This is a genomic window from Domibacillus sp. A3M-37 (assembly GCF_024213455.1).
GTDB lineage: Bacteria > Bacillota > Bacilli > Bacillales > Domibacillaceae > Domibacillus > Domibacillus tundrae.
On record NZ_JANAVL010000007.1, the window covers coordinates 114,116 to 171,786 of the forward strand.

General features: G+C 44.5%; 60 protein-coding genes and 1 riboswitch (2 of these 61 running past the window's edge). Of the genes, 9 read left to right on the top strand and 51 right to left on the bottom strand.

Annotated features, from left to right (window positions below; all coding sequences use genetic code 11):
- Positions 1–76, bottom strand: partial view of a YpbB family protein gene (locus NLX67_RS12605; protein WP_254311971.1) — the 5' end (the start) only. 974 nt of this gene lie to the left of the window's left edge; 76 of the gene's 1,050 nt are visible here — the first part of the coding sequence; it begins with the start codon at positions 74–76; the stop codon falls past the left edge of the window.
- A 197-nt stretch (positions 77–273) separates the two neighbouring features.
- On the opposite strand from NLX67_RS12605, the gene NLX67_RS12610 reads away from it, so the two are divergent.
- Positions 274–522: a ferredoxin gene (locus NLX67_RS12610; RefSeq protein ID WP_046180478.1), complete on the top strand. Its 249-nt coding sequence runs from the start codon at positions 274–276 to the stop codon at positions 520–522.
- Between the two features lie 41 nt (positions 523–563).
- Here the strand turns inward: NLX67_RS12610 and NLX67_RS12615 are convergent, their stop codons facing one another.
- The 12 genes from NLX67_RS12615 to NLX67_RS12670 form a co-directional block, all read right to left on the bottom strand.
- On the bottom strand, positions 564–1,136 hold the full coding sequence (locus NLX67_RS12615) for an ECF transporter S component (RefSeq protein ID WP_046180477.1): 573 nt from the start codon (positions 1,134–1,136) through the stop codon (positions 564–566).
- 147 nt (positions 1,137–1,283) lie between these two features.
- Positions 1,284–1,414: riboswitch (FMN riboswitch) on the bottom strand.
- Positions 1,415–1,458: 44 nt separating this feature from the next.
- On the bottom strand, positions 1,459–3,240 hold the full coding sequence (locus NLX67_RS12620) for an ATP-binding protein (protein ID WP_254311972.1): 1,782 nt from the start codon (positions 3,238–3,240) through the stop codon (positions 1,459–1,461).
- A complete protein-coding gene (locus tag NLX67_RS12625; RefSeq protein ID WP_046180475.1) occupies positions 3,237–3,953 on the bottom strand; it encodes a response regulator transcription factor in 717 nt (238 codons plus the stop codon). Before NLX67_RS12625 ends, NLX67_RS12620 begins: the two co-directional genes overlap by 4 nt.
- 79 nt (positions 3,954–4,032) lie before the next feature.
- The gene (gene ccsB, locus NLX67_RS12630; protein ID WP_046180474.1) at positions 4,033–5,220 is read right to left on the bottom strand and encodes a c-type cytochrome biogenesis protein CcsB; all 1,188 of its coding nucleotides are present in this window, start codon (positions 5,218–5,220) and stop codon (positions 4,033–4,035) included.
- A gap of 15 nt (positions 5,221–5,235) precedes the next feature.
- Positions 5,236–6,852, bottom strand: a complete 1,617-nt coding sequence (gene resB, locus NLX67_RS12635; protein ID WP_254311973.1) for a cytochrome c biogenesis protein ResB — start codon at positions 6,850–6,852, stop codon at positions 5,236–5,238.
- Between the two features lie 13 nt (positions 6,853–6,865).
- On the bottom strand, positions 6,866–7,402 hold the full coding sequence (gene resA, locus NLX67_RS12640; protein WP_046180472.1) for a thiol-disulfide oxidoreductase ResA: 537 nt from the start codon (positions 7,400–7,402) through the stop codon (positions 6,866–6,868).
- Positions 7,403–7,521: 119 nt separating this feature from the next.
- Entirely contained in the window at positions 7,522–8,253 is a 732-nt protein-coding gene (locus NLX67_RS12645; RefSeq protein WP_046180471.1) for a pseudouridine synthase, read from the bottom strand.
- Between the two features lie 125 nt (positions 8,254–8,378).
- On the bottom strand, positions 8,379–8,888 hold the full coding sequence (locus NLX67_RS12650; protein WP_046180470.1) for a spore maturation protein: 510 nt from the start codon (positions 8,886–8,888) through the stop codon (positions 8,379–8,381).
- Entirely contained in the window at positions 8,888–9,469 is a 582-nt protein-coding gene (locus NLX67_RS12655; protein ID WP_046180469.1) for a nucleoside recognition domain-containing protein, read from the bottom strand. Before NLX67_RS12655 ends, NLX67_RS12650 begins: the two co-directional genes overlap by 1 nt.
- Positions 9,463–10,515 carry a D-alanyl-D-alanine carboxypeptidase family protein gene (locus NLX67_RS12660; protein ID WP_046180468.1) on the bottom strand — a complete coding sequence of 351 codons (1,053 nt, stop codon included), beginning with the start codon at positions 10,513–10,515 and terminating at the stop codon, positions 9,463–9,465. The genes NLX67_RS12655 and NLX67_RS12660 overlap by 7 nt, the downstream gene beginning before the upstream one ends.
- 54 nt (positions 10,516–10,569) lie before the next feature.
- Entirely contained in the window at positions 10,570–11,142 is a 573-nt protein-coding gene (scpB, locus tag NLX67_RS12665) for an SMC-Scp complex subunit ScpB (RefSeq protein ID WP_254311974.1), read from the bottom strand.
- Positions 11,139–11,870, bottom strand: a complete 732-nt coding sequence (locus NLX67_RS12670) for a segregation/condensation protein A (protein WP_046180466.1) — start codon at positions 11,868–11,870, stop codon at positions 11,139–11,141. Before NLX67_RS12670 ends, scpB begins: the two co-directional genes overlap by 4 nt.
- 142 nt (positions 11,871–12,012) lie before the next feature.
- Here NLX67_RS12670 and NLX67_RS12675 point away from each other — a divergent pair, with 142 nt between their 5' ends.
- Positions 12,013–12,528, top strand: coding sequence for a DUF309 domain-containing protein (locus tag NLX67_RS12675; protein WP_254311975.1), 516 nt, complete (start codon positions 12,013–12,015; stop codon positions 12,526–12,528).
- 7 nt (positions 12,529–12,535) lie between these two features.
- On the opposite strand, the gene NLX67_RS12680 is transcribed toward NLX67_RS12675, so the two are convergent.
- From NLX67_RS12680 to NLX67_RS12755, 15 genes are all read right to left on the bottom strand, one after another.
- Entirely contained in the window at positions 12,536–12,889 is a 354-nt protein-coding gene (locus NLX67_RS12680) for a GNAT family N-acetyltransferase (RefSeq protein WP_046180464.1), read from the bottom strand.
- 196 nt (positions 12,890–13,085) lie between these two features.
- Complete coding sequence (lysA, locus tag NLX67_RS12685) at positions 13,086–14,405, bottom strand: diaminopimelate decarboxylase (protein ID WP_254311976.1); 1,320 nt, start codon at positions 14,403–14,405, stop codon at positions 13,086–13,088.
- A 106-nt stretch (positions 14,406–14,511) separates the two neighbouring features.
- Entirely contained in the window at positions 14,512–15,927 is a 1,416-nt protein-coding gene (locus NLX67_RS12690) for a spore germination protein (protein WP_254311977.1), read from the bottom strand.
- Between the two features lie 14 nt (positions 15,928–15,941).
- Complete coding sequence (locus NLX67_RS12695; RefSeq protein WP_254312029.1) at positions 15,942–16,358, bottom strand: stage V sporulation protein AB; 417 nt, start codon at positions 16,356–16,358, stop codon at positions 15,942–15,944.
- A 1-nt stretch (position 16,359) separates the two neighbouring features.
- The gene (locus tag NLX67_RS22960) at positions 16,360–16,956 is read right to left on the bottom strand and encodes a stage V sporulation protein AA (protein WP_305882031.1); all 597 of its coding nucleotides are present in this window, start codon (positions 16,954–16,956) and stop codon (positions 16,360–16,362) included.
- Between the two features lie 39 nt (positions 16,957–16,995).
- Entirely contained in the window at positions 16,996–17,733 is a 738-nt protein-coding gene (gene sigF / locus NLX67_RS12710) for an RNA polymerase sporulation sigma factor SigF (RefSeq protein ID WP_254311978.1), read from the bottom strand.
- Between the two features lie 18 nt (positions 17,734–17,751).
- The gene (gene spoIIAB / locus NLX67_RS12715) at positions 17,752–18,192 is read right to left on the bottom strand and encodes an anti-sigma F factor (protein ID WP_046180458.1); all 441 of its coding nucleotides are present in this window, start codon (positions 18,190–18,192) and stop codon (positions 17,752–17,754) included.
- Positions 18,177–18,539 carry an anti-sigma F factor antagonist gene (gene spoIIAA, locus NLX67_RS12720; protein WP_254311979.1) on the bottom strand — a complete coding sequence of 121 codons (363 nt, stop codon included), beginning with the start codon at positions 18,537–18,539 and terminating at the stop codon, positions 18,177–18,179. The genes spoIIAB and spoIIAA overlap by 16 nt, the downstream gene beginning before the upstream one ends.
- A 118-nt stretch (positions 18,540–18,657) precedes the next feature.
- Positions 18,658–19,962: a pyrimidine-nucleoside phosphorylase gene (locus tag NLX67_RS12725; RefSeq protein ID WP_254311980.1), complete on the bottom strand. Its 1,305-nt coding sequence runs from the start codon at positions 19,960–19,962 to the stop codon at positions 18,658–18,660.
- Positions 19,963–19,977: 15 nt separating this feature from the next.
- Positions 19,978–20,793 (bottom strand): purine-nucleoside phosphorylase, encoded by an 816-nt coding sequence (locus tag NLX67_RS12730; protein ID WP_254311981.1) that lies wholly within the window; start codon positions 20,791–20,793, stop codon positions 19,978–19,980.
- On the bottom strand, positions 20,790–21,971 hold the full coding sequence (gene deoB / locus NLX67_RS12735; RefSeq protein WP_254311982.1) for a phosphopentomutase: 1,182 nt from the start codon (positions 21,969–21,971) through the stop codon (positions 20,790–20,792). The genes NLX67_RS12730 and deoB overlap by 4 nt, the downstream gene beginning before the upstream one ends.
- Positions 21,972–22,124: 153 nt before the next feature.
- A complete protein-coding gene (xerD, locus tag NLX67_RS12740) occupies positions 22,125–23,015 on the bottom strand; it encodes a site-specific tyrosine recombinase XerD (RefSeq protein ID WP_046180453.1) in 891 nt (296 codons plus the stop codon).
- Between the two features lie 50 nt (positions 23,016–23,065).
- Complete coding sequence (gene fur / locus NLX67_RS12745; RefSeq protein ID WP_046180452.1) at positions 23,066–23,551, bottom strand: ferric iron uptake transcriptional regulator; 486 nt, start codon at positions 23,549–23,551, stop codon at positions 23,066–23,068.
- 55 nt (positions 23,552–23,606) lie between these two features.
- Positions 23,607–24,236: a stage II sporulation protein M gene (spoIIM, locus tag NLX67_RS12750; RefSeq protein ID WP_254311983.1), complete on the bottom strand. Its 630-nt coding sequence runs from the start codon at positions 24,234–24,236 to the stop codon at positions 23,607–23,609.
- Positions 24,237–24,284: 48 nt separating this feature from the next.
- Positions 24,285–24,830, bottom strand: coding sequence for an NUDIX hydrolase (locus tag NLX67_RS12755; protein ID WP_046180450.1), 546 nt, complete (start codon positions 24,828–24,830; stop codon positions 24,285–24,287).
- A gap of 68 nt (positions 24,831–24,898) precedes the next feature.
- Between NLX67_RS12755 and NLX67_RS12760 the strand changes: the two genes are divergently transcribed.
- Positions 24,899–25,822, top strand: a complete 924-nt coding sequence (locus NLX67_RS12760; RefSeq protein WP_254311984.1) for an aldo/keto reductase — start codon at positions 24,899–24,901, stop codon at positions 25,820–25,822.
- On the top strand, positions 25,771–26,730 hold the full coding sequence (locus tag NLX67_RS12765; RefSeq protein ID WP_254311985.1) for an alpha/beta hydrolase: 960 nt from the start codon (positions 25,771–25,773) through the stop codon (positions 26,728–26,730). The genes NLX67_RS12760 and NLX67_RS12765 overlap by 52 nt, the downstream gene beginning before the upstream one ends.
- Before the next feature lie 26 nt (positions 26,731–26,756).
- Here the strand turns inward: NLX67_RS12765 and NLX67_RS12770 are convergent, their stop codons facing one another.
- Positions 26,757–27,533, bottom strand: coding sequence for an SDR family NAD(P)-dependent oxidoreductase (locus tag NLX67_RS12770; RefSeq protein WP_254311986.1), 777 nt, complete (start codon positions 27,531–27,533; stop codon positions 26,757–26,759).
- Positions 27,523–28,488 carry an MBL fold metallo-hydrolase gene (locus NLX67_RS12775; protein ID WP_046180448.1) on the bottom strand — a complete coding sequence of 322 codons (966 nt, stop codon included), beginning with the start codon at positions 28,486–28,488 and terminating at the stop codon, positions 27,523–27,525. Before NLX67_RS12775 ends, NLX67_RS12770 begins: the two co-directional genes overlap by 11 nt.
- Positions 28,489–28,650: 162 nt before the next feature.
- Here NLX67_RS12775 and proC point away from each other — a divergent pair, with 162 nt between their 5' ends.
- Complete coding sequence (proC, locus tag NLX67_RS12780) at positions 28,651–29,466, top strand: pyrroline-5-carboxylate reductase (protein WP_254311987.1); 816 nt, start codon at positions 28,651–28,653, stop codon at positions 29,464–29,466.
- On the opposite strand, the gene rnz is transcribed toward proC, so the two are convergent.
- Positions 29,463–30,380 carry a ribonuclease Z gene (gene rnz / locus NLX67_RS12785; RefSeq protein WP_254312030.1) on the bottom strand — a complete coding sequence of 306 codons (918 nt, stop codon included), beginning with the start codon at positions 30,378–30,380 and terminating at the stop codon, positions 29,463–29,465. The two genes, proC and rnz, sit on opposite strands and share 4 nt — an antisense overlap.
- A 128-nt stretch (positions 30,381–30,508) precedes the next feature.
- On the opposite strand from rnz, the gene zwf reads away from it, so the two are divergent.
- On the top strand, positions 30,509–32,008 hold the full coding sequence (zwf, locus tag NLX67_RS12790) for a glucose-6-phosphate dehydrogenase (protein WP_254311988.1): 1,500 nt from the start codon (positions 30,509–30,511) through the stop codon (positions 32,006–32,008).
- A 489-nt stretch (positions 32,009–32,497) separates the two neighbouring features.
- Here zwf and gndA read toward each other — a convergent pair whose 3' ends face one another.
- The 4 genes from gndA to mce all read right to left on the bottom strand — a co-directional run bounded on the left by gndA (position 32,498) and on the right by mce (position 37,106).
- Entirely contained in the window at positions 32,498–33,907 is a 1,410-nt protein-coding gene (gene gndA / locus NLX67_RS12795) for an NADP-dependent phosphogluconate dehydrogenase (protein WP_046180445.1), read from the bottom strand.
- A gap of 32 nt (positions 33,908–33,939) precedes the next feature.
- Entirely contained in the window at positions 33,940–35,058 is a 1,119-nt protein-coding gene (locus NLX67_RS12800; protein WP_254311989.1) for a M20/M25/M40 family metallo-hydrolase, read from the bottom strand.
- 90 nt (positions 35,059–35,148) lie between these two features.
- Positions 35,149–36,696 (bottom strand): acyl-CoA carboxylase subunit beta, encoded by a 1,548-nt coding sequence (locus NLX67_RS12805; protein WP_254312031.1) that lies wholly within the window; start codon positions 36,694–36,696, stop codon positions 35,149–35,151.
- Positions 36,696–37,106 (bottom strand): methylmalonyl-CoA epimerase, encoded by a 411-nt coding sequence (gene mce / locus NLX67_RS12810; protein ID WP_254311990.1) that lies wholly within the window; start codon positions 37,104–37,106, stop codon positions 36,696–36,698. Before mce ends, NLX67_RS12805 begins: the two co-directional genes overlap by 1 nt.
- A gap of 175 nt (positions 37,107–37,281) precedes the next feature.
- Between mce and NLX67_RS23045 the strand changes: the two genes are divergently transcribed.
- The gene (locus NLX67_RS23045; protein WP_309143132.1) at positions 37,282–37,338 is read left to right on the top strand and encodes a hypothetical protein; all 57 of its coding nucleotides are present in this window, start codon (positions 37,282–37,284) and stop codon (positions 37,336–37,338) included.
- On the opposite strand, the gene NLX67_RS12820 is transcribed toward NLX67_RS23045, so the two are convergent.
- The 5 genes from NLX67_RS12820 to NLX67_RS12840 all read right to left on the bottom strand — a co-directional run bounded on the left by NLX67_RS12820 (position 37,331) and on the right by NLX67_RS12840 (position 43,815).
- On the bottom strand, positions 37,331–38,317 hold the full coding sequence (locus NLX67_RS12820; RefSeq protein WP_254311992.1) for an aromatic acid exporter family protein: 987 nt from the start codon (positions 38,315–38,317) through the stop codon (positions 37,331–37,333). The genes NLX67_RS23045 and NLX67_RS12820 overlap by 8 nt on opposite strands.
- A 59-nt stretch (positions 38,318–38,376) precedes the next feature.
- Positions 38,377–38,814, bottom strand: coding sequence for a BrxA/BrxB family bacilliredoxin (locus NLX67_RS12825; RefSeq protein ID WP_254311993.1), 438 nt, complete (start codon positions 38,812–38,814; stop codon positions 38,377–38,379).
- Between the two features lie 215 nt (positions 38,815–39,029).
- On the bottom strand, positions 39,030–40,112 hold the full coding sequence (gene meaB, locus NLX67_RS12830) for a methylmalonyl Co-A mutase-associated GTPase MeaB (protein WP_046180439.1): 1,083 nt from the start codon (positions 40,110–40,112) through the stop codon (positions 39,030–39,032).
- Positions 40,109–42,292 (bottom strand): methylmalonyl-CoA mutase, encoded by a 2,184-nt coding sequence (gene scpA, locus NLX67_RS12835; RefSeq protein ID WP_046180438.1) that lies wholly within the window; start codon positions 42,290–42,292, stop codon positions 40,109–40,111. The genes meaB and scpA overlap by 4 nt, the downstream gene beginning before the upstream one ends.
- Positions 42,289–43,815, bottom strand: a complete 1,527-nt coding sequence (locus tag NLX67_RS12840) for a methylmalonyl-CoA mutase family protein (RefSeq protein ID WP_254311994.1) — start codon at positions 43,813–43,815, stop codon at positions 42,289–42,291. Before NLX67_RS12840 ends, scpA begins: the two co-directional genes overlap by 4 nt.
- Before the next feature lie 194 nt (positions 43,816–44,009).
- Here NLX67_RS12840 and NLX67_RS12845 point away from each other — a divergent pair, with 194 nt between their 5' ends.
- Positions 44,010–44,870, top strand: coding sequence for a DUF1002 domain-containing protein (locus NLX67_RS12845; protein ID WP_254311995.1), 861 nt, complete (start codon positions 44,010–44,012; stop codon positions 44,868–44,870).
- A 36-nt stretch (positions 44,871–44,906) separates the two neighbouring features.
- Here NLX67_RS12845 and NLX67_RS12850 read toward each other — a convergent pair whose 3' ends face one another.
- Genes NLX67_RS12850 through lpdA form a run of 4 tightly spaced genes read right to left on the bottom strand, consistent with a single transcriptional unit; the run spans position 44,907 to position 49,532 of the window.
- Positions 44,907–46,094, bottom strand: a complete 1,188-nt coding sequence (locus tag NLX67_RS12850) for a dihydrolipoamide acetyltransferase family protein (protein WP_254311996.1) — start codon at positions 46,092–46,094, stop codon at positions 44,907–44,909.
- 20 nt (positions 46,095–46,114) lie between these two features.
- Positions 46,115–47,098: an alpha-ketoacid dehydrogenase subunit beta gene (locus NLX67_RS12855; protein ID WP_254311997.1), complete on the bottom strand. Its 984-nt coding sequence runs from the start codon at positions 47,096–47,098 to the stop codon at positions 46,115–46,117.
- Complete coding sequence (locus NLX67_RS12860) at positions 47,098–48,102, bottom strand: thiamine pyrophosphate-dependent dehydrogenase E1 component subunit alpha (protein ID WP_254311998.1); 1,005 nt, start codon at positions 48,100–48,102, stop codon at positions 47,098–47,100. The genes NLX67_RS12855 and NLX67_RS12860 overlap by 1 nt, the downstream gene beginning before the upstream one ends.
- A 14-nt stretch (positions 48,103–48,116) precedes the next feature.
- The gene (gene lpdA, locus NLX67_RS12865) at positions 48,117–49,532 is read right to left on the bottom strand and encodes a dihydrolipoyl dehydrogenase (RefSeq protein ID WP_254311999.1); all 1,416 of its coding nucleotides are present in this window, start codon (positions 49,530–49,532) and stop codon (positions 48,117–48,119) included.
- A 175-nt stretch (positions 49,533–49,707) separates the two neighbouring features.
- Between lpdA and NLX67_RS12870 the strand changes: the two genes are divergently transcribed.
- Complete coding sequence (locus NLX67_RS12870) at positions 49,708–49,947, top strand: DUF2627 domain-containing protein (protein WP_046180432.1); 240 nt, start codon at positions 49,708–49,710, stop codon at positions 49,945–49,947.
- Between the two features lie 195 nt (positions 49,948–50,142).
- Here NLX67_RS12870 and NLX67_RS12875 read toward each other — a convergent pair whose 3' ends face one another.
- From NLX67_RS12875 to ahrC, 7 genes are all read right to left on the bottom strand, one after another.
- A complete protein-coding gene (locus NLX67_RS12875) occupies positions 50,143–50,355 on the bottom strand; it encodes a hypothetical protein (RefSeq protein ID WP_254312000.1) in 213 nt (70 codons plus the stop codon).
- A gap of 637 nt (positions 50,356–50,992) precedes the next feature.
- Positions 50,993–51,772: a DUF6241 domain-containing protein gene (locus NLX67_RS12880; protein ID WP_254312001.1), complete on the bottom strand. Its 780-nt coding sequence runs from the start codon at positions 51,770–51,772 to the stop codon at positions 50,993–50,995.
- A gap of 833 nt (positions 51,773–52,605) precedes the next feature.
- Positions 52,606–53,583, bottom strand: a complete 978-nt coding sequence (locus NLX67_RS12885) for a tyrosine-type recombinase/integrase (protein ID WP_254312002.1) — start codon at positions 53,581–53,583, stop codon at positions 52,606–52,608.
- Between the two features lie 155 nt (positions 53,584–53,738).
- Entirely contained in the window at positions 53,739–54,515 is a 777-nt protein-coding gene (spo0A, locus tag NLX67_RS12890) for a sporulation transcription factor Spo0A (protein WP_046180431.1), read from the bottom strand.
- Positions 54,516–54,680: 165 nt separating this feature from the next.
- Entirely contained in the window at positions 54,681–55,763 is a 1,083-nt protein-coding gene (gene spoIVB, locus NLX67_RS12895) for a SpoIVB peptidase (RefSeq protein ID WP_254312003.1), read from the bottom strand.
- Positions 55,764–55,852: 89 nt separating this feature from the next.
- Positions 55,853–57,544 carry a DNA repair protein RecN gene (recN, locus tag NLX67_RS12900; RefSeq protein ID WP_254312004.1) on the bottom strand — a complete coding sequence of 564 codons (1,692 nt, stop codon included), beginning with the start codon at positions 57,542–57,544 and terminating at the stop codon, positions 55,853–55,855.
- Between the two features lie 17 nt (positions 57,545–57,561).
- On the bottom strand, positions 57,562–57,671 hold the end of the coding sequence (gene ahrC, locus NLX67_RS12905; protein WP_046180429.1) for a transcriptional regulator AhrC/ArgR. It continues 340 nt past the right edge of the window; the window shows 110 of its 450 coding nt (coding positions 341–450); its start codon lies off the right edge, out of view; it ends in the stop codon at positions 57,562–57,564.

Consider the following 57,671-nt stretch of genomic DNA (forward strand, 5'->3'; position numbering starts at 1 on the left):
CAGACGAAGAGGTTCGTTCCCCCTCAACTTCTTTCAACATATTGAGTATCACGGCGTCAAGACATCGCACATGCATCCCACCCTTCTTTTACAGCGATAGTGTATCACAAAACATGCGTTCTTGTCCTTATTTTTTATTTATATCACAATGAAAGCTCTTTCATTCAAGAAGAGGGAAGTTTTTTATTGAAAAGTAAATTAATCGGACTTAGAATGAACAATAGAAGTGTTTTCAACTACGCTTACTGACTGATTTTATAGGAGGTTTAAATCTTGGCGAAATATACGATTGTCGATAAAGACACATGTATCGCTTGTGGCGCCTGTGGCGCTGCAGCCCCTGATATTTATGATTATGATGATGAAGGCATTGCGTTCGTTATTTTAGACGAGAATGAAGGCACAGCTGCTGTTCCGGATGTACTTGAAGAAGACATGCAGGATGCATTTGAAGGCTGCCCGACTGATTCGATCAAAATTGCGGATGAACCGTTTGACGGCGACGCCTTAAAATTCGAATAGAAAAAAAACCGGCCTCCTGATTGGAGGCCGGTTTTTTCTGTTTATGCAGCAGCAAGCTTTTTCGTCCAGCTGTAGAGGCGCACGAAAATCATGTAAAACACAATCCCCACAATGGCGCCTTTGACGAGATTAAACGGCAAAATACCCGCTACAATCATTTGGCGCATTTCCGCACCGCTCATTGCTGGAGAGCCCAGAAATAGCGTGTATGCCGGTAAAATAATAAAGTAGTTTAGTACGCTCATGATAGCCGACATTGAAACAACACCGGCCAAAATAGCAAACGGCATCGCTTTTTTCGATTCAAAGCGTTTATATACGTAATAAACAGGCAGAATAAACGTTACACCAGCCGCAAAATTGGCCAAATGCCCAACAGGAACGCCGGTCGGACTGCCTGTCATAATAAAATTAATCACATTTTTCAAAAATTCTACCGTAATGCCCGCAACCGGTCCGAACACGATGGCCGCAATCAGCGCTGGCACATCACTGAAGTCAATCATTAAAAAGCCTGGAAACGGCGGAATCGGAAAATTGAGCAGCATCAATAAGTAGGAAAGCGTTGATAGCAGCCCGACTGCAGTTAGTACACGTACGTTGTTCTTTTTCATTTGTCATACTCCTTCTTTTTCATCCATCTCTTCAGAAGGAAGGCACCCGCAGTCCAAAAAAGCAAATTCCCCTTAAGCGACAGCTTAAGGGGAGAAAAGTCATGCATAAACAAACGTTCAGACGTTGCTTTTTGAACGCAGGCATACCTTCATCTTCTCCCATCCAGACTATACTGTCGGCTCCGGAATCACACCGGATCCTGCCTTATCGGCTCGCGGGCTCAAGGACCATGTCCATTACCGCCGGTCGGGAATTTCACCACGCCCCGAAGATGAAATGATTTAATTTGACTTTTATTATCTCAAAGGCGAAATAAAATTGTCAAGCCTGCCGCCTTGGCAGCGTAAAGAAAAAGACCGTGCCGTGCCCTAATCGGCTTTGTACTTTAATTGTTCCGCCGTGTGCATGAACAATATTTTTAGCAATGGACAAACCGAGCCCTGTTCCAGCCCTTCCTCGTGTCCTTGCTTTATCCGCTTTATAAAATCGTTCAAAGACAAATGGCAAGTCATCTTCCGGAATGCCCGCTCCTGAATCTTCAACCTGAATTAGATGAAAATCATCTTTCACTTCATGAACAACTGTCACATGCCCATTTTCCGGTGTATGGCGGAGTGCATTATCAATCAAATTCGTCAGCACTTGTTCAATTCGGTCTTCATCGATGGCTGCAACCGTTTCACTATGGTCCATTTCCGCCGAAAGAAAAATGTTTTTTTCTTTGGCAAGCCCTTGAAATTTATTGGTCACACGCTGTAAAAATGGATCAAGGGCCGTATCCGCTTTGTTTAATGTAATATGGCCAGCCTGTATCCGGGCAAGGTCAAGTAATTCATTAACAAGACGGCCCATTCGTAACGACTCTTCATGGATAATCTGTGCGATTTCACGCTTTTCTTCCTCCGTTGCCGCGATGTCGTCCACAATCGCTTCACTGTAGCCCTGCATCATCGAAATAGGTGTCCGCAGTTCATGTGAGACATTGGCGATAAAGTCTTCCCGCAATTTATCAAGCCTCCGCTCTTCCGTCATGTCCCGGACAACGGTGACCGCACCCCGGACAGAATCTGCGTTATAAAGCGGGCTGACAATGATGACGTATGAACGCCCCTGCATCGTCAATTCGCCTTCTTGCTCTGTCTCCGTTTTGACCGCTTCTTTAAACAAATCCTGCAAAAGCGTCGGCGTTTCTTTTTTCGCACCGTTCGTCTTTTTTTCGAAATTCCAGTCATGTAAAAATTGCCGCGCCGGCGGATTTGTAATCAAAACATCCCCATCCTGGTCCAGCGTAATGACTCCATCTGCCATTGAGCTTAAAATGCTAGACAGCTGTTCTTTTTCCTGATTCAGTGCATGAATATTCCCTTTTAGCTGATACGCCATCCGGTTGAATGATGTCGCCAGCGCACCAATCTCATCATGGGTTAAAATCGGCACTTTCGTATCAAAGTTCCCTTGCGATAATTCGGTGGCGGCTTCCCGCATTTTACGGAGCGGTGCTGTTACACGCGTTGAAAGGAAAAACGCAAAAATCGTCGTTAAAATAATGGCAATTCCGGCAGCAATTAAGATCAGTTTCGTTGTCTGCTCCGTTGTTTCTTTCATGACTTCAAGTGACTGATAAATAAAGACAGCGCCATTCTCGCCGTTGTTTAACTGAAACGGAACTCCGACAATAAACGAATTTTCATACCGGCTGTCTGTATCTGTTTCGCTCCCTATATTGATCTCTGCTTCTACTTTCTTTTGATTGTCAAAAACAGCGGACAGCTTCGGATCAGTTGTAATGGTTTCCTGGGTAATTTTGGAATCATTTGTTTCCAAAGGAGAAAAATGAAACACCTGCTCATTTTCAGCGATCAAAATGTGCGCCGGTTCGTCCACCAGCTCCCAGGCAACTTCAAGTCCTGTTTGTTCATTTTCATGGTCTTCAATGACCGCGGCAATTTTTTCGGCTGTATTTTCAAGCTGCTGTTCCACTTGTAAAATGTGGTAGTTCTCGAAAAACTCCAATAATAATATCGTTAAAAAGGCCAGCACAAAGGAAACGAGAAGCAGGATTGTAATCCATAGCTTCCCGACAACACTTCTCCATATTTTCATTCATTCCCGACCTCAAACTTGTAGCCGACACCCCAAACCGTTACAATCATTTTCGCTGCTTCCTCAGACACTTTGTTCAGTTTTTCCCGCAGCCGCTTCACATGCGTGTCAACGGTTCTCAAATCACCGAAAAATTCATAATGCCACACTTCTTTCAGCAAATGCTCCCGGTCAAACACTTTGTCCGGCGCTTTCGCAAGAAAATAAAGAAGCTCATATTCTTTCGGTGTCAAATTAACTTCTTCCCCATCTGCCGTTACCCGATGAGCATCATTATCGATCGTCAAATGATTGTACACAATTAAATCTTTTGACTTTGTATCCGTATGTAAATACGTTGTCGGCGAAGAGCGCCTTAAAAGCGCTTTAACCCGCAGCACGACTTCTCGCGGACTAAACGGCTTGACGATATAATCATCGGTGCCGACTTCAAAGCCCTGTACCCGGTTTGCTTCTTCGCCTTTTGCCGTCAGCATAATGACCGGTGTCGCTTTCGTTACCCGAAGCTCCCGGCATACTTCAATGCCATCTTTGCCCGGCATCATTAAATCGAGCAAAATACAGTCATATTCATTTTCGAGTGCTTTTTCAAGGGCTTCTTCACCATCCGCGGCCTCGTCAATCACATAATTCTCACGTTCAAGGTACATCCGCAACAACCGGCGAATGCGTTCTTCATCATCAACCACTAAAATGCTCAATTCTTTTTCCAAAAACATTCCCTCCCAATACGACAATATGTACTATTATAATACAAAAAAAGCCCCCCGCCAAAGACGGGGAGTTAATTTCTTATGCGTATGAATGTAAACCTGCAATAACAAGGTTAACCGCAACAAGGTTGAACATAATAATACCGAACCCTATAACAGCCAGCCAAGCAGATCTTTCACCGTGCCATCCTTTTGACAGGCGCAAATGCAAAAAGGCTGCGTAAAACAAAAACGTAATGAGCGCCCATACTTCTTTCGGGTCCCAGCCCCAGAAGCGTGTCCACGCGATCTGCGCCCAAATCATAGCGAAAATAAGCGCTCCAAGCGTAAAGACTGGAAAACCGATTAACACAGAGCGATAGCTGATTTCATCAAGAAGGTCCGAGCTGACATTCTGAACGAGCGGCTGTAACAGCGCTGCGACTCGTTTTCTCGTAACTAATCGAATCAGTCCGTATAAAATCACGCCGCCGGCAAGTGACCACAATACGGTATTCAGCTTTTTCGCATTAATAAATGCAGGCATATCAGCAAGCGGCTCCATTTTACCTTCCGTCAAAAGTGTACCTTCGTTCGGCCCTACAAGTGCCGGTAATGTGAATTCCTGCTGTGCAGCTACATCTTCTTTATTGACGTACTCAAACTCAGCTTTATAGTCCGCCAGCGCAAAACCACTCGTAATCAAAATAAATGCAACAACTGATACAATAAAAAACATAACCGCTTCAAGCCATTTTGTTTTTTTCGTACTGACCGATTGATCAATATTTTTGACTAAATAAATGATGCCGGCAATAAAACTAATCGCTAATATCCCCTGTCCGGCTGCTGCTGTCGTCACATGAATGTGCAGCCAGTCACTTTGAAGAGCCGGAATAAGCGGACTGATTTCACTAGGAAACATGCTCGCATACGCAATAATAATAATCGCGATCGGCAAAGCAAACAAACCGAGCACCACCGTTTTATAAATAAAGAAAATTAAAATAAACGCGCCGACAATCATCATGCCAAAAAAGGTTGTAAATTCAAACAAGTTACTGACCGGTGCATGGCCCGCTGCCGCCCAGCGTGTAAAAAAGTAGCCAAGCTGCGCCGCAAATCCAACAATGGTCACGGTAATGCCGAGCCTGCCCCAGCGGTTCAGTCCTTCCCCATCACGCAGCCCTTTTTGGCGGATGGAACCGCCAAAAAGGAACGTTGCCACTAAATATAAAAGAAAAGCTGCATAGAGCAGCGTACTGCTAACGCCTGCTAAATCTGACATTGAGCATGTGCCCCCTTAATCCTTTTGTCTGTCCTCTGGCTCCGGAATTGCCGTGCCGTTCAGAACAGAGTGAATTTCCCGTTTTAAGCCGTGCCAGTTTTTGTTTGTATGACCGGCCACGTAAATATGCCCTTCTTTTTCCCGAATCCAAAGACGCCGGTGATTCCAGTATGCCCCTTGAATAACGCCAATCATAAAAATAATGCCGCCGAGCGCTAAAATTGGAAGCGTTAAATCTTTCCGGATTGTTAAGGCGGATACATCACGGGTTTCCAAGTTTTTAAACGCCATTTTATATTCGTTTTCACCAAGCGGTTCCATCGTGTTGCGAATTTGGGCGAAGCTCACTTCCCCGTCCGGTGTTTCCGGCGTGATCATATTAAAGAGAAACGCCGGGTTGTTTGGCAGTGGTGATTTTGATGTCGGTTCGCCTGATTCGCTAAACCCGTCAAAATCCGGATAATAGCCACGAAGCTCTACTTTGTAGCCGCTGCCAAGATCATAGGACTCCTGTTGGTCAAATAAATCGACCACAATTCCACCAAACTCTTCACCTGTTTCTTTATTTGTCAGCGCAAAATGCATCGCTTTCATTTCATCCTGGCGGAAGCTTGTCTGGTAAACCGCAAAGCTGTCAAATTTCATCGGCTGGTTTACCTGAATCGACTCCGTCTGTACTTCTGTCAGTTCCGGATCAGCACCAGGAAGTTCATTGTTTGCATCCCGATACAATACCGCATCGGTCTGGTAGTTTTTAGCCACCGTTCCCACCCGGTCAATCGCTTCGTCAAATACTTCTGGATCTTCGCCTTCTTCATAATTCTCTAAAGTGAACCCATTGTTTTTCACGTAATATGCGCCGTCTGTACCCGGCACTTGAAGCGTTTCTCCTTCGCGAATCCAAAGCAGCTCATCTATGTACATGCCTGGAACAGAACGAAGCAGCGCCCCAAACAAAAAGATAATTAATCCGACGTGATTTACATACGGGCCCCATCTTGAAAAACGGTTTTTTTCCGCCAAAAGCGAGCCATTTTCTTCACGGATTTTATATCTTTTTTTCATTAGTTCTGTCCGTACTTTTTCCATTTCTCCCCGCTGCAATACACCTTCCTGCTCCGCAAAAAGCCGCTGCTTCTTCATAAACGTTTCATGCCGGTCGACACGCTGGTTTTTCAGCGCGCGGTACAATGGAATAACCCGGTCTAGGCTTGCGATCACGAGCGACACACCAAGTGCCGCAATCAGCGCGCTGAACCAGACCGAGTTATACAAGTCATGAAAGCCGATCATGTAATAGATTTTACCGAATACGCCGTATACATCTTCGTAATACGTTTCAGCCGGCATATTGGATGGAATGTAAAATTCTTGCGGCAAAATCGTACCGAATGATGCGGCAACGAGCAAAAGAACAATAATCCAAATGCCTACTTTCACCGATGAAAAGAAATTCCATACTTTATCAATGATCGTTTTGTTGTACGTTTGCGAGCGGCGCGCACTTCCTTCATAGCGCATATCGACGAGCTTCTCTTGTTTTGCTTTTTCCGTCAGCGCCCGCCCGCACGATTCACATAAAATCGTGCCGTTCGGATTTACATGGCCGCATTCGCACTTCACTTTCCCCATACGAAAACTCCCTTTACGATGATGGTTTTACCCGTTCGAACAACGCTCGGACCTGCTCTTCTTGAATTAAGCCGCCGATCACAATTTGATCAATGGTCCCATCCGGCTTAATCATAAAGGTTGTCGGAAGCGGGTCAACCCCGTACGTATCCATCACTTCTTTTCCCGAATCAATGGCAATCGGGAACGTCAGGCCGTACTGTTTTGCAAAATTATTCACTTGAAAATTTGACTCACCTACATTAACGGCCAAAATTTCCACCTGGCCTTCATACTCTTTTGCCAGCTTTTCCATATGCGGCATTTCTTCTTTGCATGGTTCACACCATGTGCCCCAGAAATTTAAAAAGACACCTTTTCCTTCGTAGTCGGAAAGCTGATGTGTTTCACCATTTAAATCAGTCAGCACGAAATCAGGGGCTTTTTCCCCCGCCGCTAAATTGCCGCGGGATTCTTTTGTTACATTCGTATACAGGGCATAAACAACAAGTCCGGCCAGCACTGCCAAAATAGCTGTCCGCATATAAAGCCGTTTTTTCTTTTTGTCCATCTGTCAGCCTCCAAGCCCGCACAAATCACACAGGCATGTGTAAAAACTACGTACATTATATCATTACTTCTCACTTTTAAAGAAAACCGCCCCCGTCTTTAATGTGACAGTTTTATGACTTAGCGGAGAGCACCTGTTTCCGCGAACGTACGCAGCTGCTTAATTTCATGCGCTGTCAATTCACGATAATCGCCTGCGTTTAAGCCGTGCAGCGTTAAATGGGCAAACCGGTCGCGGCGCAGCTTTTGCACCGGATGTCCGATTGCTTCAAACATACGGCGCACTTGCCTGTTGCGTCCTTCGTGAATCGTAATTTCAAGCAGCGAACGATTTTTACTTCGATCAATCGACAGTTCTTTTACTTTAGCCGGAGCAGTCATGCCGTCCTCAAGCTTCAATCCGGACATAAGCCGTTTTAGCAAATGACGCTGCACTATGCCTTCTGTTTTGGCAATATACGTTTTCTCCATTCCATAGCGCGGGTGCGTCATTAAGTTGGCAAATTCACCGTCATTTGTTAACAGAAGAAGACCTGATGTATCATAATCAAGCCGTCCGACCGGAAAAATACGCTCTTGCACTTCCGGGAAAAAGTCAACGACTGTTTTTCTTCCTTTATCATCGGTTACAGCTGAAATGACCCCACGCGGCTTGTAAAACAAATAATACACTTTCCGTTCCCGTTCAAGCGGTACCCCTTCTACCCGAACATCATCATTTAACCCTACTTTCGTTCCTAGTTCCGTAATTCTCTTGCCATTAACAGTGACTTTTCCTTCCTCAATAAGCTGTTCTGCTTTTCTGCGCGACGCGATTCCCGCCTGCGCGATCACTTTTTGCAATCGTTCCATCTATTTCACCTCTATAGTTGTCTTTTCGTCCATTAAGCATTATGGCACAAATATCGAAAAAGGAAAAGAAAACTTAACAAGCGTCCCACAGCCGCCTGAAGCTGGACAAGCATAAAAAAACCTGGCTATAAAAGCCAGGATGCTGCGATGATGGAAAAGAGAAATGCCGCTGCATCAGCCATCAAGCCGATCTTCAGTGCATCTCCGGTTTTTTTAATGCCGGCTGCGCCAAAGTAAACAGCGAGAACATAAAGCGTCGTATCTGTACTGCCCTGCATAATAGCGGCAAGTTTCGCAATATACGAATCTGCGCCGTGCTCTTGCATTAATTGATCCAGCATCGCCAGCGTCGCTGATCCGGAAATCGGCCGGATTAACGCAAGCGGCACCACCTCCGCTGGAATACCAAACAGTGACAGGAATGGTGCCATCCATGATGCAAGCTCTCCAGCAGCCCCTGATGCACGAAAGACAGCGACCGCTGCCATCATGATGACAAGGTGCGGCACGATTGCGATCCACGTGTACATACCTTCTTTCGCTCCATCTGTCAGCGTTTCATAGATGTTCACTTTTTTGTAAAGCCCAATTCCGATAACAGCAGCAATGATAACCGGCATAAGCCAGACTGCCATTACCGTCTCCTTTTATGCGCGTAATAGCGGTCAAGAAGAATGGCAAAACAGAAAGACATAACTGTCGCAAATAGCGCCGGCAAAATAATATCTGTCGGGTTTGATGCCCCATGCTTTAAACTAATCGCAATGACGGTTGTCGGAATAAGTGTGACCGCTGCTGTATTCAGCGCGAGAAAGGTCACCATCGAGCGGCTTGCTGTATCTTGATCCCCGTTTAGCTTTTTCAGCTCCCGCATCGTTTTCAGGCCGATTGGCGTGGCCGCATTGCCAAGTCCGAAAAAATTAGCCGCCATGTTTGATGCAATATAGCCAAATACCGGGTGTCCATCCGGTATTTCTGGAAAAAGCCGTCCAAGCAGCGGCTGAACAGTATTTGCCAGTGTTTTGACCATTCCTGCCTTTTCCGCTGTATTCATTACACCGGTCCAAAACAGGAGAATGCCCGCGAGTGAAAGCGCCAATTCAATGGACTGCCCCATTGACTGAAAAAGAGCCTCGTTGACGTCCGCCATCGTTCCGTTTACAGCCGCAAAAAGAAAACCGCTCAGCATTAAAAAAGCAAACGCCGCGCTTACCATACGATCAGCTCCTTTTTGATTTTTGTCCAAAAAGATGGCGGGCTGCTTTTCGTTCGATAAACGGGGGTGGACGCTTTTTTTTCTGTTCCGATCCACAATTCAGCCGTTCCTTTTTTATTAGAACTGAGTACAATCCGAAGATAAGCCGATTTTTTTTCCTCAGAGGTCATCGGATAACGGACCTGTTTTTTTGCATAAAAGGATTCGGCTTCCCCCGGTACTGAAAACGGCGTTTTTCCGACGATGACTGTTTGTTTATAAGAAGAAAAGGCATAGTCAAAAAGAGAGGTATGATCCAGCCAGTCATTTGGTGCATTCAAAGTCACTGCGACTACTCCCATACTGTTTTCTTTAGCCGTTGTCACAAGCGTGCGGCCCGATATTTTTGTGAAACCAGTTTTTCCGCCCGTGATGATGCCTCCGTTCCGGACGAGCCGATGCTTATTTTCCCATACACGAACCGGCTTACTTTTTGTTTTATATACGCTGGTCGAAACAATTTTTCTATATGTTTCATTTTTCATCGCCGCTGCTGTTAAAAGGGCCATATCGTAGGCAGTTGAATAATGGGCAGGGTCATCGAGGCCATGCGGATTCATAAATGACGTGTTGCGCATGCCGAGTTTTTTTGCTTTTTCATTCATCAAAACGACGAACTCCTCGGTTGACCCCCCAACATATTCGCTAATTGCCGTAGCCGCATCGTTTCCTGAGCGAAGCATTAATCCATAAACAAGCTCTTCAAGCGTCAGCTTGTCCCCTTTTTCCATATAAATACTAGAGCCTTCTACTTGACGGGCACGATCACTAATTGAAACTGTTTCTTTGAGCTGGCCGGATTCAACGGCAAGCAGCGCCGTCATGATTTTTGTAATGCTGGCGATCGGACGACGTACATGTGCATCTTTTTGGACCAAAACCCGCCCGCTTTCCATATCCATTAACACCGCATTTTGAGCTGAAAGAGACAGTTCTGCTCTTATGACCGATGGCATCATGACCAGCCCCAGGAGCAGCATGAAAGCGAACAGCTTTCGTTTCTTCATGGGCCCGCTCCTCTCCTTTTTCACTACTATATGAAAAAAGAAAGACGAGCATGACTATTCGTCGAGCGCTTCTTCAAATCGACCGAAAAACAGATCCGCTTCTTGCTGCATAGGAATGTCGCCTTCTTCCAACGGCGGCAAATCGGTAATGCTTTTCAACTGAAAGGCATCCAGAAATTCAGTCGTTGTGGCATATAAAATCGGCCGGCCTGGGGCATCTGCACGTCCCGCTTCTTCAATGAGTCCGCGCGCGCACAGTGTCGCAATCGGCCTGTCAGTCTTGACTCCGCGGATATCTTCTACTTCAATACGTGTAACCGGCTGGTTGTACGCAATGATCGCCAGTGTTTCTAAAGCGGCTTGGGACAGTGTTTTTGGTGATGGCTTTTCAGCGAGCTGCTGAATATATGCTGCATTTTCTTTTTTCGTCATCATCCGGTATTCATCTCCAAATGATGTAATCATGATGCCTCTTGCTTCATCCTGTATAAGTGAGTCCGCCATCGACTGGAGAATCTTTGTTAGTTCGTCTATTTGAATATTAAGAACAGCCGCCATTTGGCCAGCAGTCAGTCCTTCGTCTCCCGCTGCAAAAAGCAGGCTTTCAATAATGCTTTCATTTGTCATGTTTCGTTTCCTCCAGCCGTCACATATAGATCGGCAAAATTCCCTTTTTGCGAGACCACAATCTCGTTTTGCTTCATTAATTCTAAAATAGCCAGAAAACTGACAACGAGTTCATTCCGTTCATTTGAATCAAACAAGTCATCAAACCGGATTGGCTCTTTAGAAGCCCATAATTTTTCTTTGAGTATCTTCATTCTTTTTTCCACCGACAGTTCTTCCCGCCGGACGGTCGCTTTTGGCGGCACCGCCAATTTTTTACGACGTGTCATTTTTTGAAATGCACCAAGCATATCGAAAATCGACACATTCAGCGGTCCTTCTGCGTTTGATGAAAAAAGCTGGTCTGCAGGCGGCCTTGAAAAAAGCTTTGTCCGTTCTTCTTCTAACTCATGCAGCCTGCCAGCTGCTTCTTTATATTTTTTATATTCTATTAATCGGCGGGCCAATTCATCTCTCGGATCTTCTTCGTCCATATAGTCCTCTTCTTCTGACGAGTGATCCGGCAAAAGCGAACGGCTTTTCATCGCAATTAATGTTGCAGCCATGACGAGGTATTCGCTCGCTACATCAAGCTCAAGCTGCTGCATCGTGTTCACATATGATAAGTATTGATTCGTAATTTCCGCTGCAGGAATATCGTATATGTCTATTTCAAGCTGCTGAATTAAATGAAGCAGCAAATCAAGCGGTCCTTCAAACGAATCAATTTTCACTTTATATTCCATCATTCGCTCTCCTGTACTTATTACATTTTTAGCATCCCATCAAGTATAGTCTATTTCACGTGTTCTTTCAGCGTTTATAGTTGAAAATATGGCCAAAACATGATACTCTTAAAACTAATCCGACCACTTGACTGGGGGAAAATGAATGTATTCGTATCCAGTGCCTTATCTTGCCTTTTTGGCACACTTTCATATTGACCGTGATTATTTTGAATGTCACGAGCTGTTAGAAGAACATTGGAAGGAAACAGACGGCGCCCGTGATTCCATTTGGGTCGGCTTCATTCAGTCCGCTGTTTTTTTATATCATTACCGGCGTGGAAATACGGCCGGAGCGCTTCGCATGGCGCAAAAAACATTGCGCTGCTTTAGCCGTAATGAGCAGGCACTGATCCAGCTTGGCATTGATCCGGAACAATTTTTGTTCTCCATCCGGCAAGCGGCTGATAAGATGAAAAACGGTGCTCCATTCAAGCCGATTGCTATTCCCATCACAGATGAACGGCTTGAAAAAGAGTTCAGGCATTTTGCCAAGACCTTTCATCCGGAGTTGAATGAACGATTTTTAACAGATAAACATTTGCTGCGTGACCGCACTGACGTGTTAGAAGCCCGTGCAGCGGCCATCGCATTAAAAAAAGCCGGTAAGATGACGATGTAATCGTCCTTTACCGGCTTTCTTTCATACATTTTTCGAAAAATCGGTTCGTTGCCTCATTTGGGGCAACGGTCCGGTCCGAAAATAATTTTGTCACAGCCACAATCATTTCCGTTCCAATTCCTTCATCGCGGAAAGACGGATTGACCGCAATATGCAAAATTTCAGCTTTCGTTTCGCTGACGGCGACACCAATAACTCCGACAAGATCCTCGTCCACTTTCCAAAGAAACAACTGTCTGTTATCACCTGATTCGTAACACTCAATTGTTTCTTTCAGTGTGCGCAGCTCTTTCTCGCGAGGCATATAGGAGAGCAAGCCCATCGCAATTTTCTTAAACGCCTTTTTATATCGAATCAGCATATAAAATCCCTCTTCAATTAGCAGGATTTACCTGCTTACTATCGCCACGTTTCTTATCTTACTAAATCCGAAGCACAATCGCAAGAACATTCCTTTAATTTACAATAAAAATCCAGTAATATAGTCCCCATCCAAATGCCATCACTGTTAATATAACAAGTAAAATAATATTGTTTTTCATTTTACATGTCCTCGGTCAGTTTGTTTGCGGCAGCCCAAGCGGCAAGTCTAATTTTATTAAATCATCAAATGTTTCGCGGCGAATAACCAGCTTCACTTCGCCTTTTTCAGCAAATACAACCGGCGGACGTGGAATTCGGTTATAATTATTAGCCATTGAATAGCCGTATGCTCCAGTACAAAACATAGCAAGCAGATCACCGGTTTCCGCTTTTGGAAGCGGCAAATCCCAAATAAGCATGTCTCCAGATTCACAGCATTTTCCAGCTATCGAAACAGTTTCTTCAATCGGATCGTTCATCCGATTCGCCAGTACTGCTTCGTATTTCGCTTCATATAAAGCCGGACGGATGTTATCACTCATGCCGCCATCAACAGCCAAATATTTGCGCACATTCGGCACATCCTTTACCGATCCCGTTTCATAAATGGTAATACCGGCATCGCCAACAAGAGATCGGCCAGGCTCAATCCAGATTTCCGGCATCGTGAGCCCGCATTTTTTCGTTTCATTTTGTACTTTGCGAATAATTTCTTCAACGTATGCAGCGGGTTCAAGCGGATCATCTTCAGCTGTGTAACGAATGCCAAAACCGCCGCCCAAATTCAGCACTTCTGATTCGAACGACAGTCGATTGTGCCAATCTGCCAATTTGCCGATAATTTTCTCGGCAGCAAGGACAAAACCGGTCGTTTCAAAAATTTGCGACCCGATATGGCAGTGAAGACCCAGCACATGAATAAACGGCTTTTTAAGCGCAATGGTTAACGCTTCTTCCGCTTGGCCATTATTTAAATCAAAGCCGAATTTTGAATCTTCCTGGCCGGTTAAAATATAATCATGTGTGTGTGCTTCAATCCCTGGTGTAATACGCAGCAAAATGTTCATCACCTGATTGCGCGCTTCACTGATCTCTCCGATCATGTTCAGTTCATGAAAATTGTCGACCACAATGCAGCCTATGCCCGTATCAAACGCCATTTCAAGCTCTTCACGACTTTTATTATTTCCATGAAAATGAATACGCTCTGCCGGAAAGCCCGCTTTTTGGGCCGTGTACAATTCACCCCCTGAAACAACATCAAGAGAAAGCTCTTCCTGCTCCGCCAGCTGCATCATGGCGACCGATGCAAATGCTTTGCTTGCATACGCCACTTGCGCGGTTACACCCAATTTGTCAAACGTCCGTTTAAATCCTCTCGCACGCTCGCGAATAAGTGCAACGTCATATAAATAAAGCGGCGTGCCAAACTGAGCGGCTGCTTCCACCACATCAACACCGCCAATTTCCAAATGTCCGCGGTCATTTACAGCCGCTGTTCCATATCTATGCATATGTATAATCGCCCCGTTCTATTATCGTTATGCCGTTTGCCCGGCATGAGAATAAAAGTACTATATCATACATTCACCCCCTGCTCAATATATGAAAAATCACCGGTCAGTGAGAATCCATCCGGTTAATTTCCGGGATTCCCGTCTGTTCCGGTGCCTGTCGTCTGATCAAAATCGCCCAAAGAGAAGCAGCGTCAAAAGGAATAAGCGGCCATAAATACGGGGCTCCGAACGGCTTTAGGCGAACAAGGTATAAAAAAACGAGCATCATGGAAACGACAAATCCAACCGGACCGAAGAAAGCGACAGCCACGAGCATAAAAAGACGCGTCATTTTATTCGCCAGCCCCAGCTCATAGCTCGGCGTTGAAAACGTGCCAATAGATGCAATGGCTGTGTACAGGACGACTTCCGGTACGAAAAGCCCTGTATCAATGGCAATCTGTCCAATCAAAATGGCAGCAACGAGGCCCATTGCAGTTGAAAGCGGCTGAGGGGTATGAATTGAGGCAACGCGGAGCCATTCAATCCCTATATCTGCAATAAAAAGTTGAGCGGCAAGCGGAATCTTCGTTTCTTCATTCGGACCGATAAAAGAAAGCGCCTGTGGAAGCATGTCAGGATGTTCTGAAAACAGGAGCCAAAGCGGCAATAAAAATAGTGACATCCACAAACCTGTAAAACGAAGCAGCCGAATGAATGTCCCCGCAGCAGGCAGCTGCCGATACTCTTCTGCATGCTGCATATGCTGCAAATAAGTAGCTGGCATAATCATGACGGCAGGAGAAGTATCCGTATATAAAAGTACGTGCCCCTCCATCAAATGGGCCGCGGCAATATCCGCGCGTTCTGTATACCGGACAAGCGGAAATGGATTGTAGTGCTGTTTAATTAAGAATTCTTCTATTGTTTTGTCTGCCATTGGCGTACCAACTGTTCCAATGGACTCCACTTCTTTTTTTATTTTATTAACCAGATCCTTTGATGCAACACCGTCCATGTAACCGACAGCAACATCCATTTTCGAAATTTTCCCTGCTTTCATCATTTCAAACCGGAGCCGGCCGTCCCGGATTCTTCTTCTCGTAAGAGCCGTATTCACAATAATGTTTTCAACAAATCCATCACGAGAGCCCCGGACCACTTTTTCCGTGTCCGGTTCCGCCGGCTGCCGGCCCGGGTAACTTCTTACATCTATTATAAATAAGGCGTCCGGCACCGCAATAACAATCAGTCCAGACATAAGCGCCACCGGCAATTTAGAAAAGTCATCAACTTCTTCGACTGCCTGATGAACGAGATGCTCCTTGACCAAAACGGCGGACGATTCATTTTGCTTTTTTTCAAGTGACAAGAGCGATTCGATAATCTCGATGATAAATCGAGTATCACAAAGCCCATTAATAAAATAAAGATGAAGCGGCTCCCCGGCCACTGTAAGCCGCCTTACGCCTGTATCAAAGCTTTTGCCAAGCCCTGCTTCTTTTGCTAAATACGCATCAATTTTTTCAGGCCTGATCATTGTAATGCCTCCTTTTACATCGGTGAAAATACAATCCATTGAATGAGTGAGCCGGTCATTTTGCCAAGTGCCACAGCCATCATCAAAATGTTAATCTCGGCATAAACACCCGCTCTCCTAGCTAGTATCGGAAAGACATTTAATACCTCTGTTAATGCTGCTGCTGCCATACCGATAAATAATCCGCTAAATAAACCGATAAACGCGGTGGTAAAAGCCGGCCAATGTAGATGCACATTAAAAATGTGCAAAAGTGTCCCTGCTACTACACCGAGGACCAGTGACCGCTCATACAATTGAATGGATGATTTTGTTTTTGTCGCCGACATCAGCCTTGGAATAACCCCAAGAACTGTAATAAACGCAACGTATCCCGCACCTGTGGCCAACCCACCGCATAAACCTAAAAAAAGGATGATGGCAATGGTCATTTTACGGCTGATCCTTTTCATTGGCGGCAAGATAACTGTTAATATCTTCTTCATATTTGAACATTTCCAAGTCAAGCGGACCCGGCTCTTCATTCAACCGCTTTTGCCAAAGCCGGTTGAAAAATAAAATCATCCCAAGACCGAGACCGATCGAATAGGGGATTTGCAGCAAGAGCGGCTGTTCGTTTTTTACACCCGTTATTTTTTCATATATTAGCACATGTACTTTTTGCATCGATACGTCTTCATGAAAATTCATAATTGTCAGTGCAGCACCCGTAAATAACACAATCCAAACAAGCGCTATTTTCCAAAAAGAAGCCGGCGTATTTGCCGGCTGAAGGCTGACAATAGATTCAGTTTCGCCTGCAATGACGACTTGTGTATCCGGGAACTCTGTTTTTAACGCATGAATCACATCAAGAACTGTTACGATGACTACGTTGCCGGCTGATGGCTGAACCGTTTTAATAACGAGCTTTTCTAAAATCGGCTGCGCTTCTTCACCCACCTCTGCTTCGGCCACATCAAAAAAAGAAATGCGCCGTTCGTCAAGGCGAACATGGCGCTTTAAACTGATGTATACGATTTGCTCCATAGCAGCACCTCCGCTTTTTACGAAGTTTCCCCGTGGCTGCTATTTTTTATTCATATCCTCCCTCAGACTTTTGATAATCTGCTTTTCAAGCCTTGATACCTGCACTTGAGAAATGCCCAGCCTGTTTGCGGTTTCCGCCTGGGTACAGTCTTTAAAAAACCGGAGAAATACAATAAGCCGGTCACGTTCAGGCAGCTTTTCAACCGCTTCTTTAACGACCAGTGAGTCAAACCACTCTGCTTCTGGCGCTGCAAGTTGGTCAAGCAGCGTGATCGGTTCACCTTCATTTTCATAGACTGTTTCATGAATCGAAGCCGGACGCCTTGAAGATTCCTGCGCCATCAGTGCTTCTTCCATCGAAATATCGAGTTCCGCGGCTAGTTCCTGAACCGTGGGCGGACGCCCAGTCTGTGCCATAAACGCTTCTCGTTCACGCCTCATTTTTCCAGCCGTTTCTTTTAAGCGTCTGCTTACCTTCACTTCACCGTCATCACGCAAAAAGCGCTGAATCTCGCCAATAATCATCGGAACTGCGTATGTTGAGAACTTCACGTTGTAGGAGAGATCAAACTTATCAATGCACTTGATTAAGCCGATGCAGCCAATTTGAAACAAATCTTCTGATTCATGGCCGCGGTTTAAGAATCGATGCACAACCGACCAGACGAGACGCGTATTCCATTCTACCAGCTTATTGCGCGCTTCGACGTCGCCGGCCTGACTTTTTTCAATCAGCCCTTTCACTTCACCATCGGACAGCTGCACAGCCTGTTTCATCGGATTACTTCCTGTCCTTTAAACACAGTTAACACGCTTTCCAGCCAGTCGTTTTTTGAACCGGACGACTGTTCCTGAGGAGGTACTTGATTCGATTTCCAGCCGGTCTGTAAAGTGTTCCATAATCGTAAAGCCCATACCAGCTCTTTCCATTTCAGGCCTTGTCGTAAAGAGGGGTTCTTTCGCTTGCTCGATATTGCCGATTCCCTGCCCTTCATCACGCACAACTACATCGATTTCCCCGTCTTCAATCGTTGCACTAATATAAACAATTCCAGCCGGGTTGCTGTCGTACCCATGAATAATTGCATTGGTCACAGCTTCTGAAACAGCTGTTTTTAATTCAGCTAAATCATCCACTGTCGGATTGAGTTTTGCCGCAAAAGACGCAACCGCTACACGCGAAAACGCTTCATTTTCGCCAAGTGCATTAAACGATACGTTCATAGCGTTTTGCATGACGATTCCCCCAATCGATCCAGTGCTTCTTGTTCAGTTTGATCCACATACATAATTTTAAACAATCCTGAAAGCTGAAACAGCCGTTTCACTTGCGTATTTAACCCGCAGACTGTCACACTTCCGCCCATTTCATTTACTTGCCGGTAGCGGCCTAAAATAACACCGAGACCCGAACTATCCATGAAAGGAAGACCCGACAAGTTCCAAATCAGGTGCTGCGATTGATTCATGTCTATTTGTTGTTCCGTAAATTCCTTTACCTGCTCGGAATAATAATGATCAAGCTCCCCTGTCAGTCGGATGATAAGAACTTTCCCTTGTGCTTCTGCTTTCATGGTTACCATCGTAATTCCTCCTTTATGTGCTGATACGTTCAATTCTTTTTCTAAGAGCCTTTTTCCTTCTTGTTGCCAAAACTAGAAAAAAGCTCTTATTTTTCGACAAAAAAAGGACTGACAATTGTCAGTCCCGAATTACTTTATGAATGAGTGTCGGCCGGTCTACTTTTTCTGGTGAAAACCGGTACGCCTGTTTTACTTTTTTCATGGAGTTTTCTGCTGATTCTGAATCTGCATGAAGGGTCACAAGCACGTCCCCTTTTTGAACGGTATCCCCGATTTTTTTCTTTAGTGTAATACCGACGGCGTGATTAATCTCATCCTCTTTCGTTGCGCGCCCTGCTCCTAAGTACATGGCAGCTGTCCCGATGGATTCCGCATCAATTTCCGCTACAAACCCTTCTTCATCGGCTGTAACATCTACATGGAATTTTGCCTGCGGAAGCTTCGTTGTGTCATCAATCATGCTGACATCACCGCCTTGCGCGATGATAAACTGGCGGAACGCTTCGAACGCCTGTCCATTTTCAAGGTTGGCTTCAAGTGTGGTACGCGCTTCGTCATAATCGCTAAATGCACCGGCAAGAACCGTCATGTGCGAAGCAATTTCAAGTGACAAATCCCGCAAGTCGTCTACTTTCGCTCCTTGTAAAATATCAACGGCCTCTTTAATTTCATTGGCGTTGCCTACTTCAAATCCGAGCGGCTGGTTCATGTCGCTAATGATCGCCACTGTTTTACGGCCTAGATTATTGCCAATCGCAACCATCTCTTTTGCCAACGCTTCTGAATCTTCGAGTGTTTTCATAAACGCCCCAGAACCGGTTTTTACATCAAGTACAATGCTGTCCGCACCGGAGGCAAGCTTTTTACTCATAATTGAGCCCGCAATAAGCGGAATGGCCTCAACTGTTGCTGTCACATCCCGAAGTGCGTACAATTTCTTATCGGCTGGCGCCAAATTGCCGGTTTGTCCTGCAACCGCTAGCTTGTATTTATTGACATTGTCAATAAACTTCTCTTTCGACATTTCGATTTGCAGCCCATCGATCGCTTCCAGCTTATCGAGCGTCCCGCCGGTATGACCGAGGCCGCGGCCGGACATTTTTGCGACCGGCACGCCGGCTGAAGCGACAAGCGGGCCGACAATAAATGTTACCTTATCACCCACGCCCCCTGTTGAGTGCTTGTCTACTTTATGCCCTTGAATGCCGGACAGATCAATTGTTTCACCAGAATCCACCATCGCTTTTGTGAGAACGGCCGTTTCCCGCGGATTCATTCCTTGAAAATAGATCGCCATCATAAAAGCGGACGCCTGATAATCCGGGATATCGCCTTTTGTATAGCCTTCAACAAAAAATTGAATTTCTTCATCTGTTAACGCTTGGCCATTACGCTTGTTGTGTATAACATCGACCATTCTCATCTCATGATCACACCTTTACAAAGATTGGACAATCTCTTTTACGTAAGCAAGGAAATCCGCGCGTACTTTTTCTGTCGTTTCAATCACTTCCTCGTGCGCAAGCGGCTGATCTAAGATTCCTGCAGCCATATTGGAAATGCATGAAATGCCCAGCACGTTCATGTTGCTGTGACGCGCGACGATGACTTCCGGCACCGTTGACATTCCAACCGCGTCCGCTCCAAGTACACGCGCCATACGAACTTCAGCCGGCGTTTCATATACTGGTCCAGTGTTCCCTGCATAGACCCCTTCTTTCACCATAATACCCACTCGCGCTGCTGCTTCTTTCGCCAGCTTCCGCAGTTCACGGCTATACGCTGTGGACATATCCGGAAAACGAACGCCCAGACGGTTATCGTTTTTCCCGATAAGCGGGTTGCCGCCCATTAAATTTAAATGGTCTGAAATAAGCATTAAGTCGCCCGGCTCAAATGATTCATTCACGCCGCCTGCTGCATTTGTGACAATCACGGTTTCGATGCCAAGTGCTTTCATCACACGTACCGGAAATGTTACTTGCTCAAACGTATAGCCTTCGTAATAATGAAAGCGTCCCTTCATCGCTGTGACGATTTTGCCGGACAACGTGCCGATGACCAGCTCTCCCGCATGGCCTTCTACAGTAGAAACCGGGAAGTGGGGGATTGTTTCATATGGAATCGTAACGGCATTTTCCACTTCATCGGCCAGCACACCTAGACCCGAACCTAAAATGAGCCCAATTTCCGGTGTTTGATTAAGCTTCTCATTTAAAAACTGCGCTGCTTCGTTAATGTGTTCGAAGTTCATCGTAATTCCTCCATAAAACTTTTTCCGTACTCAGGCATTGTGACGTTAAAGTTGTCGGCAATCGAAGCACCGATGTCCGCAAATGTTTCACGCAAGGCAAGTTCTTCGCCCTGTGCAAATGCTTTTGAAAATACAAGAAGCGGCACGTATTCACGTGTATGGTCCGTTCCATGATGAATCGGATCATTACCATGATCAGCTGTTAAAATAAGCAGATCATTTTCATTCAATTTATCCAGCAGTTCCGGCAGACGCGCATCAAACTCTTCCAGCGCTTTTCCGTATCCTTCCGGGTCACGGCGATGTCCAAATAAAGCATCAAAATCAACAAGATTCAAAAACGACAAACCTGTAAAATCTTTTTCCGCCACTCCAATAAATTTGTCCATTCCATCCATGTTTGACGTTGTACGAATCGCTTCTGTTACTCCTTCTCCGTCATAAATGTCCGCAATTTTCCCAACGGCAATAACATCGAATGATGCGTCTTTCAGTTCATTCATCACAGTGCGGCCAAACGGCTTAAGTGCATAATCGTGGCGGTTTGAAGTACGCTTGAAATCCCCCGGTTCGCCGAGAAATGGGCGGGCAATCACACGTCCGACCATATAATCGCCTGTTTTTGTCATCGCACGTGCTGTTTCACAAATACTATATAATTCATCAAGCGGGACAATTTCTTCATGTGCGGCAATTTGCAGGACGGAATCTGCTGATGTATAAACAATCAATGCCCCTGTTTTCATATGTTCTTCGCCAAGCTCATCTAAAATTTCCGTTCCACTGGCCGGCTTATTACCAATCACTTTACGACCGGACTTTTCTTCCAGCTCCCGGATCAATGAGGACGGAAATCCATCTGGAAATACTTGAAAAGGGGTTTGAATATTAAGGCCCATGATTTCCCAATGACCCGTCATCGTATCTTTTCCGTTTGATGCTTCCTGCATTTTCGTCCAAAAAGCAGCCGATTTTTCCATCTTTTTAATTCCTTGAATTTCTTTAATGCTGGATAAACCAAGTGCCTCCATATTTGGCATATTCAATCCGTTCATTCTTTCAGCAATATGACCGAGTGTGTCAGCGCCTTCATCCCCGAACATAGAGGCATCCGGTGCTTCTCCAATTCCAACTGAGTCGAGAACGATTAAGTGAATCCGTTTAAACGAATGATCCATTTTTCCGTTTCTCCCTTCTGATCCATTGTATTCTTATTTTTACCCTGACTGCCTGACAGATAACCTGTAAAACGTTAATTGTCAGAAGTCTGACTTCTCTTTTTTAGTATAATCCATTTGTACATAAAATACAAAATGCGCCCGAAAAATTTTTCAGGCACGGGGGTGAAACTGACTATATACATCTTTTAACCTCGTTTTTGTCACATGCGTATAAATTTGAGTAGTTGAAATGTCCGCATGGCCAAGCATTTCCTGCACCGCCCGCAAATCTGCACCGTTTTCCAGTAAATGTGTAGCAAACGAATGGCGGATCGTATGCGGTGTTAACTCTTTCTCAATCGTCGCTTTTTTGGCCATTGCTTTAATGACTTTCCAAAACCCTTGGCGCGTCAGCCGCTGCCCATAATGATTTAAAAATAGTGCTTCATCACGTCGTTTAGTGGAAACAAGTTTCGGACGGCCGCTTTGCAAGTATCGCTCAATGGCTTCCAGTGCATGGCTTCCAACGGGAATAATCCGCTCTTTGCCGCCTTTTCCAGTGCAGCGGACAAACCCCATTGTGATATGAACATCTTCTTTATTTAAAGACGTTAATTCACTAACGCGCAAACCAGATGCGTACATCAGCTCAATCATCGCTTTATCCCGCATGCCCAGCGGCGTCGTCGTGTCAGGTGCGGCAAGCAATGCTTCCGTTTCTTCCATGTTTAATACTTTCGGAAGCGTACGGCCGGATTTAGGCGTTTCAATATGATGTGTCGGATCATGCGCGCTGATCCGGTCTTGAATTAAAAAGTGATGAAAGGAGCGAATCGTTGAAATATGGCGGGCAATTGTTTTAGCTGATTTCCCCTGGTCTTTCAGCTGTTCCAAAAAATGCAAAATATGGAGCCGCTGAATATCTGGCATCTTGATCTGCTCTACTTTTTCCATATACTCTGTATAATGGCGGAGATCACGCCGATAAGCCGAAATCGTGTTATCTGAAAGCCCTTTTTCAACAAGCGAAAAATGCAAAAAATCATTTACATGGTCATTCATACATACACCTCCTTCATTATAAAAAAACCTTCCGATTGGAATCGAAAGGTTTATTCTGCGTGCTGCTTTTCCAAATCTTCCTGCTCATCTTCTTGCTCTTTCGAATGGCATCTGCTGCAAATGCCATGAAACGTCAGGCGGTGATCTTTAATTTTAAAATTCCATCTGCTTTCAACAATCGCTTCTACATCATCCAGCAAATCTTCTTGAATCTCATCCACCGCTCCGCATTCAATACAGACGAGATGATGGTGAAAGTGCGCTGCGCCTTCCTGGCGAAGATCGTAGCGGGAGACACCGTCTCCAAAATTTATTTTATCAACCACTTTGAGTTCATTTAATAATTCGAGCGTTCTGTAGACTGTAGCCAACCCAATTTCCGGTGCTTTTTCTTTAACGAGGAGGTACACGTCTTCAGCGCTTAAATGGTCCTCTTCATGTTCAAGAAGAACACGCACAGTAGCTTCGCGCTGCGGTGTTAATTTATAGCTTGCTGAGTGCAGCTGTTTTTTTATTCGGTCAATCCGGCTTTCCATTTTTGTCCCCTCCCTCGCCGATGTACTCTTTATTATAACAAAAGGCGCCAATGAATCAAAAGAATTTATTTACAAGAATATTCATAAACTGGCTCGAGATAAATGCCTCCGTTAACGAAGCAAGCAAAATGGCTGCTGCTCCCCCGCCGGCATAGCCTACATAAACGAGAAAACTTTTCGCTATCGGGATGGGCATCGTCTGGCGTGTTGTAATTTTTTGAACGAGACGGATCGAACAAGACGCGGACATCACTGCGGTAAATAAAAAAACAGGGACAAGAATTACATTTTGTGGCAAAATCGCTAAAAGCGATAGAAAAAGCCCGTCCCATTTCATTTGTTGAATAAGAAATCCGACTGAAAAGCCCGTCACTGCTCCTTTTAAAAAAAGAAGAATAAAAATGAGCGGCAATCCGATAATCGATATGCCCGCCACCCACATTGCACCGGTAAACTTTAAATTGTGAATCAAGCTTTCAACGAAAAGATCGGCCGGATTCGCCACAGTGCCGGCTGAAGATTGACCGAAAAACTCTTTTACATAGGAATACAATTCGGATTTTTGCACCGGCTCCATGCTGTTGACCGTCATCGCGCCAAAAGCCGTACCAGTCATAAACAACACTGCTGAAAATAAATACAGTGCCGCTCTTTTTTGAATATGATCGATGATGGCAGTCCACATAAATGGAGGCCCCCTCTCTTCTCGCACTATATGAAAGGGAGCCTGTTATTATGCCAGCCCGTTTAAACGGATATATTGAAGTGCCCAGAGCGTTTTCGCATCAAAAATCCGCTCTTCTTTTGCAAGCTGTTCCGCTTCTGAGAGCGTCACTTCCATTAACTCAACAAACTCGTCTTCATCCGCAGCAAGTCCTCCTTCGACCTTCTCCAGCCCTTCCGCCAAAAACACGTGAACGAGTTCATCCGCAAACCCTGGTGATGTGTAAAAAGACTGAACGTGTGTGATACTGCCTGGACGGTAGCCTGTTTCTTCTTCAAGCTCTCGTTCTGCGCAATAAGATGGTTCTTCTCCGGACTCCAATTTACCGGCCGGTACTTCAACAAGTGGACGCTCCAATGCTTTTCGGTATTGTTCTACTAAAATGATTTTCTTTTCATCGGTAATCGCGATCACGCAGACAGCACCAGGGTGTTTAATTAACTCTCGTTTTGCTTTGTTTCCATCGGGCAAAACAACATCATCGACCTGCAAGCTGATCACTTTTCCTTTAAAAACCGATTCCGTTTTCGTCGTTTTTTCTTCGAATTTATGCATCAGAGTTCCTCTTTTCTATTTTTTCCTTCCTTTATGATACACTGTATGAAAAAGGAAGGTGATTCAAGTTGAATACACGTGAAATTGGCCAGTCCGGGATTTTCGCCAGTGAACTTGGTCTCGGCTGCATGTCGATCGGGACTGAAGAAAAGCAAGCGGAAGCCATCTTAAAAACGGCACTCGACGAAGGCATTACTTATTTCGATACAGCTGATTTGTATGACTTCGGTCTCAACGAACAGCTCGTCGGCAAAACCCTTCATTCTGTCCGCGATCAAGTAGTTATTGCCACAAAAGCAGGCAACCGCTGGACAGAGTCAAAAGACAGCTGGACGTGGGATGCTTCTAAGACGTACATAAAAGAAGCGGCAAAACAAAGTTTAAAACGCCTCGGCATTGACTATATTGATTTATATCAGCTGCATGGCGGTACACTTGATGATCCGATCGATGAAACAATTGAAGCGTTTGAGGACCTAAAAGCAGAAGGATTTATCCGCGCATATGGCATTTCCTCCATCCGCCCGACCGTCATCGACCAGTATGTAAAACGATCCAACCTTTCAAATGTCATGATGCAGTACAGCATATTGGACCGCCGTCCTGAAGTACAGGCGCTTCCTATTTTAGCAGAGAATGGCGTCACTGTCGCCGCCCGTGGTCCTGTTGCGTTTGGCTTGTTAAGCAGTCAATGGCGCGATAAACTGCCGAAAGCGTCAAAAAAAGGACTCAATTGGTACACTGAAGCCGAACTGGAAACCGTATTATCAACGCTTGAAAAGAATCTGCCAGAAGGACGCACATTAAACGGCCTTGCTTTTCGCTACGTGCTTCAGCATCCCGCTGCAGCTACTGTTGTTGCCGGTGCAAGCTCCGTGGAACAGTTAAAAGAAAATGCCCGTGCGGTCCAGGAAGCTGTGCTGACGGAGGAAGAATATAAATGGATACAAGATATATCAAAAACAGCCGACTACGACGCTCATCGGCTATAAAGAAAGGGCTTGCTGCCGGTCTTTCCGCAGCTTTTTTAACGGCTGGAACGGGTTTTTATTTGTCAAACCGGATTTTGTATATTGCCAAAAAAGCGGAAGAAGCGATTACAGAACGAGAAACAAAAGCCGGCCGATACGATAAAAACGTGTATAACCAGCTTCCGAAAGAAGAAGTGTGGGTCTCATCTCTTGATGGCACCCGTCTGAAAAGCGTCTTTATTACACCAAATCCCGGCCAGCCGTACGTAATCTTTTGCCACGGTGTAACCGAACATAAAGTCAATTCTGTTAAATATATGAATGTGTTTTTAAAACGCGGTTTTAATGCTGTTCTCTTTGATCATCGCCGCCACGGGGAATCGGAAGGATCATTTACAAGCTATGGACATTTTGAAAAACATGACTTAAAAGCAGTTGTTGATGAACTCGTCCGCCGTGAAGGTGCGGACGTTCGTTTCGGCATTCACGGCGAATCAATGGGTGCGGTCACTCTTTTATTATACGCTGGCACCTTAGAAGACAAAGCGTCTTTTTACGTGGCGGACTGTCCGTTTTCAGACTTCCGCAAACAAGTGCAGCATCAAATAAAGCGTGAACTTGGCTTTTCACCGCCGTTTTTCATGACGATCGCCGAATGGGCCGTCTGGCTGCGCGGCCGCTATAAAATGGCAGAACTGTCGCCGCTTAAAGCCGTTGGAGACATTAAAAATCCAGTTTTATTCATTCATAGCAAAGAGGATGATTTTATTTTACCGGATATGACGGAAGCGCTGTTTAATGCAAAAAAAGGACCAAAGCAGCTGTTTATGGCAGAAAATGGTATACACGCCCAATCTTATAATGAAAACCCGGAAGAGTACGAAAAAGCGATTGATCGCTTTTTATCAGAATTCCATTTGAACCCATAATAAAAGGAGCCTATAAGAGGCTCCTTTTATTTTTTGAAAAAAGCGGTACGGCCAATTCGCTCAACGGTTTTCGGAAACAGTGAATGAATTCGGCTGCCGGCTGCCATCCAGCGGGGCATATTTACTTCCCGCACCGGACGGCCAATAACGTCCACTATTTTCCGGGCGACGTCTTCTGGATCAAGCATAAACTTGCCTGCGTTCTTCACATACGTTCCGTCCGGATCGGCCTGGTCGAAAAATGGTGTTGCGATTGGTCCCGGGTTAATGGCGGTGACAAAGATACCAAACTGGCCCATTTCCATCCTCAGGCTGTTTGTATAGCCAAGGACAGCATGTTTTGTCGCTGCATAAACCGCTGATTTTGGTGTCGCCATTTTGCCTGCCTGTGAGGCAATATTAATGATATGTCCGCTTTTTCGTGCCATCATTTGTGGCATCACCTGTTCACAGCATGTTATGAGTCCGGTTACATTCACGTCGATCATTTGCTTCGTCTCATCCGATTTTGATTCATGCGCCCATGTAAAATAACCAACGCCTGCATTATTAATGAGTACGTCCACAGTGCCAACCTGGCTAAACACATGTTCAATTGCCTGCCGGTCCGTTACATCAGCCTGGAAAATTCGGACGGAACCTGTTTGCTGACTGAGTTCGTTTTGCAGCTGTTTTAAACGGTCCAGTCGTCTGGCAATGAGCACAATGTGAAAACCTTCTAATGACGCTATTTTTGCCAGCTCCAAACCGAGTCCGGACGTGGCACCAGTGATAACGATCACTTCCTGCCTGTTACGACCCATAGTAATAAATCGCCCCATTTTCAATCCGGTCCACGTGAATGCTTCCCTGCTCAAACAAATAATCAAATTGACCGACAGTTTCAGACAGCGTTAAGCCGGTTTCTTTTTTATACACTTCCGGAAACAGCCCAACGCATACTTCAAAAACGGTCATAGGCTGATTACGCAGCATGGACAAAACGAGCGCCGCCCGTTCGCGCTGCCGCTCAAAACGGCGCTCGAGCAATGGATGAAGGGATGTAATCTCATTTCCATGGCCGGTCATCGCACAATGAAGATCAAGCTCCATCATTTTCTTCAATGAGTGTTTGTATTGAAGCAATGACTTTGCCCGCTTTCCTCCCGGCTCCATTGGCGGTTCAATTAACGGATTGGACGAAACGGTTTTTAAAATATGATCGCCGGCTAACAGCAGCCCATCTTTTTCACGATAAAAAACGAGATGGCTCTGCGCATGACCTGGTGTTTCAAATACACGAAAATCGGACAGGCCCGGCAATGCATCTCCTTCTTTTAAAAAACCATGCAGCTCACTGCTTTGTGAGCCGAAACGCAGTGTCTTTTCCAAATTGTTCGCAATCTTGCGCATTTCCGCCGGAACACCGAACTCATCAAACAATTCGAGAAAAAATTCTTTTCGCCAATTCATAAATGGCTCATTGTACGACAGCCAATTTTTTCCGTATTCATGCCCGTAAATGTCCACTTGAAATTGATCCAAGAGGCCGATATGATCAGGATGATGATGTGTCAGGATCACTTGCTCGATATCCGACAATTTGTAACCTGCTTCTTTTAAGCCGGTTTCAAAAATCGCTTTTGCTTCCGGTGTATTTATGCCCGCATCCACAAGTGTCAGACGATCGCCTTTCACAATATATGTATTAACATCGCCGATTGGAAAAGGTGTCGGCACTGTGATTTTTATAATATCTCCATATGATTGAATTCCCATGTTGTCCACCTCACACATTTTTAAAATGCTGCCTTAATTATACAGTGTATCGCTTCATTAGTGAATTGTCATTCATTTCTCTTTCTTCTCTTGACAGATACGTGATTATTCCTCATAATCACTTGAAAAGTCAAAATGTTTAGGCAACAGGGAGGAATTAGATTGAAAGCAGTTTTTGTCGGCGCAGGCTCTATGGCTGAGGCCATTATCGCCGGAGCATTAAAAAGCGGAGCGCTGCAAGCGGATCATACATATGTCACAAACAAAACAAACGACGCCCGTCTCCGGCATCTCGCTGAAGAATTTGGTGTTCAAGCCGGATACGAAGCGGGAGTTGCTTTGCAGGATGCAGACATCATTGTCCTGGCGATGAAGCCAAAAGATGCAGAAGCCGGGCTTCAAAGCATTCGATCTTTTATTCATGAAAGATCAGTCATCATCAGCTTGCTTGCAGGTGTCAGCATCGATTTTATGGAAGAAACGATTGGAAAGCCGTGTGCGATTATCCGCTCTATGCCGAATACGTCAGCAGCCGTTGGGAAATCCGCCACAGCAATCGCATTAAACCGTTTTGTGACAGATAAACAGCATAAATCCGCGCTTGATCTATTTTCAGCAATTGGCACGGCCATTACAGTCGATGAATCACAAATGGATGCTGTAACCGCTGTTTCCGGAAGCGGACCTGCTTATTTCTATTATGTAGCAGAAGCGATCCAGCAAGCCGGAGAAGAATTGGGTCTTGAGCATGAAACAGCAAAGGAATTGCTTATTCAAACGCTTCTTGGCGCAGCCAGCATGCTGTCAAAAAATGATGGTCAGGCAGCTGCGCTCAGAAAAGCGATCACGAGCCCCGGCGGTACGACGGAAGCGGCAGTGCGGACATTTGATGAATTCCGGGTCAAGCAGGCGATCGCGGCTGGTGTAAAAGAAGCAGCGGTTCAGTCCAAACGACTCGGAAACGCCTATATTCGTTAATCGATTGGCACTTCTAAAAAGTCGTACGCCATGATAACCGGTTTAAAAATTGCTGCTGCTTCATCAACAAGCTGCAGCTCCATCTCTTTCGTATAGCGAGAGCTAATATGCGTTAAGCACAGTTTTTTTACGCCTGCTCTTGCAGCTGTTTGGGCTGCTTGTGCCGTTGTTGAATGAAAATAATCCCGAGCCATCTTTTCACTTTCTGCATTAAACGTAGATTCATGCACAAGCATATCTGCCCCTTTTGCAAGCTGTTCAGCCTCATTGCACTGTCTTGTATCACCAAGGACAGTGATTATTTTTCCAGGCTGCGGGTCACTTGTATAAGGTACTGGGTCAATCGTTCGCCCATCTGTAAGTGTAACCGTTTGGCCATTTTTTATTTGTTGATAAACTGGACCAGGCGGAATCTGATCTGCACGCAGTTTTTCAACAAGCAGTTCACCTGCTTTTTCTTTTTCCGCAAATCGGTAGCCGTACGAATCAATGCCGTGATCAAGTTTTCCGGCCGTAACAATCATCTGGTTGTCCTCAAAAATGAGTCCTGGTTCAATCTCTTCTATCCACAATGGATATTGAAGGTGTGTACCGCTTATTCGAAGCGCCGTTTCAACGAAAGCACGAATACCAGCCGGTCCATAGACGGTTAGTGGTTCAGTGCCGCCTTGAAACGAACGGCTGCCCAACAGCCCAGGCAAGCCAAAAATATGATCACCATGCAAGTGCGTAATAAAAATCTTTTCGATACGGCGGGGCTTTAATGTCGTATGTAAAATTTGATGCTGGGTTGCTTCACCGCAGTCGATCAGCCAGACGGCGCCACGCTCATTCAGCATTTTTAACGCAATCGATGTCACATTGCGCCGTTTAGCCGGAACGCCGGCACCTGTCCCAAGAAATAAAAGTTCGATAAAAAACACTCCTTTTGTTCGTCTTCTTTTGACATATATGTATCATAAACAAAAATACTTGTCACTTTCATTGTTTTGTGAAAAAATGCAATAGTATAAAAATGAATCTCAAAAGCGGGGTTAGTAACGTGAAACAATTTGAAACGCCATCAGCGCTGACGATTCTGTTCGGTGCAACAGGAGATTTGGCCAAACGAAAATTATATCCATCTCTTTACCGTCTTTATCGGAAAGGGCATTTATCTTCCGGCTTCGCTGTCATTGGAACAGCACGTCGTCCGTGGGATAACGACGTCTTTCGGGAACACGTCAAGAAATCAGTCATGGAATCCACTCCTATTCATGACAAAATAGATGAATTTATTTCACACTTTTATTATTTGCCGCACGACGTATCCGATTCCGATTCGTACGCGGCATTGCGAACACTTTCTAATGAACTTGATCAAACATATTCGCTTGACGGCAACCGCCTCTTTTATCTCGCTATGGCGCCGGAATTTTTCGGTACAATTGCCGATCACTTGAAGTTGGATGGCTTAACCGATACAAAAGGTTTTGGGCGCCTCGTCATTGAAAAGCCGTTTGGCCATGACCTGCCTTCTGCGCAACAACTAAATGCACAAATCCGCCGGTCTTTTAATGAAAAAGACATTTACCGTATTGATCATTATCTCGGCAAAGAAATGGTTCAGAATATTGAAGCAATCCGTTTTGCCAATGCGCTATTTGAACCACTTTGGAACAACCGCTATATTTCAAACATTCAAATTACATCCAGTGAAACGCTAGGAGTAGAGGAACGAGGCGGCTATTACGAAACGAGTGGTGCGCTGAAAGATATGGTGCAGAATCATATGCTGCAAATGGTTTCACTCCTGGCAATGGAACCGCCGATCAGTTTGCAGGATGATGAAATTCGCCATGAAAAAGTACGAGCTTTCCGTTCGATGCGGCCCTTGACGACGGAAACGGTTAATGACTATTTTGTCCGCGGGCAATACGGACCTAATGAAGACGAACAGCTTCCAGGTTATCGTGAAGAGCTAAATGTAAACCCAGAATCAAATACCGAAACGTATGTAGCCGGTAAAATTATGTTCGATAATTTCCGTTGGGCCGGTGTGCCATTTTACATCCGTACCGGCAAACGGATGCCGTTGAAATCAACAAAAATCGTTGTTCAGTTTAAAGACATTCCAATGAATCTTTATTATCGCCCGGATGATAAAGAAATGGAACCAAATTTGCTTGTCATTCACATTCAGCCCGAAGAAGGCATTACTCTCCACTTAAATGCAAAACGGGCTGGCCATCAACTACAGACAACACCGGTTAAGCTAAGCTACGCGAATAACGGTGTGGATATTATGAATACCCCGGAAGCGTATGAAAAATTGATTCATGACGCGATGCGCGGTGATTCGACGAACTTTACACATTGGGATGAAGTGTCACTTTCATGGAGCTTCATAGATGTTATTTCAGAAGCATGGCGTAACGAGAAAGCCGCCTTCCCGAACTACCCAGCCAATACAAAAGGACCAAAAGCATCCGATGAACTGCTTGAACAAGATGGCTTCTTTTGGTGGCCAATGAATATGCTTGACGTAGATGTTTGTGACTAATAATAACGGAGCAGGTGCTGTAAGCACCTGCTTTTTTCCTTTACGGACACTTATCAACTCATTAGCTTTACTTTAAACCGCCGCCTCTTTTATGTTTCTTTATTTCTCCTTAGAATAAAATAAAATTATTTAAAATATTCTAAATATTTAGTATTTACAAACTTATATATATCTCTTATAATAGGAACCAGCAACACATCTTATCTAAAAGAAGGCGATTCCAGTGACACAGTGAAAGGCGAAAGCATATTTTCATAGATATGCCGGGTAAAAAGGAGAAAAAATAAAATCAAGGAAAGGAATTATTAACTGAATGAGTGAAGAAATAATGTAAGCGGCCTTGTTTATCCTAATCAGGAAAAACAAGGCCGCTTATTTGTTTTCACCTTTTCGTTTTCTTGATTTATATAAATTAAGAAAAACAAAAGCAGGCTTATTTATAAAATAAGTCTGCCGAAAGAGCTTTTTCAGCTTAGAGAACAAATGTTTTTATTTTTCCATCCACTCTGTATGGAACGTGCCTTCTTTATCTAAACGGCGGTATGTGTGTGCACCGAAGTAGTCACGCTGTGCTTGAATCAAGTTTGCGGGCAGCACGGCACTGCGATAGCTGTCATAGTAGGCCATTGCAGATGATAATGTCGGTACCGGCACACCGTTTAAAACAGCATTTGAAACCGTTTCACGAAGGGCGGAATGATAGTCATTCGTAATTCCGCTGAAGTATGGATCAAGAAGCAGGTTATCAAGCGTCGCGTCACGATCGTATGCTTCTTTAATTTTTTGCAGGAACTGCGCACGAATGATGCAGCCTCCGCGGAAAATCATGGCAATTTCGCCGTATTTCAAATCCCAGCCGTATTCTTCAGATGCAGATTTCATTTGAGCGAAACCTTGCGCATACGAGCAAATTTTGCCCATATAAAGCGCCCGGCGGACTGATTCAATAAATGCATCGCGATCGCCTTCAAACGTGCTCTCAGGACCGTTTAAGACGTCTGCTGCTTTCACACGCTCATCTTTCAACGCAGAAATAAAGCGGGCAAATACGGACTCCGTAATAAGTGGAAGCGGGACACCAAGGTCAAGTGCACTCTGACTCGTCCATTTACCTGTTCCTTTTTGAGCGGCTTCATCCAAAATAAGATCAACAAGCGGCTTGCCTGTCTCGATGTCTTTTTTCGTGAAAATATCCGCTGTAATTTCGATCAGGTAACTGTCAAGTTCGCCTTTGTTCCAGTCAGAGAACACTTGATGAAGCTCTTCTGCTGACAATCCAAGAACATTTTTAAGCAGCGAGTACGCTTCAGCAATCAATTGCATGTCACCGTATTCGATTCCGTTATGCACCATTTTCACATAATGGCCGGCTCCGTCGCCGCCAATATATGTGCAGCATGCTTCGCCCTCCACTTTTGCTGAAATGTCTTTTAAAATCGGTGCAACAAGCTCATACGCTTCTTTTTGGCCGCCCGGCATGATCGAAGGACCTGTAAGGGCTCCTTCTTCTCCGCCTGAAACGCCTGTGCCGATAAAGTGGAAGCCAAGCTCAGCAAGCTCTGTATTACGGCGCTGTGTATCTTTAAAGAACGTGTTGCCGCCATCGATAATAATGTCGCCTTTTTCTAGATAAGGCTTCAAAGAATCGATTGTTTTATCCGTTGCTTCACCCGCTTTGACCATAAGCAGCACCTTGCGCGGCACTTCAAGTGATGCGACAAATTCCTCTACCGAATACGTCGGCACTATGTGTTTGCCCGCGCTTTCTTTTACCATTTCATCTGTTTTTTCAGAAGAACGGTTGAAAACCGAAACCGTATAACCACGGCTTTCAATGTTCCACGCTAAATTTTTGCCCATTACGGCAAGTCCCACTACACCAATTTGCTGCTTTGTCATAAATATAAATCCTTCTTTCTCTGCTAGTTTTTTTACTCTGCGACAATTTCCACAATCGCTGTTGCCATTTCAGCCAGTTTCACAAGTTCTTTGACCGGCATTTTTTCGTTGACCGTGTGAATATCTTCGTACCCGACTGCGAGATTCACTGTCGGAATGCCAAAACCGGCAATGACATTGGCATCACTTCCGCCTCCGCTCGTTAACAGCTCAGATGGACGACCGATTTTTGCTGCCGCTTTTTGGGCTACTTTTACGACGTGATCATCTGCACCAAATTTAAAGCCCGGATACATGACATCGATTTCGACATCCGCACGTCCACCCATTTGGGCAGCAACTTCTTCAAAAGCTGCTTTCATTTTATCCGTCTGCTCATCCATTTTGGAAGGATCAAGCGAACGGGCTTCTGCTATAATTTGCACGTAGTCACAGACGATATTCGTCGCTTTTCCGCCTTCAAAACGGCCAATGTTCGCCGTTGTTTCCTCGTCGATCCGGCCGAGCGGCATGCGAGAAATTGATTTGGCGGCCATCGTAATCGCGGAAACGCCCTTTTCCGGTGCAACGCCGGCATGTGCTGTTTTTCCGTACACATGTGCCGTCACTTTTGCCTGTGTCGGTGCGGCGATGATAATGTTGCCGACATCACCGTCACTGTCGAGCGCAAAGCCATATTTCGCTTTAATGAGTGATGGATCAAGCGCCTTCGCACCAACGAGTCCAGATTCTTCACCGACTGTAATAATAAATTGAATATCTCCGTGCTGAATATTTCGCTCTCTCAGCTGGCGGATCATTTCAAACATCGCGGCCAGTCCCGCTTTGTCATCAGCGCCCAGGATCGTCGTTCCGTCTGTTTTAACAATGCCGTCTTCTACGACAGGTTTTACGCCGTTGGCCGGTACGACCGTATCCATATGAGACGTAAAGTAAATAGGATCGACACCCAATTTATTGCCCGGTAATGTACAAATTAAATTACCGGCTCCATGGCCTGTTTTGACTGCCGCATCGTCTTCATACACGCTGGCGCCAAGCGCAGTAAATTTCTCTGTTAATGACCTGGCAATCGTTTGTTCATGTTTCGTTTCGGAATCGATTTGAACAAGTTCCAGAAATTCATTCAATAAACGCTCTTCATTAACCACGCTGCACCTCCAAATTTTCTGCCTTTTCAATTATAAACGTTTTAGCTCAAAAAATCAGCCGGAAGAGATTATTCCTCCGGCCGCCGCTTCTTATAATGGAATATTTCCATGTTTTTTCTTTGGCCGTTCTTCTTTTTTCGTCCGCATCATCTCAAGCGCTTGAATGATTTTAATGCGTGTTTCACGCGGGTCAATTACATCATCAACCATGCCGCGCGCTGCTGCGACATATGGATTGGCGAATTTCTCACGGTACTCGTCAATCTTCACTGCACGAGTCGCTTCCGGATTGTCACTTGATGCAATATCACGCGCAAAAATAATGTTGGCCGCGCCTTGAGGCCCCATTACGGCAATCTCAGCATTCGGCCATGAAAAAACGAGATCGGCGCCAATTGATTTGGAATTTAGTGCCACGTACGCGCCTCCGTATGCTTTTCTCAAAATAACGGTTATTTTCGGCACGGTCGCTTCAGAGTATGCATATAAAATTTTGGCTCCGTGACGGATGATGCCGCCAAGCTCCTGCTTCACTCCCGGAAAAAAACCAGAAACATCCTCAAACGTAATCAGTGGAATGTTAAATGAATCGCAAAACCGGATAAACCGGGCCGCTTTGTCTGATGAATCAATATCAAGTCCGCCCGCCATAAATTTCGGCTGGTTGCACACAAGGCCAACCGTTTCCCCTTTTACACGTGCAAAACCGACGACAATATTTTTGGCAAATTCTTTTTGCACTTCCATAAATGAATTTTCATCTACGACATGCGCAAGCACTTTGCGGACATCGTATGGGCGCAGCCCATCAAATGGCACAACGTCTGTGATGTCTTCTCGGTAATCGCTTTCATCCTCCGCTTCGACTACTGGCGTTTTTTGTTCATTGTTCTGCGGCAAATAAGACAAAAATGCGCGTACCATTTCGATGACTTCTTCTTCTGTGCTTCCACGAAAATGCGCATTGCCGCTGACTGTATTATGTACTTTCGAGCCGCCTAAGTCTTCAGCAGAAATTTTTTCACCCGTAACGGTTTCAATCACTTTCGGACCGGTAATGAACATTTGGCTTGTTTTATCCACCATGAATACGAAATCGGTAATCGCCGGCGAATAAACGGCCCCGCCTGCACATGGACCTAGTATGACCGAGATTTGCGGAATCACACCTGAATAAATCGCATTCCGGTAAAAAATCTGGCCATACCCGTCAAGGGACAAAACCCCTTCTTGAATGCGGGCTCCGCCAGAATCATTTAAGCCGATAAAAGGGGCGCCATTTTTCGCAGCCAAGTCCATGACATTGGCAATTTTTTGAGCATGCATTTCACCGAGCGCGCCGCCAAAAACAGTAAAATCTTGCGAAAACAAATAAATCGGGCGACCATTTACTTTTCCGTAGCCTGTGACGACACCGTCGCCGGGCCCTTTTACGCCGTCAAGTCCAAAATCTGTATTGCGGTGCTCCATAAATGGGTTTAATTCAACAAATGTCCCTTCATCCAAAAGCAATTCAATCCGCTCACGCGCGGTTAATTTCCCTTTTTCATGCTGCTTCTCAATTCGCTCGTCACCGCCGCCGAGTTCTACTTCCCGCCGTCTATCCTGCAATTCGTGAATGCTGTCAAAAATATCCATCACGACAATTCCTCCTTTTTTTCACACAGTTCCATTAACACGCCGCCTGTTGATTTCGGATGCATGAATGCGACACTTGCCCCGGCTGCACCCGGTTTTGGGACGTCATTAATCATTTGAATGCCTTTGTCTTTTATTTCAGCCATCCGCTCTTCAATATTTTCTACTTTATACGCAATATGATGGATTCCCTGACCGCGATGCTCAATAAATTTAGCCACCGGGCTGTCCGGACCAGTCGGTTCTAACAATTCCAATTTAATATTGCCCGCGTCAAGGAATGCCACTGTCACCCCTTGAGACGCTACCGTTTCAGTTTTCATATGTACCATGCCAAGCTGTTCTGTATACAAAACGAGCGATTCCTTCAGTGATAATACGGCAATGCCGATATGATCTACTTTTTTCATCTCCTCATCCCCTTTGAAGAAAATATGTAAACTTTCCTTTCTTTGACACAAATGGCTCTTTGTCTGCGATAAGTCAGTTGATAAACGGCTTAAATGCCGTTACAATAGTTTATAACAACCACTAAAGGAGAGTTTCATGCGCAATAAAACATTTCAAAAGATCGTTGTGTACTTAATGCTGATCACAATGTTAATTTCAACATTAATGTTTGGCTTGACAATGTTTATGTAACAGAAGGGCGGCTTTCCCCAGCTGCTCTTTTTTTCATGCCCCGAAACCGTGCTTTAATGAGCAAGTACCGCTCCATTTCACGGACAAACTGCAGCAAGGCCGCACGCGCTTCAAATTCCTCACGTGTTTTCGGCAGCGGCATCTCTTCAAATTCCCGCTTCAAGTCGTTTAAATGGCTTAAATGCAGCTTCGCTGTATTGCCGGGATGAATATTCTCTTTTACTTCTTCCATAAATTTCGCAATCATTTCGGCCTGTTCAGGGCGATGGGAAATTGAAACAACAACGGAAATGAGCCGCTCAATAATTTCAAACTGCTTTTCGCGCATCGTAAAATATTGATAAAACGAGCTGTTATGGCGGGTGAAATGGTTCTGAACATCTTTATAAGCAAGCGATTTTGCTTTTTTAAGCAAGTCTGCTGTTTCGGTTAATTCTTTTCCATCCCAGCTATGGTCGTTTGTCCGTAAATACGCCGTAATTTCCTCCAAAATACGTTCAAACAGCTTTTCCGTTTGCTGCTGCATTTTCACAAGATTGTTTTCCACACTCGGCATGTAGGAATTTAATACGAGTGCAACGCCAACTCCGATAACGACTAGACCTATTTCATTTAAAATGATAGCCGTCGATAATTCTTTTGCGGCATACATATGTAAAATGAGGACAGTGCTCGATACGATGCCTTCCTGCGTTTTAATTGCTACCATTGTCGGAATAAATACAATTAAGATGAGGCCAATTACAGCGGCATGGTAAGACAGCAATTCAAAAAACAGAGCAGAGTAAAAAAGCGCGACTATCCCCGCCACAAGCCGTGTCCATGAAGCCTTCAGCGACTGCTGTTTTGTGTTTTGGATACAAAGAATAGCAATGATACCGGCCGAAGCAGCATTGTGAAGACCGATCCATTCCGCGATTAAAATGGAAATCGCTATGCCAATCGCCGTTTTAGACGTTCGATACCCGATTTTTATCATTCTTTTTCACCTCGAATTAAAGAAAGCCCCGCCGCGTGCGGCAGGGCTTCAGGTCATCTTTACACTTCTTCACAGTGCTGATCGAAAAGTGTTTGCAGATGTTCAACGACGGACATCGGGTGATGTCCTTCAATTTCATGGCGTTCCACCATGGCCTGAACCTGTCCATCTTTAATTAATGCAAAAGATGGTGAGGATGGCGGATAGCCTGTGAAAAAGCTGCGTGCCTGTGCTGTCGCTTCTTTATCCTGCCCTGCGAACACAGTTACCAAACGATCCGGGCGCTTATCATAATGAATGGCGTGCGCCGCTGCCGGGCGTGCAATACCGCCAGCGCAGCCACAGACAGAATTCACCATCACAAGTGTTGTTCCTTTTTCGTTTAATACTGTATCGACTTCTTCGGGTGTTGTAAGTTCTGAATAACCAGCCGCTTTAATTTCATCGCGTGCTTGACGAACCACATCGTTCATTAAAAAATTAAAATCCATTCCCATTGTTATTCTCTCCTTCTATGATTAGTAGCTTAATCATAAGGGAAAAAACCGTTTATTTCAATAAAGGGAACTGGCTATTTTCTCACAAAAGGCTAAAAAGAATGTTTATTTTAAAAAAACACGGGTACATTAGTAAAGCAACTGGATCCATACCCCTAAACTCCCTGTATTGACCAGCCGGATTTAATTCGGCTGGTCCTTTTTTCTTTTCTCTCTTAAATTGGCTTCTGAAACACTTCCTGAAATAGCTTCTCAGCCGCCTGCGCCGGTGTGACAAGTCCATCCATCGATTGCTTTTCCCAATCAGCCAGATGCTCTTTTACGTACGGATGTCTGTAAAAATAATTGTTCAGCTGTTCCCCGATTAATGTATGCATCCACTCTTTCGTTTGACTGCGGCGACGCTCTGCCATCGTACCTGCCATTTCTATTTTCTCTTTAAATGTCTGAATAACGGTCCAGATCGCGTCGATTCCTTCATTTTTCAATGCGGAACATGTATATGCTTTTGACTCCCATCCTTTTGTAGATGGCTTTAACACGTGTAAGATTTGGTCGTATTCACGTTTTGTTTTTTCAGCAAGCATTTTGTTATCTCCGTCCGCCTTGTTTACCACAACCGCATCGGCAAGTTCCATAATTCCTTTTTTCATGCCCTGCAGTTCATCCCCTGCACCCGTTAAAGTAAGCAGCATAAAAAAGTCGACCATGCCCCGGACGATAAATTCACTTTGCCCGACCCCGACCGTCTCAATTAAAATCACGTCAAATCCAGCCGCTTCACATAACAGCATTGTTTCTCTTGTCTTCCGATGAACACCGCCGAGTGTACCACTGGAGGGAGACGGACGAATAAACGCGTTCGGATGCTTGGAAAGCTGCTCCATTCTCGTTTTATCCCCTAAAATTGAACCACCTGAAATCGACGAACTTGGATCGATCGCCAAAACGGCGACTCGGTGGCCATGCTCACATAACATCATTCCAAATGATTCGATGAACGTGCTTTTTCCCGCACCCGGTACACCGGTAATGCCGATCCGAATCGATTGTCCTGGTTGCTTCAGCAGCGATTGAAGCAGCTCCTGTCCATAGCGATAATGGGCTGGGGCATTGCTTTCAATATACGTAATGGCTTTTGCCAGCTCATTCACTGAACCATTCGTTATATCTCTGACAATTGCCGCTAAATCCGGCAGCTGTCCGGCTTTTTTCCGAAACGTCTTGCGGGGCGGCGCTGTCATCCCATCATGAGAAGCGCCCACACCTTTACGCACATGCATATGTTCATCGGTCATTCAACCACTTCCTCGTAGCCAAGGCGCTCATACACTTTTTCTAAAATGACTTGCGCAGATATCGGAATCACTGTGCCCGGACCAAAAATAGCGGCAGCACCATGTTTTCTTAAAAAGTCATAATCCTGTGCAGGGATCACACCGCCGACGAATACAACAATGTCTTCACGGCCGCGTTTTTGCAATTCTTCCACAAGAGCCGGCAGCAGCGTTTTATGCCCTGCGGCAAGTGAACTGAACCCGACAGCATGCACATCGTTTTCCACCGCCTGTTTCGCCGTTTCCTCCGGTGTTTGAAACAGCGGACCGATATCAACGTCAAAGCCGAGATCCGCATAAGCGGTCGAAATCACTTTTGCCCCCCGGTCATGTCCGTCCTGGCCCATTTTCGCCACTAAAATACGCGGCCTCCGTCCTTCCTGCTCTTCAAATTCAGCCGTCATTTGCTGAACGGTTTCAATTTGTTCCGCATCGGAAAAGTTCGCACTATATACACCACTCACGGATCGAATCACCGCCTTATGTCTGCCGCTGACTGCTTCTACGGCATCAGAAATTTCACCAAGAGTTGCCCGAAGTCTCGCTGCTTCGACTGCCAAGTCAAGCAAATTGCCTTCACCTGATTGAGCGGAAGCTGTGATTGCGTCAAGCACCGCTTTTACTTTTTCTTCATCCCGATTTTCACGAACACGCTGAATCCGTTCAATCTGCTTCAAACGAACAGCTGTGTTATCAATATCTAATATATCAATCGGATCTTCTTTTTCAAGACGGTACTGGTTCATACCGATGATCACTTCTTCACCGGAATCGATTTTTGCCTGGCGGCGTGCGGCTGCTTCTTCAATTTTCATTTTCGGAAGACCTGTTTCAATCGCTTTTGTCATGCCGCCAAGTGATTCAATTTCTTCAATATGTGCCCAGGCACGTTCCATTAATTCATTCGTCAAAGCCTCAACGTAATAAGAGCCGCCCCACGGATCAATGACGTTTGTTATGCCGGTTTCCTCCTGCAAAAACAGCTGTGTATTCCGGGCAATCCGTGCCGAGAAATCGGTCGGCAGCGCAATCGCTTCATCGAGTGCATTCGTATGAAGCGACTGCGTGTGGCCCATTGCGGCAGCATGTGCTTCAATCAATGTCCGTGTCACATTGTTAAATGGGTCCTGCTCCGTCAAGCTCCATCCGGATGTTTGAGAATGGGTGCGCAGTGCCAAAGATTTCGGGTTTTTCGGTTCAAACGGCTTGATCAGCTGTGCCCAAATCCGGCGGGCAGCGCGCATCTTTGCAACTTCCATGAAATAATTCATTCCAATCGCCCAGAAAAACGACAGGCGCGGTGCAAACGAATCAATGTCAATCCCGGCTGCAAGACCTGTTCGGACATATTCAAGACCGTCAGCCAGCGTATACGCAAGTTCCAAATCGGCCGGTGCACCTGCTTCTTGCATATGATATCCGGAAATCGAAATAGAGTTAAATTTCGGCATATGTTTAGATGTGTATTCAAAAATATCGGCAATGATCCGCATCGATGTTTCCGGCGGATAAATATATGTGTTGCGGACCATGTATTCTTTTAAAATGTCATTTTGAATCGTACCGGCAAGCTGTTCTTTTGAAACACCCTGCTCTTCTGCAGACACGATGTAAAACGCCATGATTGGCAAAACAGCGCCATTCATCGTCATCGAAACCGACATTTGATCGAGCGGAATGCCATCAAATAAAATATTGGTATCTTCAACAGAGTCAATGGCCACGCCCGCTTTGCCAACATCACCGACAACACGAGGGTGATCCGAATCATAGCCGCGATGAGTCGGCAAATCAAATGCAACCGACAATCCTTTTTGCCCCATTGCTAAATTGCGGCGGTAAAAAGCATTACTTTCTTCCGCTGTGGAAAAGCCGGCATATTGACGAATCGTCCATGGACGTGATACATACATGGTCGGGTATGGTCCACGAGTGAACGGCGCAACGCCAGGAAAATCATCTATATGAGATAATCCTTCAATATCCTTTGCCGTATACAGCCCTTGCAGCCGGATTTTTTCATTTGTTTCAAAAGATAACGCCTCATAGGATTGCTTTACATCCCGTTCTGCTTTTTCCCGCTCTTTTCCCCCCGATGTTTCCGCTTGGTGTTTAAATGGATTCATGTCTTTTAACGTCACGTCACAGCACCTCCTTTATACAATGAAAGCACATCCATTAATTTTCGAACAATATCATCCCCTGCAGCGATCCGGCCGTCAGTTCCATCCATGCTCCACGTTCCAGCAATATCAATGACTGCACCATTTGCTGCTTCTCTCAGTTCAGCTGCTAATGATGACCCCAATTGATCATATAATTCATCCGGTCCGCAAATACAATAGTATGGAAGGGGATGACGTTGAATAAACTGCACGGATTCTTGAATGGTTTTACAGCTTTCAGACCGAATGGGTTCAATGCCTGCAACGGCAAGCACGCCAGCGACATAATCAGCACGTGGTTTATACTTTTTCAACTCACCAAGACAAATTAATCCTGCTGCGACAGACTGTTCAGTTTGCGACAGCTGCACTGAAGCAAGACGAAGCGCCTCAAATGGTTCCGCCATTCTTTTTAATTCGAGCGGTTCAATCGGTTCTCCATCAAAAGCCGGTACAGCTTTTTCTTTTTTCATCGAATCAATCTGTTCTGTCGGATTCGCGTATACATTCGTTCCAATCATTTGCTGGTGCCGTACTGCCAAATTCCGTTCTTTTTTTGCTTGGACAGCCGCAATGTCTTTTTGAATCGTTCCCGCTATAAGCGCCTCCCGGATGCCACCCGCTTCTTCAATGTCGGCAAATAAGTCCCAAGCCAATAGACCTATTTCTTCCGTAAGCGATTCAACGTAATAAGAACCTCCAGCCGGGTCAGTTACTTTATCGAGTAGTGCTTCATGCTTTAAAAGCCGTGGAATGTTGTGGGCAATTCGTTTTGAAAGGCCGGTTGTACAGCCGGTCACTTCATCAAATGGCTTGACAGTCAAATAATCAACGTTTCCAATGACAGCTGAAAAAGCGGCACTCCCTGTCCGTAAAATATTGACATGTGGGTCCAGCACAGACAGCATTGCTTCACTTGTTTCCACACTCAGCTTTGGCTTGGCCTTTTCATTTAGGTTATACGCGCTCATAAATGCAGACCAAAGGGTACGAAATGCGCGTATTTTAGCCAATTCGGTAAAAAAAACGGGTCCTGCAGCAAAATGAATAACACATTTTGCAGCGGCTTCATTTTTGTTTTCTGCCATTCCAATAAGGCAAACAGCTTCGGCAAGCGCCAGCGCCAGTTCCTGAACGGCATTTGCTCCCGCTAAATGATATGGAACGGTATTAACGGTGATGATTTCTTGATTATGTATTTCTTGAAGAACGGAATCTGCTGGAAAAATGCCGGCTGCCGCACCTGATGATATCGGATCCACTCCGATCTTCACATCCGCTTCCGGGAAAGCCGGAACGCGGTTAAATCCTCTTGTAAAAGGCTTTTCGCCTGGCAAAGATAATACGGTCTTCCGATCTTCTTTCGTGTATAAAGGTTTCAGTTTAATTCCTTCTGGTGTTTTTGTTTTCAGCTTTGACAAAGGCTTCCCCTTTAATGATGCCTCTGCGGCCGATCTCCAGTCCGTAAATGAAACCGGCGGAAATGTCTGGTTTTTCAAGATTCTCCACCCCTTTTTCGTTGAAATCGGTTACAATTCAGAAATCCGCAAATAGATTTCTCCTTCATTGTAATATAAAGAGGCATGATGAATCAACGCACTTTGGCCAAAACGTGAAAAATTATTGGCCTCATGCTATTCTATTACTAGCTCATTTGAATGACTTGAGCCAATTTTAAATCAGGAGAGAGAACATGAGAAAACTACTTAGTCTGCTCGGAATTGCCGTTTTCAGCCTTGGTACGGTTGTGTCTGCGGACAGTACACCTGGTGACGTCATTGTAACGCTGGGCGAGAACTTAACACCAGCCCAAAAAGAGCAGCTGCTTGAAGAAATGGACGTGCCGGCGGATGTTGAATCGATTACGGTATCCAATGCGGAAGAACATCAATATTTAGGTGACTATATTCCAAAAGCACAAATTGGCACAAAGGCGCTTTCCTCAAGCAAAATCACAACGGCTGAATCAGGATCCGGATTAAATGTGGAAACGAAAAATATTACATGGGTATCAAAAGAAATGTATACAAATGCACTGACAACGGCTAGTGTAAAAGATGCGGATATTTACATTACTGCTCCATCTAATGTCTCTGGCACAGCAGCGTTAACAGGGATTATTAAAGCGTACGAAACGACAACTGGTGAAACAATTCCAGAAGAGCAAAAACAAGTCGCGAATGAAGAAATGGTCACAACTGCGCAACTCGGTGAAGACATTGGCCAGAAAGAAGCGACCAACTTAATTGAACGAATTAAAGAAGAAGTCGCCGCACAGAATCCGCAGACTGTTCAGGAAATTCAAGTGATTATTAACAACATTTCCAATGAATTAAACATTACGCTGACAGATGCGCAAGTGGACCAGCTTGCTGCGCTGTTTGATAAAATGCAAAACTTGAACATTAACTGGGATCAAGTCAATTCACAGATTGACAAAGCGAAAGAGCAATGGGACAGCTTCAAAGGTTCAGAAGAAGGACAGGGCATTTTACAGTCGATCATTAACTTTTTGCAATCGATTGTCGATACCATTGCCGGATTATTTAAATAAAAAATGCCGCTTCTCTTTTTTAGAGAAGCGGCATTTTTAATAGACTGGCATTGTTTCTTCCGATGCCGATTCCAGTAATTCTTTCACCCGCTGCATGAACCGGCCGCAAATAAGCCCATCAAGCACCCTGTGATCGAGTGACAAGCATAAATTCACCATATCCCGCACTGCAATCATTCCATCGATAATAACCGGACGTTTAACAATCGATTCCACTTGTAAAATAGCTGCCTGCGGATAATTAATAATACCCATTGACTGGACCGAACCGAACGAACCTGTATTGTTCACGGTAAATGTTCCGCCGCTTACGTCTTCTGTCGTGAGCGTGCCGGAGCGTGCTTTTTTTGCCAGATCGTTCACTTCTTTTGCGATGCCTTTAATCGACTTATCATCCGCCTGTTTAACAACCGGCACAAACAATTTATCATCTGCTGCAATGGCAATGGAAATGTGGATGTCTTTTTTACGGACGATATGATCACCCGCCCACATCGCATTCATTTCCGGAAATTCTTTCAGCGCCCGGGCAACAGCCTTGACGAAAAAAGCAAAATACGTGACGTTGTAGCCTTCCGCTTTTTTAAATGTGTCTTTAATTGAATCGCGGTAGCGGACGAGATTTGTCACATCTACTTCAATCATCATCCACGCATGCGGCACTTCCTGTTTTGTCTTTACCATATTGGCTGCAACGGTTTGCTTGATGCCATCGATTGGCACAATGATGTCACCGCTGTCTGTCTGGCGATTTTGCGATTTTTCAGCAGCCGGCATTAGAACAGGCTGTAACTGTGGGTTTCCCGATTCGATCAATGCCTGCACATCTTTCCGAGTAACCCGTCCTCCTTTTCCCGTTCCTTTTACAGCAGACAAATCAATTTGATGAAGCTGCGATAATTTCAAGACGGCCGGCGAATAACGCCCGCTTTGATCTCCTGGCGCTTTTTCAAAAAACGTTTTTTCTTTTGTTTCTGCAGCGCCTTCCGTTTCGATCGTACAAATGACATCTCCGACAGCCATTTTCTCATCTTCGTTTGCCCAAATTTCTTTTATAACACCGGTAAAAGAAGACGGAATATCCGCTGTTACTTTGTCTGTCAGCACTTCTGCGATCGGGTCGTATTTGTTGACATGATCACCCGGTGCGACAAGCCATTTCGTAATTGTTCCTTCCGTCACACTTTCGCCGAGTTTCGGCATTTTCACCTGTTGAATCGTCATGCTGCGCCTCCTTTTCCCAGTTAAAATTCAGCAAGATCGCGCATCGCTTTCTCCACTTTTTCAGGGTTCATCATAAAATATTTTTCCATTGGTAGTGCATACGGCATTGCCGGCACATCCGGACCAGCAAGCCGCCCGATCGGTGCATCCAGATCAAACAAGCAATGCTCTGCAATAATCGCAGCGACTTCGCTCATCACGCTGCCTTCTTTGTTGTCTTCAGTGACAAGCAGCACTTTGCCCGTTTTTGAGGCCGATTCGATAATCGTTTCTTTATCAAGCGGGTAGACAGTCCGGAGATCAACTACTTCCGCATTTATTCCTTCCTGCGCAAGTTTTTCCGCGGCCTGCAGTGCAAAATGAACACAAAGCCCATACGTGATGACCGTAATGTCTTCTCCTTTGCGCTTTACATCCGCTTTGCCGATCGGCAGCACATAGTCATCATCCGGCACTTCTCCTTTAATGGATCGATACGCTTTTTTATGCTCGAAAAACAACACTGGATCTTCATCACGAATAGCTGCTTTCAAAAGTCCTTTTACATCATATGGCGTTGATGGCATGACAATTTTTAGACCCGGCTGATTGGCAAATATCGCTTCAACCGACTGAGAATGATACAGTGCCCCGTGAATGCCTCCTCCGTACGGAGCGCGAATGACAATCGGACAATGCCAATCGTTGTTTGACCGGTAGCGGATGCGGGCCGCCTCTGAAATAATTTGATTAACCGCCGGCATAATAAAATCCGCAAACTGCATTTCGGCGACCGGCCGCTTTCCGACCATCGCTGCACCGATGGCGACACCGGCAATTGCTGATTCGGCAAGCGGTGTATCAAGCACCCGGTCTTCGCCAAATTGCGCATAAAGTCCGTCTGTCGCTTTAAAAACACCGCCTTTTTTTCCGACATCTTCTCCAAGAATAAACACGTTCTGATCTCGTTCCATTTCCTCACGCAGCGCCATGGTAACTGCTTCGATATACGAAATAACTGCCATTATTCATCCACCTCCTGTTCTGCTTCGGCATACACAAACTGAAGGGATGATTCAGGGCTGGCATAAGGCGCTTGTTCCGCGTACTCCGTTGCATCATTAATTACCGTTGCTATTTCTTTCTCCAACTGCTCTTCCCGCTCATCTGAGAGCAGTCCCGCTTCTTTGACGTATAATCGAAAAGAATCAAGCGGGTCCAGCTCCTTTGCCCCACTCACTTCTTCCGCTGTCCGGTACAAACGGTCATCGTCATCGGATGTATGCGGAGTGAGCCGATAGGTCAACGTTTCAATCAGTGACGGCCCCTCGCCGCGCCGTGCCCGGTCAGCGGCTTCTTTTACACATTGATACACCACAATCGGATTATTTCCATCGATCGTATAACCCGGCATGCCGTAGCCTGCCGCCCGATCAGAAACACGAGGTGAAGCAATTTGTTTATTCAATGGCACGGAAATCGCGTACTGGTTGTTTTCGCACATAAAAAGAACCGGCAGCTTATGCACACCCGCAAAGTTGGCTCCTTCATGAAAATCGCCTTGATTCGAGGAACCTTCCCCAAATGTAACAAGGGAGACAATCGGTTTTTGATCCATTTTGGCAGCAAGCGCAATCCCAACCGCGTGGGGAACTTGCGTCGTGACAGGCGACGATCCGGTTACAATCCTGTTTTTCTTTTGTCCGAAATGCCCCGGCATTTGCCGGCCGCCTGAATTCGGGTCTTCTGCTTTTGCAAATGCGGCGAGCATTAAGTCTTTCACCGTCATACCAAAAGCAAGCACGACCCCAAAATCGCGATAATATGGCAATATGTAATCTTGTTCCCGATTCAATGCAAAAGCAGCGCCGATTTGTGCCGCTTCCTGTCCTTGTCCGGAAACGACAAACGGAATTTTACCCGATCGGTTTAACAGCCACATTCTTTCATCCAAACGGCGTGTCAGAAGCATTGTTTCATACATGCTGACGACCGCTTCATCCGTTAATCCTGCTTGTTTATGTTCCATCAAACTCGCTCCTTTCAAAAGTGAATCGCTTTTCCACTCATCATGAGAGCCGTTTCGCCGACGGCTTCCGATAAAGATGGGTGTGGGTGAATCATCGTTCCGAGCTCCCATCCTGATGCATTCAGCATGTGGGCAAGTGTCGCTTCCGAAATGAGCTCCGTCGCATGCGGACCGACAATATGAACCCCTAGTATATCATCCGTCCGGGCATCCGCCACTACTTTCACGAAGCCTTCCGTTTCGCCATATACAAGTGCCTTACCACTTGCTTGAAATGGGAATTCACTTGTTTTAATGTCAATCTTTTTAGAAGCGGCCTGCTGTTCAGTCATTCCGACACTTGCCGCTTCTGGATACGCGTAAATACAGCGTGGAACAGATGAATAATCAACCGGATCACTTGCCTGCCCTGCAATATGTTCAACTGCTGTCGTCCCTTCATAAGAAGCAACATGCGCCAGCTGCAGGCCCCCAACAACATCTCCAACCGCATAAATATGCGATTCACTCGTCTGCATCCACTCATTGACTTGGATAACACCATTTTCAACTTTAATTTCTGCATTTTCAAGTCCAATTCGTTCGATGTTCGCTGTGCGTCCAGCAGCGACAAGCATTTTTTCCGCCGAAAAAGTTTCTCCTGCTGCTGTTTTAATAGAGACAGCGCCGGATTCTTTTTGAAGCGAGTCGAGCTCAATTTCTGCATTCACAACAATTTGCACCCGTCTTTTTATAAGCTGGCGTGCCATTTCATTTGATATTGCTTCATCTTCAGACGGCAAAATTCGATTCCCGTATTCAAGAACAGTGACGTCACTGCCGAAATCTGCAAGCATGGATGCCCATTCGACTCCGATGACACCGCCGCCCACAATGATAATAGACGCAGGAATTTTTTTCATTTCAAGTGCTTCGTTTGAAGATAAAATCATGTCTTCATCCGGTTCCAGGCCAGTAAGATTTTTTGGGCGCGAACCGGTAGCAATAATGACATGTTTCGGCACAAGCATGACATTTTCTGTGCCGTCGTTCATTTCCACAGAAATCGTGCCGGACATTGGTGAAAATAAAGAAGGACCCATCAACCGTCCGGTTCCTTCATATACAGCAATTTCCCCTTTTTTTATGAGCGATTGTACACCGTTATACAATGTATGTACTATGTTTTCTTTTCTTTCCTGAACACGGCAAAAATGAAGTGCTGTTTTGTTTGCTTCTATTCCAAATACTGACGATTCTTTCACCGTCCGGTACACTTCCGCACTTCTAAGCAGCGCTTTTGTCGGAATGCATCCTTTATGCAGGCATGTACCGCCCAATTTGTCTTGTTCAACAATTGCAGTTTTCAATCCAAGCTGCGATGCACGGATGGCTGCGGTGTAGCCGCCAATCCCACCGCCTAAAATGACAAGGTCATATGCTGTTGTCATATTTTTTTCGCTCCCTTATTTATAATTCCCTTACCATTGTATACGGTTTTCAAAACTATGTCATGTGATAAGGTGTATGTTTTTATGTTTTTTATCTGTGCGTACTGTTCTTGACAAATAAAGCGATTACGCTATGATGTGTGGTAGAAGATTTTTTGAAAGAAGGGTTTAATGGATGATCCGGATTATCGCACTGCTTATCCTTGTCATTCCCGGTTTTTTGGCAGGGGTGGGGATTAAATTAATGCGCGATATGCTATTTGGCATCTTACAGCCGCCGTTTCCAGCGCTATGGATGCAGTTTATCGCCGGCTTGCTTCTATTTATTGGCGGCCTTGGATTTGTTGCCGGCTTTATTTTCAGGCGCGACCGTAAACAAAATAAAGTTCAGCCAAAATTTCAAGATAAGAAGTAAAAGCGATCTCACAACGAGATCGCTTTTTGTTTAAGATACCATACATATATTCAATTCGAAGCTTGTCCGCAACCATGGCGATGAATTCTGAACTGATTCAAGCTCAGTTAGGATAAGCGAAACAAGGGGGTTTATTTATCAAGGGTGATTTCAAACAATTTTTCTAAGATAGCCGAGAATCTATTGGTTTTCAATTTAAATTCGCTGGCACTTTTCACCTTCAATTTTATCATCTTGATAAACAAAACGATAGCCCCCAATTGGAAAGTCTCTTGTTGGCTTCGTTTCTTCACCTGTCTTTAGACTTCTTCCAACCCATCCATAAGAACACACTCCATTTTCAGCGGCATACTTACCTGTTTCTCTGGAGCTTGAAAAAATTTTAACGAACTTATCGTCTTTAAACATATTTACTTTTCTTGAAAGAGGTCTTGCATGATTCTTCTGTAACCGCCAGATAAGATGAAACAACTTCTGATAGATAAAGGCGCAACACTTTTTACCAGTAAAAGACGTGCATTTTACATGGAGGGGCGAACATAATAGCCTATTTCTGCAGGCAAAAGCATTGCTGTGACTGGCTTTTTTATAAAATTGTGTTCGCAGAGGCTCCATGTCAAACGACAAGCTGCCTGAGCTAACTTCCAGTAATGTGTGTCACTTTATCTATCGTAAACTGTTCCTTTCTATCGCGCGGTCACAACTGATAGAAAGTACTTTTTTATATTTACTTATTTATATAATACTTATTTATAGTGATCATTTTTTGAACAACTCTAATAAAAAATGAACAACTTTTATTGTCCAAAATCTGAACTCATTTATGCAAGATTCTATACAAAATTTCCGGGAAATAAAAAGCGACTTGACAACAGAAGCATTGATAAATCAACGATGTATAAAATGCTACATATTCGTACAAAAAGAGAAAGTTGTGAAATGTTGATATGACGGGATTTGCGAGGAATGACGACTTTATAAAAGAGGTTTTATGTAAACAAGAAATGTATTGGATATACAGAAGAATTCAAAAAAAAGACCACCATTATTGGTAGCCTAATTCTTGAGCAACGCTTGAATCAAAATATTTCTGAACGAATTCTTTTTCTTCTTCTGGAGTAGCAACTCCTGTGGCTGCGCCTTCTTCAACTGTCGCTTTAAGCTTTGTGTTTAAATAATTATGCTGTGCGTCAACTTCGCTGAAATCATTAGCTGCCCACATTTCAGCAACTCTTAGCAACTCAGGATCATATTCTGGATGCTTCTTAAGAGCCATGACAAGTCTTGATGTTGAAGTTGGAGTCATTGGAGCAGCACCCCATTTTTGTTCAGCTTGTACTTTTTGGTGCGTCATTAAATGCATAACACGAATTGCATCTGTTTCTGTCTTCCCATAGTTAATTATAAATTCAACATTTTTAATGATTCCATCAACGTATGTGTTTTCGCCTTCTAGAGAAACTACACGAACAAATGAACCATCTTCTTTAGCATACTGTTCTCTTAAAAGAGATTCTCTAAGAACTCGATTCTCTCTTTGTTCCGGAGACTCTGCATTTACTTTATATTCCGGTCCTTCTGTTACAGCCGCTTTTGTTTTGATCGTGCCATCAGCTACTACGCTATCTACAAGATCAGTATCCATTTTTACTGTCTCATCTGAAGCTACATTCTCATCTGAAGTTGCGTTTTCTATAAGCTCCGTATTAATTGAAACATCCTTGACCGATGAGGCTTCTTCCTTCTCAATAGATAATAAAAAGCCTGCACCAATCATAAGACCGGAAATTCCTGTAATTACAGACCAACCAATTATTTTTTTCATTTTCTACCACCACCCTCATTACTATCTTATCACAAAAGTGGATTATACTTCTAAAAGTATAGAAAGTAATATAGAAGTATTGTAAAATTATTTTATTGCCCATTCAGTAAGAGGCGAAAAGGATAGACCGAACGTGTTCTCCAAGAGGCACTTATAGTTCTAAATCCTGCCTTTTCAGAAAGGTGAACGTCCCGATGGAATTCGAATTCTATATTCGTGTTAAATTTCCTGTCGCGTTCATAGAGATACTCTGGACTATTGCAAATCTATTTCTATGATGAGAATAATGGGTAATTCCTTTGACCCTGAGCAAAGAGATCTTGGAAAGCCATCCTTTCACTAGGATGGTTTTTTAATTGAAAAAAGCCGAGCAATTATGCTCGACTTCGAAATTTTTCAATTGTACTTCCACCCATGTAGGGAATCGCCCATGCTCCATACAAAGGCTCTTTAATAATTACTCTTCCAGCTCTACGAATTTGTAGTTTCTTTTTATGTAATTTTTTATCGATCTTTGATTCTTCTTTTTCCTTCTCTTCTAACCTAAGTTTATCGAATTCTTCATCTGTGGTAACCCCATTATTTTCCCGAAAAAAATAATTTTCGTGAAGTCTTTGTCTAATTTCAATATTATTATTATACTCATCTTTATTTGTCAGGTAGTATAAACAGTCTCTAAGAGCATCAATTTTCTCATGAGTTAAATCGTCTTCTTGTAAAGAAGTATCTCTTCTTACAGAATTCCATTCATTTATAAGTTGAACGAGTAGTTGATCAGCAACCCTAATAGCTTCCCCTACTGATTTCTGTCTGTAATATCCATTTCGTAAAATTTAAATTCTCCACTTCGATAATGGTGAATGATGCTGATATTTCTTCGCAATTTCCTCTCTAGTTAAATCTAGATAAGCTTTTTCTGTTACTGTTACAGATGAATGTCCTAAAATTCTGCTCAACGTGTACAGATCACCACCATTTAGTAAAAACTGACGAGCAAAATTATTTCTCAGTTGATGAGGATGTACTGACAGCCCAATTGCTTCACCTGCTTGTTTTAATTGCCTTTCAAATGATTGAATCGACAAAGTAGTACTTTTAGTTGTCGAAAAAAGAAAATTCGATGAAGTATATCTATCCTTAAACTTAATGTAATGACGAAGTTCCCTGCTCATTTGTTGTGAAAAGTATACGTATCTTTCCCTACGTCCTTTCGTATTGGTAAGGAGAATCATTCGGTGCTTAAAGTCAATGTTATCTACTTCTACAGCTAAACATTCCCCAATCCTCATTCCAGTGTCCTGGAGCAGCAAGACAATCACTTTGTTTCGATAGTCATGATATTTTGTGAAATCAAACTGATTCAATAATAAGCGAAATTCTTCTTCTGTAATTCCTGCCTTCTGTCTTCTTTCAATTTTTACCTGCTCAATACCCTCAACTGGATTTTTTCTAATTTCTCCTTCGACTGAGAGCCAATTGAAAAACACTTTAATGTTGCGGATATAATTGTTGATTGTTGTGTTGCTGATCGTTTTCTTATAGTCTGTTCGATTTTGAGGGTGATTTAACTTCAAACTTTTTTCATTTCCGACAACTGTATACTTTCCTCTTTCTCGAACATACTTAATGTACTGTCGAATGTGCCCTGTTTTTACTTTAATCGGCTCCTTAACTTCATATTCATTTTTCAAATAAACGATGAATAACTTTATGGACTGTTCATACGATGACAATGTTTTTGGAGATAAGTTCTTTAATTGACAGTAAATCAGGAAGTCCTCCAATAAAAATTCAAATTCGGTCAACTTCAATTTCTTCACCTCTTTTACAAAAATAAAAAGACCAATGAATTTTTTTATTCATTGGTCCTCTTAGGGGAAGTTTATTGGTTTTGAAATCATTTTTTAGTACCAATCCTTAAAATTGGTTGGCTTGAGATACATCCATAATCCTTATTTCATCAGTGTTAAGAAGCCATATACTCGATCCGAAGCTTGTCCGCCACCATGGCGATGAATTCTGAATTTGTGGGTTTCGCTTTGGAAACAGAAACCGTATAGCCGAACAAAGCAGCAATGGATTCCATGTTTCCACGGCTCCAGGCGACTTCGATGGCGTGGCGGATGGCCCGCTCTACCCGGCTCGGGGTTGTGTTATATTTCCGGGCAATTTCCGGATAAAGTACTTTCGTAATCGAGCCAAGCAGTTCAATGTCATTGAATACCATTGTGATCGCTTCCCGTAAATACAAGTACCCTTTTATATGAGCCGGGACGCCGATTTCATGAATAACAGCCGTTATGCTGGCATCGATGTTTTTCTTTTTCTTTTTCGGTTCTTCTTTTCGTTCCATGTGGCGTTGAGGCTGCTCGGCGCCAGCTACCTGACGGATTTGGCCGACGAGGCTCTCCATATCAAACGGCTTTAGCATAAAGTATGAAGCACCAAGTTCAACCGCTTTTTTTGTCACGTCCTCCTGTCCGAAGGCGGTCAGCATAATAACGTGCGGCTGTTTTTGCCCGCTTGTCCGAAGCCGCTCCAGAACCGCCAGCCCATCCATATGAGGCATGATAATATCTAAAATTAACACATCTGCCTCTACTTCAGGCAGCATCGTCAAACATTCTTGTCCATTGAAAGCCGTTCCGACAATTGTCATATCTTCCTGGCTTGTCACTACTTCTTCAAGCAACTGCACGAGCTGCCGGTTATCATCCGCAATTGCTACCTTTATTTCGCTCAAATCATTTCCTCCTTATTCCTTACCCTTAAGGTTATTCTAATGGTTTTTTCGACAAAGAGAAATGATTTCCTTTAAAAAATTCAAAATATTTATTTTATCTGATTTTTTGTCATTTTTCGACTTTTTCCTTATAAATTTTCGTCAAAAAAAGAGCGCAATTGCGCTCTACAATAATCCTGCATCTTTTAGCATCCAATCGATATGCACGCCATATCCGGAGAGTGGGTCATTTACAAAGACATGAGTGACCGCTCCAATTACGCGTCCATTTTGTAAAATCGGACTGCCGCTCATCCCTTGGACGATTCCGCCCGTTTTATTAATGAGCCGGGGATCGGTCATTTTAATAATCATTCCTTTAATCGCAGGTTTCGTTTGCTGAATAGTCCGCGTAATGGAAATATTATACGTTTCAATTTGATTGTTTTTTGTTACCGTCCATATTTGCGCTGGTCCTTCCTCCACTTCATCCGGATGGGCTGCTGGATAAATTTTTGCTCCGTCCATATCATGCTCAAGCTGTCCAAACAAGCCGAACGGTGTATTCGACGTTACGTCTCCCCATTTTTTCTCTGTCGGAATATCAGCAGTTTTTTCTCCTGGAACGCCTTCCGCTGCTTTTTTAATACCGGTTACCCGCGCCGGATACAGTGTGCCTTTTACAGGTGCAAAAGGCTTGCCTGACTGCAGATCACTAATCACATGACCGAGCGCTCCGAATTTTTTTGATTTCGGCTCGTAAAAGGTTAGCGTCCCAATTCCAGCTGTTTTATTTTTAATATATAAGCCAAGTTTAGAAATATTTGTCCCTGAATCTTTAACCGGTTTTACGGAAAGATCCAGCATCTTTTTACCGCGCATCACGGTGAGCTTTACGGATTTTTGCTGGTCAGCCGCTTTTTGCACATACGGCCGGATCGCTTGAGGCTCGGTTACTTTATGGCCATTTACACGAGTTATCACATCTCCCGGCAGCAAGCCCGCCGCTTCCCCTGGTGAAATGCGATCTGTATCAGTTTCAATAAAATGAAATCCCACTACGTAAAGCCCTTTCGTCTCAAGCTGTACACCGACTGATTGACCGCTGGGCACCACAAAAACCCGTTCCCGCTTTTCCTGTACTGCCGGAAAGCCCGCTGACTGCAGCAGTTCTGTTTCCGTTTGTTCTGCTTGAATAGCCGATCCGCCTGCCGTCCATACAGTGAATAAAAGCAAAAATGAAAAAAGACCCCGACTTAATACCGCCATACCACTCCCTCCATTTCATCTTGCTCTGTTAATTTGTCCGGAGGGGAGTGTTATTATAACGGTAATTAGGGGGCTAGATGGATGGCATTTCAAACAGCCGCATGTTTAATTTTTGCTGATAAGGATAGCAGCTCTCTGGCATGCTCTTTTGTCAAATCCGTCATTTCTGCACCGGAAATCATTCGGCCAATTTCTGCCGCTTTTTCTTCTTCGCTAAGAGGAGACACAGTTGTACTTGTCCGTGCGCCTTCAAGATTTTTTTGAATGTATAAATGTGTATCCGCCATGGCAGCTACCTGTGGCAAATGAGAAATACACATTACTTGCGAGTGGACGGCAATTTTATAAATTTTTTCACCAATTGCCTGAGCAACCCGTCCGCTGACACCTGTATCAACTTCATCAAAAATAATCGACGTCATACCTTGATGACGTGAAAAAATCGTTTTCATTGCCAGCATGACCCGTGACATTTCACCGCCGGATGCAATTTTCACAAGCGGCTTTAAGGGTTCACCTGGATTTGTTGTCATATAAAACTCAATTTGGTCCAAGCCGTCTTTTTTAAACTGCCCTGATTCATTTTTAACATACACATTGAAGACTGTCTTTTCCATATAAAGCTCTTTTAATTCACGGTGAATCGCTTCTTCAAGCTGGGCTGCCGCTTTACGGCGAAGAACAGACAGCTTTTTCCCTTCCACTTCCACGTCGGCTTCTGCTTCTGCTAATTCTTTCTGAAGCCGATTGACATGTGTATCACGATGTGTGAGCTGATCAATTTCTTCGGCAATCGACTCACCGTATTGCAAAATTTCATCAATCGTTGCTCCATATTTGCGCTTTAGCTGGCTGATTTCATTGAGGCGGCTTTGAATTTCATTGAGGCGTTCCGGATTAAATTCAAGTGTATCCAGCAAAGAACTTACATCCCGAACCGTATCTTCAAGCACATAAAAACTATTCGCGGCTGACTCATGAAGCGATTTATACTCTTCATTAATATCTGCTGCAGATTCGAGTCCATTTACACTCAAGCCAAGCCAGTCTAATGCTCTTCCATCGCCTGACAATGCATTGTACGCTTCTGATAAAGCACCATACAATTTCTCAAAGTTCGCAAGCTGCTGGCGCTCCGCTTCAAGCTTTTCTTCTTCTCCAGACACCAATTCCGCTTTTTCAATTTCATTCAGCTGAAATTGAATTAAATCAAGCCTGTGGGCCAAATGCTGGTCATTTTCGCTTAAACGGCGGATTTCGGACTGCAAATAAGCGTAGCGGCCGTATACTTCTTCATATTGTCCTCTGGCTTTTAAAATCGGTGCGCCGCCAAAATCATCAAGCAGCCGGATATGACTTGCGGCGTTCATCAATTCCTGGTGTTCGTGCTGTCCATGAATATCCATGAGCCGGGCGCCAATTTCCCGCAAAATAGACAATGTGACCAATTTCCCATTTACCCGGCACACACTTTTGCCTGCTGCTGAAATTTCCCGGCGCAAAATGATCGCTTCCTCGTCCACATCGATGCCAAATTCTCGGCAGACAGGTGCACAGGGGTGATCGCTATGAATGGCAAACAGCCCTTCAATCTCAGCTTTTTTTTCGCCATGGCGGACAAATTCACCTGAGCCCCTTCCACCGGTTAACAGCTGGAGTGCATCAATAATAATCGATTTCCCTGCACCCGTTTCACCTGTCAATACGGTCAATCCCCGTTCAAATGAAAGGGCAAGCGAATCAATAATGGCAAAATGGCGAATTGATAATTCCTGAAGCACAATCGGTCACATCCTTATTAAAGCATTTCTAAAAAGCGGGTCGATACGACCTCTGTATGTTCCGGTGCTCGGCAAATAAGCAGGCACGTATCATCGCCGCAAATCGTTCCCATAATTTCTTCCCAGT

What these genes read in the sequence shown, in the direction of transcription:
- NLX67_RS12615 (WP_046180477.1), bottom strand. Translation starts at nt 1,136, where the DNA reads ATGAAAAAGAACAACGTACGTGTACTAACTGCAGTCGGGCTGCTATCA.
- NLX67_RS12620 (WP_254311972.1), bottom strand. Translation starts at nt 3,240, where the DNA reads ATGAAAATATGGAGAAGTGTTGTCGGGAAGCTATGGATTACAATCCTG.
- ccsB (WP_046180474.1), bottom strand. Translation starts at nt 5,220, where the DNA reads ATGTCAGATTTAGCAGGCGTTAGCAGTACGCTGCTCTATGCAGCTTTT.
- resB (WP_254311973.1), bottom strand. Translation starts at nt 6,852, where the DNA reads ATGGGGAAAGTGAAGTGCGAATGCGGCCATGTAAATCCGAACGGCACG.
- resA (WP_046180472.1), bottom strand. Translation starts at nt 7,402, where the DNA reads ATGGACAAAAAGAAAAAACGGCTTTATATGCGGACAGCTATTTTGGCA.
- NLX67_RS12645 (WP_046180471.1), bottom strand. Translation starts at nt 8,253, where the DNA reads ATGGAACGATTGCAAAAAGTGATCGCGCAGGCGGGAATCGCGTCGCGC.
- NLX67_RS12650 (WP_046180470.1), bottom strand. Translation starts at nt 8,888, where the DNA reads ATGGCAGTCTGGCTTATGCCGGTTATCATTGCTGCTGTTATCGGAATT.
- NLX67_RS12655 (WP_046180469.1), bottom strand. Translation starts at nt 9,469, where the DNA reads ATGGTAAGCGCGGCGTTTGCTTTTTTAATGCTGAGCGGTTTTCTTTTT.
- NLX67_RS12660 (WP_046180468.1), bottom strand. Translation starts at nt 10,515, where the DNA reads ATGAAGAAACGAAAGCTGTTCGCTTTCATGCTGCTCCTGGGGCTGGTC.
- scpB (WP_254311974.1), bottom strand. Translation starts at nt 11,142, where the DNA reads ATGACAAATGAAAGCATTATTGAAAGCCTGCTTTTTGCAGCGGGAGAC.
- NLX67_RS12670 (WP_046180466.1), bottom strand. Translation starts at nt 11,870, where the DNA reads ATGATGGAATATAAAGTGAAAATTGATTCGTTTGAAGGACCGCTTGAT.
- NLX67_RS12675 (WP_254311975.1), top strand. Translation starts at nt 12,013, where the DNA reads ATGTATTCGTATCCAGTGCCTTATCTTGCCTTTTTGGCACACTTTCAT.
- NLX67_RS12680 (WP_046180464.1), bottom strand. Translation starts at nt 12,889, where the DNA reads ATGCTGATTCGATATAAAAAGGCGTTTAAGAAAATTGCGATGGGCTTG.
- lysA (WP_254311976.1), bottom strand. Translation starts at nt 14,405, where the DNA reads ATGCATAGATATGGAACAGCGGCTGTAAATGACCGCGGACATTTGGAA.
- NLX67_RS12690 (WP_254311977.1), bottom strand. Translation starts at nt 15,927, where the DNA reads ATGATCAGGCCTGAAAAAATTGATGCGTATTTAGCAAAAGAAGCAGGG.
- NLX67_RS12695 (WP_254312029.1), bottom strand. Translation starts at nt 16,358, where the DNA reads ATGACCATTGCCATCATCCTTTTTTTAGGTTTATGCGGTGGGTTGGCC.
- NLX67_RS22960 (WP_305882031.1), bottom strand. Translation starts at nt 16,956, where the DNA reads ATGGAGCAAATCGTATACATCAGTTTAAAGCGCCATGTTCGCCTTGAC.
- sigF (WP_254311978.1), bottom strand. Translation starts at nt 17,733, where the DNA reads ATGAAACAGGCTGTGCAGCTGTCCGATGGTGAAGTGAAAGGGCTGATT.
- spoIIAB (WP_046180458.1), bottom strand. Translation starts at nt 18,192, where the DNA reads ATGCAAAACGCTATGAACGTATCGTTTAATGCACTTGGCGAAAATGAA.
- spoIIAA (WP_254311979.1), bottom strand. Translation starts at nt 18,539, where the DNA reads ATGGTAACCATGAAAGCAGAAGCACAAGGGAAAGTTCTTATCATCCGA.
- NLX67_RS12725 (WP_254311980.1), bottom strand. Translation starts at nt 19,962, where the DNA reads ATGAGAATGGTCGATGTTATACACAACAAGCGTAATGGCCAAGCGTTA.
- NLX67_RS12730 (WP_254311981.1), bottom strand. Translation starts at nt 20,793, where the DNA reads ATGAACTTCGAACACATTAACGAAGCAGCGCAGTTTTTAAATGAGAAG.
- deoB (WP_254311982.1), bottom strand. Translation starts at nt 21,971, where the DNA reads ATGGATCATTCGTTTAAACGGATTCACTTAATCGTTCTCGACTCAGTT.
- xerD (WP_046180453.1), bottom strand. Translation starts at nt 23,015, where the DNA reads ATGAATGACCATGTAAATGATTTTTTGCATTTTTCGCTTGTTGAAAAA.
- fur (WP_046180452.1), bottom strand. Translation starts at nt 23,551, where the DNA reads ATGGAAAGCCGGATTGACCGAATAAAAAAACAGCTGCACTCAGCAAGC.
- spoIIM (WP_254311983.1), bottom strand. Translation starts at nt 24,236, where the DNA reads ATGTGGACTGCCATCATCGATCATATTCAAAAAAGAGCGGCACTGTAT.
- NLX67_RS12755 (WP_046180450.1), bottom strand. Translation starts at nt 24,830, where the DNA reads ATGCATAAATTCGAAGAAAAAACGACGAAAACGGAATCGGTTTTTAAA.
- NLX67_RS12765 (WP_254311985.1), top strand. Translation starts at nt 25,771, where the DNA reads ATGGATACAAGATATATCAAAAACAGCCGACTACGACGCTCATCGGCT.
- NLX67_RS12770 (WP_254311986.1), bottom strand. Translation starts at nt 27,533, where the DNA reads ATGGGTCGTAACAGGCAGGAAGTGATCGTTATCACTGGTGCCACGTCC.
- NLX67_RS12775 (WP_046180448.1), bottom strand. Translation starts at nt 28,488, where the DNA reads ATGGGAATTCAATCATATGGAGATATTATAAAAATCACAGTGCCGACA.
- gndA (WP_046180445.1), bottom strand. Translation starts at nt 33,907, where the DNA reads ATGACAAAGCAGCAAATTGGTGTAGTGGGACTTGCCGTAATGGGCAAA.
- NLX67_RS12805 (WP_254312031.1), bottom strand. Translation starts at nt 36,696, where the DNA reads ATGGATATTTTTGACAGCATTCACGAATTGCAGGATAGACGGCGGGAA.
- mce (WP_254311990.1), bottom strand. Translation starts at nt 37,106, where the DNA reads ATGAAAAAAGTAGATCATATCGGCATTGCCGTATTATCACTGAAGGAA.
- NLX67_RS12820 (WP_254311992.1), bottom strand. Translation starts at nt 38,317, where the DNA reads ATGATAAAAATCGGGTATCGAACGTCTAAAACGGCGATTGGCATAGCG.
- NLX67_RS12825 (WP_254311993.1), bottom strand. Translation starts at nt 38,814, where the DNA reads ATGGGAATGGATTTTAATTTTTTAATGAACGATGTGGTTCGTCAAGCA.
- meaB (WP_046180439.1), bottom strand. Translation starts at nt 40,112, where the DNA reads ATGACCGATGAACATATGCATGTGCGTAAAGGTGTGGGCGCTTCTCAT.
- NLX67_RS12845 (WP_254311995.1), top strand. Translation starts at nt 44,010, where the DNA reads ATGAGAAAACTACTTAGTCTGCTCGGAATTGCCGTTTTCAGCCTTGGT.
- NLX67_RS12850 (WP_254311996.1), bottom strand. Translation starts at nt 46,094, where the DNA reads ATGACGATTCAACAGGTGAAAATGCCGAAACTCGGCGAAAGTGTGACG.
- NLX67_RS12855 (WP_254311997.1), bottom strand. Translation starts at nt 47,098, where the DNA reads ATGGCAGTTATTTCGTATATCGAAGCAGTTACCATGGCGCTGCGTGAG.
- NLX67_RS12860 (WP_254311998.1), bottom strand. Translation starts at nt 48,102, where the DNA reads ATGGAACATAAACAAGCAGGATTAACGGATGAAGCGGTCGTCAGCATG.
- lpdA (WP_254311999.1), bottom strand. Translation starts at nt 49,532, where the DNA reads ATGACAACAGCATATGACCTTGTCATTTTAGGCGGTGGGATTGGCGGC.
- NLX67_RS12870 (WP_046180432.1), top strand. Translation starts at nt 49,708, where the DNA reads ATGATCCGGATTATCGCACTGCTTATCCTTGTCATTCCCGGTTTTTTG.
- NLX67_RS12875 (WP_254312000.1), bottom strand. Translation starts at nt 50,355, where the DNA reads ATGTTTAAAGACGATAAGTTCGTTAAAATTTTTTCAAGCTCCAGAGAA.
- NLX67_RS12880 (WP_254312001.1), bottom strand. Translation starts at nt 51,772, where the DNA reads ATGAAAAAAATAATTGGTTGGTCTGTAATTACAGGAATTTCCGGTCTT.
- spoIVB (WP_254312003.1), bottom strand. Translation starts at nt 55,763, where the DNA reads ATGGCGGTATTAAGTCGGGGTCTTTTTTCATTTTTGCTTTTATTCACT.